The organism is Paraburkholderia sp. UCT2 (assembly GCF_014397665.1).
In the GTDB taxonomy this organism is placed as follows: Bacteria; Pseudomonadota; Gammaproteobacteria; order Burkholderiales; family Burkholderiaceae; genus Paraburkholderia; species Paraburkholderia tuberum.
The window spans coordinates 1-45,371 of the sequence record NZ_VZQO01000057.1; the positions used below are offsets into that span (position 1 = coordinate 1).

36 protein-coding genes and 3 pseudogenes are annotated in these 45,371 nt (G+C 63.7%); 13 read left to right on the top strand and 26 right to left on the bottom strand.

Annotated elements, in window-relative coordinates:
• The first annotated feature begins 204 nt into the window (after positions 1-204).
• From F6X39_RS31670 to F6X39_RS31680, 3 genes are all read left to right on the top strand, one after another.
• Positions 205-672, top strand: coding sequence for a universal stress protein (locus F6X39_RS31670; protein WP_090807329.1), 468 nt, complete (start codon positions 205-207; stop codon positions 670-672).
• Positions 673-893: 221 nt separating this feature from the next.
• A complete protein-coding gene (locus F6X39_RS31675; RefSeq protein ID WP_184024790.1) occupies positions 894-1,661 on the top strand; it encodes a helix-turn-helix domain-containing protein in 768 nt (255 codons plus the stop codon).
• Between the two features lie 116 nt (positions 1,662-1,777).
• Positions 1,778-3,070, top strand: a complete 1,293-nt coding sequence (locus F6X39_RS31680; protein WP_187619511.1) for an SUMF1/EgtB/PvdO family nonheme iron enzyme — start codon at positions 1,778-1,780, stop codon at positions 3,068-3,070.
• 673 nt (positions 3,071-3,743) lie between these two features.
• Here F6X39_RS31680 and F6X39_RS31685 read toward each other — a convergent pair.
• The 12 genes from F6X39_RS31685 to F6X39_RS31740 all read right to left on the bottom strand — a co-directional run bounded on the left by F6X39_RS31685 (position 3,744) and on the right by F6X39_RS31740 (position 19,138).
• The gene (locus tag F6X39_RS31685) at positions 3,744-4,922 is read right to left on the bottom strand and encodes a porin (protein WP_187619534.1); all 1,179 of its coding nucleotides are present in this window, start codon (positions 4,920-4,922) and stop codon (positions 3,744-3,746) included.
• A 53-nt stretch (positions 4,923-4,975) separates the two neighbouring features.
• Positions 4,976-6,061, bottom strand: coding sequence for a DSD1 family PLP-dependent enzyme (locus F6X39_RS31690; protein WP_187619535.1), 1,086 nt, complete (start codon positions 6,059-6,061; stop codon positions 4,976-4,978).
• 162 nt (positions 6,062-6,223) lie between these two features.
• The gene (locus tag F6X39_RS31695; protein WP_187619512.1) at positions 6,224-7,654 is read right to left on the bottom strand and encodes an aldehyde dehydrogenase family protein; all 1,431 of its coding nucleotides are present in this window, start codon (positions 7,652-7,654) and stop codon (positions 6,224-6,226) included.
• 72 nt (positions 7,655-7,726) lie between these two features.
• Positions 7,727-8,491, bottom strand: coding sequence for an SDR family NAD(P)-dependent oxidoreductase (locus F6X39_RS31700; protein WP_187619513.1), 765 nt, complete (start codon positions 8,489-8,491; stop codon positions 7,727-7,729).
• A 57-nt stretch (positions 8,492-8,548) separates the two neighbouring features.
• On the bottom strand, positions 8,549-10,093 hold the full coding sequence (locus F6X39_RS31705; protein ID WP_187619514.1) for an APC family permease: 1,545 nt from the start codon (positions 10,091-10,093) through the stop codon (positions 8,549-8,551).
• 176 nt (positions 10,094-10,269) lie between these two features.
• Complete coding sequence (locus tag F6X39_RS31710) at positions 10,270-11,232, bottom strand: LysR family transcriptional regulator (protein ID WP_187619515.1); 963 nt, start codon at positions 11,230-11,232, stop codon at positions 10,270-10,272.
• Positions 11,233-11,447: 215 nt separating this feature from the next.
• Positions 11,448-12,413: an ornithine cyclodeaminase family protein gene (locus tag F6X39_RS31715; RefSeq protein WP_187619516.1), complete on the bottom strand. Its 966-nt coding sequence runs from the start codon at positions 12,411-12,413 to the stop codon at positions 11,448-11,450.
• 570 nt (positions 12,414-12,983) lie between these two features.
• Positions 12,984-13,889, bottom strand: a complete 906-nt coding sequence (locus F6X39_RS31720; protein WP_187619517.1) for an NAD(P)-dependent oxidoreductase — start codon at positions 13,887-13,889, stop codon at positions 12,984-12,986.
• Positions 13,890-13,930: 41 nt separating this feature from the next.
• On the bottom strand, positions 13,931-15,085 hold the full coding sequence (gene yqhD, locus F6X39_RS31725; protein ID WP_184022592.1) for an alcohol dehydrogenase: 1,155 nt from the start codon (positions 15,083-15,085) through the stop codon (positions 13,931-13,933).
• Between the two features lie 106 nt (positions 15,086-15,191).
• The gene (locus F6X39_RS31730; RefSeq protein ID WP_222945377.1) at positions 15,192-15,800 is read right to left on the bottom strand and encodes a TetR/AcrR family transcriptional regulator; all 609 of its coding nucleotides are present in this window, start codon (positions 15,798-15,800) and stop codon (positions 15,192-15,194) included.
• Positions 15,801-15,809: 9 nt separating this feature from the next.
• On the bottom strand, positions 15,810-18,149 hold the full coding sequence (gene pdxA / locus F6X39_RS31735) for a 4-hydroxythreonine-4-phosphate dehydrogenase PdxA (RefSeq protein ID WP_187619518.1): 2,340 nt from the start codon (positions 18,147-18,149) through the stop codon (positions 15,810-15,812).
• Positions 18,146-19,138, bottom strand: a complete 993-nt coding sequence (locus F6X39_RS31740; RefSeq protein WP_187619537.1) for a 2-keto-3-deoxygluconate permease — start codon at positions 19,136-19,138, stop codon at positions 18,146-18,148. The genes pdxA and F6X39_RS31740 overlap by 4 nt, the downstream gene beginning before the upstream one ends.
• A 332-nt stretch (positions 19,139-19,470) precedes the next feature.
• Here F6X39_RS31740 and F6X39_RS31745 point away from each other — a divergent pair, with 332 nt between their 5' ends.
• Positions 19,471-20,235, top strand: a complete 765-nt coding sequence (locus F6X39_RS31745) for a DeoR/GlpR family DNA-binding transcription regulator (RefSeq protein WP_187619519.1) — start codon at positions 19,471-19,473, stop codon at positions 20,233-20,235.
• Positions 20,236-20,282: 47 nt separating this feature from the next.
• On the opposite strand, the gene F6X39_RS31750 is transcribed toward F6X39_RS31745, so the two are convergent.
• The 8 genes from F6X39_RS31750 to F6X39_RS31780 form a co-directional block, all read right to left on the bottom strand.
• A complete protein-coding gene (locus tag F6X39_RS31750) occupies positions 20,283-20,684 on the bottom strand; it encodes a RidA family protein (protein ID WP_187619520.1) in 402 nt (133 codons plus the stop codon).
• A gap of 81 nt (positions 20,685-20,765) precedes the next feature.
• Positions 20,766-23,147 (bottom strand): acetamidase/formamidase family protein, encoded by a 2,382-nt coding sequence (locus tag F6X39_RS31755; protein WP_187619521.1) that lies wholly within the window; start codon positions 23,145-23,147, stop codon positions 20,766-20,768.
• A gap of 273 nt (positions 23,148-23,420) precedes the next feature.
• Positions 23,421-24,659, bottom strand: coding sequence for an acetamidase/formamidase family protein (locus tag F6X39_RS31760; protein WP_187619522.1), 1,239 nt, complete (start codon positions 24,657-24,659; stop codon positions 23,421-23,423).
• Between the two features lie 64 nt (positions 24,660-24,723).
• Positions 24,724-26,334, bottom strand: coding sequence for an amino acid ABC transporter permease/ATP-binding protein (locus F6X39_RS31765; RefSeq protein WP_187619523.1), 1,611 nt, complete (start codon positions 26,332-26,334; stop codon positions 24,724-24,726).
• Positions 26,334-27,260: an ABC transporter substrate-binding protein gene (locus F6X39_RS31770; RefSeq protein WP_187619524.1), complete on the bottom strand. Its 927-nt coding sequence runs from the start codon at positions 27,258-27,260 to the stop codon at positions 26,334-26,336. The genes F6X39_RS31765 and F6X39_RS31770 overlap by 1 nt, the downstream gene beginning before the upstream one ends.
• Entirely contained in the window at positions 27,257-28,324 is a 1,068-nt protein-coding gene (locus tag F6X39_RS37135) for a TolC family protein (protein WP_262414887.1), read from the bottom strand. The genes F6X39_RS31770 and F6X39_RS37135 overlap by 4 nt, the downstream gene beginning before the upstream one ends.
• Positions 28,325-28,345: 21 nt before the next feature.
• On the bottom strand, positions 28,346-28,804 hold the full coding sequence (locus F6X39_RS37140; RefSeq protein ID WP_262414885.1) for a TolC family protein: 459 nt from the start codon (positions 28,802-28,804) through the stop codon (positions 28,346-28,348).
• Between the two features lie 17 nt (positions 28,805-28,821).
• Positions 28,822-29,574, bottom strand: coding sequence for an efflux RND transporter permease subunit (locus F6X39_RS31780; RefSeq protein ID WP_316251743.1), 753 nt, complete (start codon positions 29,572-29,574; stop codon positions 28,822-28,824).
• A gap of 95 nt (positions 29,575-29,669) precedes the next feature.
• On the opposite strand from F6X39_RS31780, the gene F6X39_RS37720 reads away from it, so the two are divergent.
• Positions 29,670-30,212, top strand: a complete 543-nt coding sequence (locus F6X39_RS37720) for an IS1595 family transposase (protein WP_410450603.1) — start codon at positions 29,670-29,672, stop codon at positions 30,210-30,212.
• A 286-nt stretch (positions 30,213-30,498) separates the two neighbouring features.
• Here F6X39_RS37720 and F6X39_RS31790 read toward each other — a convergent pair whose 3' ends face one another.
• Positions 30,499-31,680: a hypothetical protein gene (locus tag F6X39_RS31790; RefSeq protein ID WP_187619525.1), complete on the bottom strand. Its 1,182-nt coding sequence runs from the start codon at positions 31,678-31,680 to the stop codon at positions 30,499-30,501.
• 73 nt (positions 31,681-31,753) lie between these two features.
• Positions 31,754-32,770: a toxin co-regulated pilus biosynthesis Q family protein gene (locus F6X39_RS31795; RefSeq protein ID WP_187619526.1), complete on the bottom strand. Its 1,017-nt coding sequence runs from the start codon at positions 32,768-32,770 to the stop codon at positions 31,754-31,756.
• A 276-nt stretch (positions 32,771-33,046) separates the two neighbouring features.
• Between F6X39_RS31795 and F6X39_RS31800 the strand changes: the two genes are divergently transcribed.
• The 7 genes and pseudogenes from F6X39_RS31800 to F6X39_RS31825 all read left to right on the top strand — a co-directional run bounded on the left by F6X39_RS31800 (position 33,047) and on the right by F6X39_RS31825 (position 40,005).
• A complete protein-coding gene (locus tag F6X39_RS31800) occupies positions 33,047-36,676 on the top strand; it encodes a hydantoinase B/oxoprolinase family protein (protein ID WP_187619527.1) in 3,630 nt (1,209 codons plus the stop codon).
• A 124-nt stretch (positions 36,677-36,800) separates the two neighbouring features.
• Positions 36,801-37,568: a DUF969 domain-containing protein gene (locus F6X39_RS31805; RefSeq protein WP_187619528.1), complete on the top strand. Its 768-nt coding sequence runs from the start codon at positions 36,801-36,803 to the stop codon at positions 37,566-37,568.
• A pseudogene (locus F6X39_RS31810) lies at positions 37,565-38,068 on the top strand (5-oxoproline transporter, DUF979 family subunit); the annotation flags it as partial. The gene F6X39_RS31805 and the pseudogene F6X39_RS31810, both read left to right, overlap by 4 nt.
• A 121-nt stretch (positions 38,069-38,189) precedes the next feature.
• Positions 38,190-38,315 (top strand): annotated as a pseudogene (locus tag F6X39_RS37145) (TetR/AcrR family transcriptional regulator); the annotation flags it as partial.
• A 29-nt stretch (positions 38,316-38,344) separates the two neighbouring features.
• Positions 38,345-38,488, top strand: coding sequence for an SDR family oxidoreductase (locus tag F6X39_RS31815; RefSeq protein ID WP_262414889.1), 144 nt, complete (start codon positions 38,345-38,347; stop codon positions 38,486-38,488).
• A gap of 36 nt (positions 38,489-38,524) precedes the next feature.
• A complete protein-coding gene (locus F6X39_RS31820; RefSeq protein WP_187619530.1) occupies positions 38,525-39,040 on the top strand; it encodes a DUF2867 domain-containing protein in 516 nt (171 codons plus the stop codon).
• Positions 39,041-39,420: 380 nt separating this feature from the next.
• Positions 39,421-40,005: a DUF1254 domain-containing protein gene (locus F6X39_RS31825; protein ID WP_262414886.1), complete on the top strand. Its 585-nt coding sequence runs from the start codon at positions 39,421-39,423 to the stop codon at positions 40,003-40,005.
• 242 nt (positions 40,006-40,247) lie between these two features.
• Here the strand turns inward: F6X39_RS31825 and F6X39_RS31830 are convergent, their stop codons facing one another.
• From F6X39_RS31830 to F6X39_RS37725, 4 genes are all read right to left on the bottom strand, one after another.
• Positions 40,248-42,389, bottom strand: coding sequence for a xanthine dehydrogenase family protein molybdopterin-binding subunit (locus tag F6X39_RS31830; protein WP_187619532.1), 2,142 nt, complete (start codon positions 42,387-42,389; stop codon positions 40,248-40,250).
• On the bottom strand, positions 42,386-43,396 hold the full coding sequence (locus F6X39_RS31835) for an FAD binding domain-containing protein (protein WP_090807430.1): 1,011 nt from the start codon (positions 43,394-43,396) through the stop codon (positions 42,386-42,388). Before F6X39_RS31835 ends, F6X39_RS31830 begins: the two co-directional genes overlap by 4 nt.
• On the bottom strand, positions 43,393-43,935 hold the full coding sequence (locus F6X39_RS31840) for a (2Fe-2S)-binding protein (protein WP_187619533.1): 543 nt from the start codon (positions 43,933-43,935) through the stop codon (positions 43,393-43,395). The genes F6X39_RS31835 and F6X39_RS31840 overlap by 4 nt, the downstream gene beginning before the upstream one ends.
• A 440-nt stretch (positions 43,936-44,375) precedes the next feature.
• A complete protein-coding gene (locus F6X39_RS37725; RefSeq protein ID WP_410450601.1) occupies positions 44,376-44,834 on the bottom strand; it encodes a filamentous hemagglutinin N-terminal domain-containing protein in 459 nt (152 codons plus the stop codon).
• A 320-nt stretch (positions 44,835-45,154) separates the two neighbouring features.
• On the opposite strand from F6X39_RS37725, the pseudogene F6X39_RS36415 reads away from it, so the two are divergent.
• Positions 45,155-45,371: pseudogene (locus F6X39_RS36415) on the top strand (hypothetical protein); the annotation flags it as partial.

The window sequence follows — 45,371 nt, forward strand, 5'->3', positions numbered from 1 at the left end:
CAATTTCCGCTTCGGCGAAGCCGATCTGCCTCTTCATCATCGTGAGTCTGTTCCGTGAGTTGCCTTCTATAACGTCCTCAGCTACGCCAACGATGACCACCGAGCTGAATAAATCAGCGCTTCCCTAAGCTTCATTGGTATAAAAGATCAATAAACCTGCCGCGGTTAGCAATGTGGCAGACGCATTTTTGACGCGGAGCCGATATGTACACACGCATCCTTGTAGCGGTCGACGGCAGCAATACCTCACGCCGTGCGTTTGAAGCGGCGCTCGATCTCGCCAAATCGAATGGCGCGGTGTTGCGGCCATTTTATGTCGTCGAAAACACGCCGATGTACTTCGAGGCGCCCGGCTACGACCCGTCGATCCTGCGCAACCGCCTGATCGAGGAAGGCCAGGAGCTGCGTGCCGAGTTTTCGAAAGTGATGGCCGAGCAAGGTGTGAAGGGCGACCCGGCGGTCTCCGAGGCTTCGTCGCTCGGCGATGTCGCCGAGATCGTGCTGCAGGCCGCCGCCGAATTCAACGCCGACCTGCTCGTGATGGGCACGCACGGCCGGCGTGGCTTTCAGCGGCTGATTCTCGGCAGCGTCGCTGAACGCTGCGTGCGCCAGGCCACTCTTCCGGTTCTGCTGGTACCGTCCGCCGCGGGCACCGACAAGGAACCCGCCTGACTCTTTCACCAGGCGCAGGGCGGCACGCCACGCCCTGCCTTGCCGGAATCGAGCCACGCTACCCGTCGACGGGCGACGTCGATATAGGCCGCGGCGGCTCACCTTCTCACCTTCGTCAGAGCACCGCCGTTGCTCGGACTGCCGAGCAGCGAACGCGTCACTTTGCCGCCAGTTGCGGGTCATAGCGGGTGGGACAATTTCACCACTACCAATAATCGAACATGCTGAATCCTACTGCTGTGACCCGTTCCTCGACCCGCTCCGCCGGCAACCGCGAGGCCGTGGCGGCACGCGCAGCCGCACGTACCGCCGCGCGCTGCTCCAGCTGTTCGATGCGTGAGATCTGCATGCCGCAGGGGCTGTCGGCGGAGGAACTGCCGAAGCTCGAAACGCTGATCTGTTCGGCGCGCTCGGTGCCGCGCGGCGAAGCGCTGTATCGCAGCGGCGACCGCTTCGACAATATCTACGCGGTGCGCTCCGGCTCGATGAAGACCGTGATGGTCCACCGCGACGGCCGCGAGCAGGTCACCGGGCTGCGTCTGGCCGGCGAGCCGCTCGGGCTCGACGGCATCAGCGCGGACCTCCATGCGTGCAGCGCCGTCGCGCTGGAAGACAGCACGGTGTGCATCGTTCCCTATAGCGCGCTGAAGCTGCTGTGTCGCGAAATCAGTTCGATCCAGGAGCGCATGCACAAGCTACTGGGCGCGCAGATCGTCAGCGAAGCCGCGCAGATGATGGTGCTCGGCTCGCTGTCCGCCGACGAACGCGTCGCCGCCTTCCTGCTGGACGTGTCACAGCGCAATGCGCAGCGCGGCTACTCGTGGTCGGAATTCAATCTGCGAATGACGCGCGAGGACATGGGCAGCTACCTCGGCATGACGCTCGAAACGGTCAGCCGTACCCTGTCAAGATTTCAAAAACGCGGCCTGATCGACACGCGGGGCAAGCACATTCACATCGTCGATCTCGAAGGCTTGCGGCAGATCTAGCGGCCAGAGCGGCATGGACGGTTGCGCTGTGAGTCTTGGCACGCCGCGTGCGAGCGGGTAGAGTTTTCAGACCGTCCCCCCCCACGGCAACCGTGTTGCATGGAGACCCGGCCCCAATGAATCGCGACCCTGTCCCGCATCATCCGCTCGTGCAGCGCCTGCTCGACGCGCGTCAAGTCACCGACGACCTGTTTGCGATCGTCAAACCCGACTACCTCTATGAACGGCCGATCCGCGAACGTCACCGCGTCGTGTTCTACATCGGCCATCTCGAAGCGTTCGATCGCAATCTGCTCGACCAGCGTCTGTTCGATCTGCCGGCTTTCGCGCCGGAACTCGACCAGTTGTTCGCCTTCGGCATCGATCCGGTAGACGGCGGCTTTCCCACCGATCAACCCGGCGATTGGCCGTCGCTCGCCGCCGTGCGCGAGTATGCGACGCGCGCGCGCCGGCAGATCGACACCGCGCTCGACGAACTCGGCAGCCCGGCGCACGACGAGGCGGCCGTGCAGCTGCTGAACGTCGCGATCGAGCATCGGTTGATGCATGCGGAAACGCTCGCGTACATGCTCCATCAGTTGCCTCTCGCGCAGAAGAACACCGCGTTGCGCGAGCCGGTGGTGACGAGCGATGAGCAGCGCGACGCGTTGTCGTCGATGGTCAGCGTGCCGGCCGGCACGGCCGTGCTCGGCATGCCGCGCGAGGCCGGCCGCTTCGGCTGGGATAATGAGTTCGGCGAAATGAGCGTGGACGTGCCCGCGTTCGAGATCGATCGATACATGGTCACGAACGGTGCGTTCCTCGAGTTCATCGAAGACGGCGGTTATCGCGAGCCGAAGTGGTGGTCGCCGAAGGACTGGGCATGGAAGGAAGCGGAGCGCATCGAGCATCCCGCTGGCTGGTCGCAACCCACGGCGCAAGACGGTCGCCCGGCATGGACGCTGCGCACGATGTTCGACGACGTGCCCTTGCCGCTCGACTGGCCCGTCTACGTGAGCCACGCCGAAGCGAGCGCCTACGCGCGCTGGGCCGGCAAAACCCTGCCGACCGAGGCGCAATGGCAACGCGCGGCGCACGGTGCGCCGCAAGCGGCGTCGGGGAACTTCGATTTCCGCAGTTGGGATCCACGGCCCGTCGACGCGCATCCGGACAACGTCAGCACGTTCGGCGCGGAAGGTCAGTTCGGCAACGGCTGGGAATGGACCTCGACGCTTTTCGAAGCGCTGCCGGGCTTCGAAGCGTTTCCGTTCTATCCCGGCTATTCGGCCAACTTCTTCGATGGGCAGCACTACGTGCTGAAGGGCGGCTCGGCGCGTACCGCGCTGTGCATGCTGCGGCCGGAATTTCGCAACTGGTTTCAGCCGCATTATCAGTACGTGTATGCCGGGTTTCGGTGTGTGCGGGGTTGAGGAATTAAGCAGAAGATGAAGTCAAAATCCAGCTTCCACTTTAATGCAAATTTTTTCACGAAATGCTTTATTGTTTCAGCAAACGCTTTAATTTATCCCTCACGACGACGCTTAGCTTCGTCATGCACTAAAAATAGTCTCGCACGAAATGGAACAGGCGGATCTCTGCATCGGATCGTGCCACGATGTTAACACATCGAAAAACGCTCACCGTTGTGAATCGGCGTCCGGCTTCGTCCAACCGACGCTTGGCAGTTCGGAGCTTCCGTGCGAATTGCAGATGGGCCTTCCAGCGATCTGAGGCCTCCCGCTTCAGCCGATCGTCCCGTAATTTCTGTACTACGTCAGGAAGCTCTCGGTTGAATCCGCAGGCCATACGTGCCGTTCAGGGCTTTCCAATAGCGGCCTTATCACAATGTCCGCTTCGATGCTAGCAACCATTCGCTTCTGTCCACGATCAGGTGGCCAATCGGTTCATGCATTGCCGCGACAACACAAGCGCGCAACAACAATGAGATGCGGGTAGCCAGGCTTTCGAGGCTTGGGAGGAGGCAACTTGCATACCGACGCAGGGGCGGATCGTCCCGTCAGTTCGTGCATCCTCGCACGCCGAGTCTGCCGTTCGCCCGCAGGTCACCAGGTTGACAGTACGTTCGCCCGACACTGCTGCGCTTTAGAACTGATGCCGCACGCCGAGCAGCATCATGGTCTGCGAATTCTTGCCTGAATCGAGGCCATAGGAGCCGATCGACGCCGTAGCCGCGATACTGCCCCCTGCGCCATCAGCCGTTCGACCTGATGCCTTCTGGTATGCGGCGAGCGCATACAGGTCAGTACGCTTCGTGAAGGCGTAGTCGGCACCCAAGCTCAACTGATTGTAGGTCGCGTCGGTTTGCGCATCACCGTCGCCCTTGGTGAAGTTGTAACCGACGCCCAGTGTCGTTGCGGGAACTGGTTTGTAGTTTACATAGAGCGTAGCGTTATTAAAGTGGGTATTGGCCGACAGCGATCCTTCGCCGTATGCGACATTGCTGTACGCCGCGCCGAACTGGAACAAACCGAGTTGATAACTCGCGGCCGCGCGAATCATGCTCAAGGACTTCGCCGAAAACAGTCCGCGATTGATACTCGAAAAATAGGGGTTGTCGGTCGTCGGTGCAGTGGCGCCCGGTGCAAGCGACACGCCGCTGCTGGTCAACACGAAATCGTTTGCGAAGTTCGCGTGAAAGTACCCGGCGGCAAGATTCAGCGGACCGTTCCCATACGCAGCAGCAAGCGCATAAGTCTGACCGCTCGACACACTGCCCGCGACCCCGCCGAGCGCGTACATCCCTTCCCACTGGAATCCCGCGTAACTCGGGCTCACATACTTCACTGCATTATTGACGCCGAGACTTTCGTCGTAGTTGTCGAGATCGCCCGGGGTCGCGAACGCCGAACCGAAGACCGCGTCCTCGGTCAGCGGTTCGACAAGGTCAGCGAGTGGATCGAATTGCCGGCCGAGCGTGACGGTGCCGAGTGGAACGCTCGCCAGGCCGACGGTCGCGATGCGGCCGAATTCCCGCCCATTGTTGTTCAGCGCACCGTTGCTGAGAACGAATCCGTTTTCGAGCCTAAAGACCGCGGAGAGTCCGCCGCCCAGATCTTCTGTGCCCTTCAAGCCCCAGGAGTTGGCACTCAGCGTTCCGTTTATCATCTGGAACGCGCTGCCCGAGCCGCCATTCGCTTTCGGCTGATTGCTCACGTAGCCGATGGCGGTATCAAGCGCGCCGTACAGCGTCACGCTGCTTTGCGCCTGTGCGGCACTGGCCAGCGCACCGCACGCTAGCGCAGCCAGGAGTTTTGTCTTCATCTGATCCTTTCCCCGTTGAATTGAAACTGCAATTGCTAAATGCGACTGCGTCTTCACCATCCCCGGAATCTCGACCATTGATCGAGAATCTCGCGCGATCCAGTCTGTATGACCGTGTAGTGATCGTGCTGGGCGGCGGTCGGGCACGCGTGATTGGGCAGAATGCGCACCAGTGAGCCAATCGGCAGCATCGGCAACTGCGCGGCGCTCCCGCTGCGCAACGCGAGAATGCCCTGCTCCTGATTCGCCTGGGCCATGATCAGGTCCGGGTACGGCACGCCATCGACATCGCAGACGACGCCGTAGCCCTGATCGAGCTTCTGCGACGCCGTGCCGCGATCGCGCGACATCGCCATCCAGCCAGCATCGACCAGAATCCAGCCTTTGTCGGGCTGATGACCGATCACCGTCGCGAGGACGCTGAGCGCGATGTCATCGACGGTGCACACGTTCAGCCCCGCCATCACGAGATCGAAGAACACGAACACTCCGGCACGCACTTCCGTGACACCGCTCAGATCGCGTGCGAAGTGAGCCGTCGGCGTCGACCCCACGCTCACCACCGGTGCGGGGAGACCCGCATCCCGCAACACGGCCGCACACGCAACCGCTTCCGCACGTTCGCGCTCGGCCATCGCGCTGATCGCTTCGACGGTGTCACATGCGTATGATTCGCCCGCGTGGGTCATCACGCCGCGCAATAGTGCGCCGCCCTCATGCAACACACGGCCGATAGCCACCAGTTGCCCAGCCGCCTCGCGGCTTACGCCGGCTCGATGACCGTCCGAGTCGATCTCGATCAGCGTGGGAATGGGATCGCGACTGATGCGTGACTGCTTCGCGACCGCGTGGGCGGCATCCAGGCTGTCGACCACCACAGACAAATCGACCCCGCGTCGACGCAATGCCGTCACGCGCTGGAGCTTGCCCGGCGCGATACCGACGGCATATAGGATGTCCCGTACGCCGCCCTCCGCGAATTGCTCGGCCTCACGCAACGTCGATACCGTCGCAGGGCCGGTTGGGCCATCCATGACGCGGCGCGCAACTTCGAGCGACTTCGCCGTTTTCAGGTGCGGACGCAGATTGACACCGAGCTCCACGAGCCCTCCCCGCAGACGGGCGATATTGCGGGCCATCCGGCTTTCGTCGAGCAGCAGCGCGGGCGTGGCCAGATGTTCGATTGATCGGGTAGAAGCAGGAACGTCTTGCGAATCGCCGACGATGTTCGGCTCACCGCGCAAGCGCGGTGCTGGCATGATGCTGGTCATGAATTGGAATGTAGAAAGAAGTGAACGCTCTTACAGCGCGACAACGCCGGTCTTGACCTGTGCGAAGCTGCGCAGCCCCTCCGCGCCTTTTTCGCGGCCGTAGCCCGAGCGCTTGAAGCCGCCGAACGGCAACTCGACGCCGCCGGACGCACCGTACGTATTGACGAATACCTGGCCGGCCAGCACTTCCCGGATCATCCGGTGCGCAGTGCCAATGTCGCGCGTCCATACGCCGGCGACAAGACCGTAGTCGGTACCATTCGCGAGGCGCACCGCTTCATCAATATCGCGGAACGGCGTGACGGCCAGCACCGGCCCGAATACTTCTTCCTGACCGATCGCGCTGAACGGATCGACGTCGTCGATCAGCGTCGGCTGGAAGAAAAAGCCGTCACCGAGTGCACCGCCATTGAGCGCATCGCCGCCGACAACGATTTTTGCGCCGTGACTGCGAGCCCGTTCGACGAACGACATGACGCGTCCGCGCTGGATCTTCGAAATCAGCGGACCCAGTGCCGGGTCGCTCAGTGCGGGCCCGATCTCCACGTTGGCGAAGGCCTGCGCAATGCGCGCCACCAACACGTCGTGCAGGCTCTCATGGACCAGCAGCCGCGAACCGGCTGAGCACGTCTGACCTGCATTTTGAAGGATCGCGTTGATCACACCCGGCACCGTGCGTTCGAGGTCCGCATCGGCGAACACGATATTCGGCGACTTGCCACCCAGCTCCATCGTCGCCGGGATCACGCGGTTGGCCGCCGCGTGAGCGATGATGCGACCCACTTCGACCGAGCCGGTGAATGAGATGTGGTCGATATCGCCATGCCCCGTCAGTGCCGCGCCCGCGGTCTCACCATACCCGGTCACGACATTGAGAGCGCCGGCGGGCAGACCTGCTTCGAACGCGAGCGCCGCGAGACGCACGGCGGTCAACGGCGCCTCTTCGGCGGGCTTCAACACGCAGCAATTGCCCATCGCGAGCGCCGGCGCAATCGTGCGTGCGAAGATCTGCATTGGGTAATTCCACGGGATCACGTGCGCCGTGACGCCGTGCGGCTCCCATTCCGTGAAGATCATCACGTCCGCATTCAGCGGGATTGATGAGCCGTAGTGTGTTTCCACCGCACTGGCGTAGAAGTCGAAATACCGGGCCGTGAGTTCCGCGTCGCGTCGCGCCTGCTTCAATGGCTTGCCGGTTTGCAACGATTCGAGATGCGCGAGATCCGCCTCGTCACGTTTGATCAGTTCGGCGATGCGCCGCAGGATGCGCGCACGCTCGGCAACCGCAACCTTGCGCCATTGCAGCGACGCGCGCCGCGCCGCGCGCACAGCGCGATCGATCTCATCGGGACCGCAATCCGCTGTCCGGGCGATCTCCCTGCCGCTGGACGGGTCCAGCACCGCAACCGTATTGTGTGTCTCGATCGACTCTGCGTCGATGAAGGCGGCCGTCTGATTCATTGAGTAGCTCCTGTAGGGGCGCAAGCCGGCCGCCGCATCAGCGGCCGAACGTTGCGGGAATGCATTGGATGCTTAGCGCGCGGTAAAACCGCCGTCGAGCACGAGGTCGGTACCGACCGCGAACGAGCTTTCGTCGCTAGCCAGAAAAAGTGCCCCGTAGGCGATTTCGCGCGCGTCGGCCACGCGCATGATCGGCGCCCACGACGCCTGAGCCGCGGCGGTCTTCGCCGGGTCGAGGCTGTTGTCGACTTCCGCCTGCAGCAGCGGTGTGCGCGTAATGCCAGGACACAGCGCGTTGACGCGAATGTTGTGGCGGATCAGGTCGAGCGCGATCGATTTTGTGAACATCATTACCGCGCCCTTGCTGGCGTTGTATGCCGGTGACTCAGGGACCGCGACGATGCCCATCTCCGAGCCGAGTGTCACGATTTTGCCGCCGCCGCGCTCGATCATCTTCGGCACCGCATGCTTGACCATCGTGAACATGCCCTTGACGTTGGTGGTCAGGACCGCGTCCCACTCGTCCTCGGATAGTTGCTCGATCGGCATCACACTGGTAATGCCCGCGTTACACACGAGAATGTCGAGGCCGCCATGTTCTTCGACAGCGTGCTCCACCATGCGGCCGGCATCCGTCATCGAACGCACGTCGCCTGCGCAACCGGACACCTTGCCGTATTGCGTCAGTTCGTCTACCGTTGCGGCAAGCGCCGCTGTGTTGATGTCGGTGATCACGACATGTGCGCCTTCCTGCGCGAACAATTGCGCAATCGCCTTGCCTATGCCCGACGCGCCGCCGGTAATCAGCGCACTCTTGCCATTCAGTCTGCCCATCATAATTCTCACGTTGGTTGGTACAAGCCACGAAGAGACGTCTGCGTGGCGAAGAAGATTTCAGGCCGCTTCGTTGCCGTAGCCAAGTGCCTTGTCAGTGCCACTTGTTGTTGCCGAGCTGCCCGGCAATCCGTCGAGCGATTCGATTTCGACATCGACCATTTCCGGAATAGCATCGCCTTCAATGAAGAGCACTGCGCCCAGGCGATAGAACGCCGGTGATTCGCGACGCTTCAGTTGCCGGCCCCACAGCGCAGCGAGGACGATCACTGCCACGACAACCCACGGGAACACAGTCAGCGGCGCGGCAGGCCACGGATGAATGTTCAGCCAGATCGCCGCCAGGAAAATGACGTTAGAGATGACGGGGAACGCGACATGCAGCACCAGCGAAAATTCCTCGCGATAGCGCTTCCACATGAAGACAGGCAATGCGACGTTGGTGAGGATCAGGATGGGCAGCATGCCGAGCGACGACAGATAGCCGAGATTGCCGAACGCAGACATAGGGTCCCACCAGAACCCTGCGCCAATACCCACCACGAGGGTAAGGATCGAGTACACGATAATCGCGACGTGAGGCGTCTTGTGCTTCGGATGAGTACGGCCGAGCGCCTTGTGAAGCAGCCCATCGCGGCCCAGCGAATACAACACGCGGAAATTGGCGGTGTGGATGGCAAGCACGACAGCGACGATTGCAGAGACGGCCGCGAGATCGACAAGATTGCCGTACATATGCCCAAGGTAGCGCACGGCGAGGTCGTGGATCGGCTCCTGAGAATTGGCAAGCTTGTCCATGTGCGCAGAGCCGTAGCCGACCACGATCGAATACATCGCGAACGTGAACCACAAGCCAGCGAGCACCACGGATCCAATCAGCGCGATCGGCAGATTGCGACGCGGATTACGACATTCCTCCGCCACAGTCAGGCACGATTCGAAGCCGAAAAATGCCATGACGATAAAGACGAATGCCTGCCCGATACCGCCGAACCCCTGGTCCGCGTGCATCGGCGAAAAGCTTTCCGGCACCTGACCCGCATCGCCGCCCTTGAGCACGATTACGATCAACAGGCCGCCCACTACCACGACTTCGGCAATCAACAGTGCTACGTCGAATTGCATCGACGCATGGACCGAATACCACGCGAGAATGCCGACCAGGACCACGACGCCGATCATCAACGCCCACCACGGCACCGTGATGCCGAAGTCATTCCGCAGTGCGTTGCTGAGAAAGCCGCCGAAAAGGTTGGTGTTGATCGGGCTTTGCAGCGCGTACGCGAATAGCATCAGCATCCCGGCTGCAAAACCAGCTTCGGGCCCCAGCCCAAGCGTAATGAACTTGTAGAAGCCGCCCGCCGACGTGACACGCTTGGCGAATTCCGCGATCGTCAACGCCATTAGCGCAATGCCCGCGGTCCCCAGTACGAACACGAATGGCGAAGACACGCCGGCCTTGCCTCCGATTAACGCCGATATGAACATCACGCCGATGGTCGGCGAGATAAACGCGAGGGACATGCCCATCGCACTAATCAATCCCAACGCGTTGCGCTTGAGGCCATCGCCCTCTGCACTCGCGTTCACGTCTTTCGTATTCATCGAATCGCTCCAGTCAGGTCAACTTGAGCGCATCGTAGGTGGTCACAAAACTGCAATCCAATGCCGAAATTCGATCACGCGATGCTGAGCTAGCATGGCGCTATGGCGCATGCGTGTGACTTACTCGGAAGGGGACGAACGGAGACCGCGCGACCGGACATGCCGGTTGCGGTGATTTAAATAGCGGCCCGCGCTTCCAGCGACTCAGGCAGCACAGCCGGCTGAACCTTATACATGGCGGAAGTGGCCGTCAGAGCTTCCCAGAATGCTTCGGCGCTGCCGGGCAAGCGAGCGCGCGGACGGAACAGCGTGATGTCGACGTCGAGATCCCATTCGGAAGAGCCCGCGCGCACCAGTTCGCCGGATTCGAGTTCGCGACCGACCTGACTCTGCGGCAGCCACGCAAGCCCGCGCCCATCGCGCACCATCGAGTTCAACACGCCGGCGAGCGGCGAGACGAAGACGCGCTCGAGCCGATCGGCTGCCGGCGAAGTACGCAACAGGTTTTCGACAGCGCGACCGATGGCAGACGTTTCGGCGTACGCCAGGTACCGGCAGCGATGCGGCGACGCGCCGTCCAGCGAATCGAGCGGCCCACTGTCGGCGCCGCGCCGCGACAACGGCAGCAAGCGGTCGAAGCCAACGCGATTGACCAGAAACTGTTTCGGGTCGAGACCAATATCGACTGAAGGATGCGTGTGGCACAGCATGAAGTGGCTCGTGCCCTGTAGCATCATCTGCACACACGCGTTCGCATGGCCGGTATCGAGCCGGAACTTCAGCACTTCCCCCGCCTTTTCAGAAGCGCTGATCCAGTGTGGGAAAAATGTCAGCGAAAGGCTGTGTGTCGCGACAAACTTGACCGTACTGGCGAGCCCCTCCGCTGCCGCACGCAACTCGTCGCGCCCTTGGTAGAGCTGTCGGGCCACCTCCTCGGCTATATCACGGAACCGCTCACCCGCAGGGGTCAGCGCAATCGGCTGCGCGTTGCGATCGAGCAACGTGACGCCGACCCACTCTTCCAGCATCTTGACGCGCCGGCTGAACGCCGGCTGCGTCATGAAACGCAGCTCGGCGGTGCGCGAGAAATTACGCGTGGCCGCCAGCGTCAGGAAATCTTCAAGCCACTTCAGTTCCATGGACAGAAATCAACCGCTCCAGTCGAAGAAATGCCTGCGCCGATGAAGCCGTGATCGCCGAAGGCAGGTACGAGACCGAGCAACTACTGTGCCGGGCGAAATGCGTCAGATCCGAAACGCTGGCAGTCCATCGCGGTGCATACGCGCGCCTTCGTCGGCGTCGAACGAAGCTGGCGCACCGCAAACGGGCACAAACGCGCGCCTCAGCGGGGCGTTCAAAAGTCGCATGCAAACCCTAGCCCTGCCTCGAGCGCACGCCGATAGGCGAGCGCGGCGACGGCCAGATCCTGTAGCGCAATGCCGGTTCCATCAAAAATCGTGATGTCGTCGGTTGCGCTACGCTGCTGGGTGCCACTCACCACCCCGCCGAGCGTGAGGTTCAGTTTTTCCGCTTTGAGCAAGCCGCAGGCGTACGCATGCTGGCACTCGCCGATCGAGACCGCCTGCTGGATGTCGTCGACGATGACGCTGGCTGCCACCACGAGTTCTACCTCCAGTTCCTGTTTGCCAGTCGTATCCGCTCCCATTGCGTTGATGTGGACACCCGGGCGAATCCACTCACGACGGATAAGCGGCACGCTCGACGGCGTCACTGTGATCAGCACGTCGGCGTCGCGCGCGACGCGTTCGAGCGACAAGGCATCGAATCGCAGGCCGTCCGCTTCGACCAGGTTGCGCAACCTGCGCAGATTGTCCGGGTTCGGGTCCCACGCCAACACGTGCGCGATCGGACGCACAGCGCGCGTCGCCTGATATTGATGGATCGACTGAACGCCGGCGCCGACGATGCCGAGAATCGACGAGTCCGCGGACGCGAGGCTACGCGTCGCGAGTGCGCTGGCCGCTCCGGTGCGAATGCCAGTGAGATAGTTCGCCCCTACCAGGGCGATCGCACGGCCGGTGTCCGCGTCAAACAGAAGTACCGAAGATTGGTGATTGCCCAGTCCCCTTTTTACATTACCCGGCCAGTAGCCACCAGCCTTGAGGCCGAGTACCGGTAGCGACGCATCGAAGCCGGCCTTCACGCCGAACACGGCGTCGGCATGGCCCGTCTGTTCGCGCACGACAGGATACGATTGCGCATTGCCAGCGTAGCTCGCGGCAAACACCTCGCCGACGGCTGCGATCGCGTCTTCCACGGACACGAGTTGGGACGCTAGTTGCTCCGGAATGATCAGCATGAAAGCCCCGCACGATTAAAACCCCCTAACATAGCGACAAAAAATCCGGTGGACCAATGCCAATCCGGTCTGGACCCATGCAAAGACGGTTGCGGATGAACTCGAGTACCCTTGTTTCGCGATACGCCGAGCCGTTTGGCGATCTCGCGTAACTGCTTGGCTTTCGTACGGAGCGCACAACAGTATGTGGGCACAAGCATGGTGTGCCCGAGGACGGGACGCCAACCGATTCCGATGTCATCGCGGGGTTACGCGAATCGGTCCGCGTCGGTTCAACGTGGCTCGCAAGTTTCTGATGGCCGAGAGGATAAATCGAATGTCCTTGTACGAAAATCTGGTGACTGACATGGTCGAGAGAGCTCGTTCACGAAACGCGGAAGCGGACGCTCGCGGCGGGCGCAATCGGTTAAACGCGGATGACAGCTTTGGCCGAGCTGCTGTCTCTGAGGCGAAGTCTCCGGCAAAGATTCGGATGGTAGCCCCTGGACGGCTTACTGCGGCCGCGGCTGGCCGCGGCAGCGCTCGTCATCGTGGCTCAGCGTGAAGACCGCCGAATCAGCCGCGAGGCGGCTAGGTCGGGAAGTGGACCGGCTTGCTCATGCCCGCATCGGACAACGCACACAACGCTACCGCCGACCAGTCGTGCGCGGCGCCCATCCCTTGCGAACGCAAGGTCAGGAAGCGGTCACGCACGAGGCTCGCCAGCGGCAACGGCACACCCAGCGCCTCGGCGGCCGCCAGCATCAGACGGTTGTCCTTCTGGCCGAGCGGCAACGAAAAACCCGGCGGCTGGAACTGCTGGGACGCGATCAACGGGCCGTAGATCTTGTACGGCGGCGCGTTGAAGTTCGCGCTCGTCAGCAATTCGACGAGGCGCAACGGGTCGATGCCCGCCTTGCCGGCCACCGCACAGGCCTCGCCCAAAGTCTCGATGATCGCGGACAGCATGAAATTGCCGATCAGCTTCACAAGGTTCGCCTGCGAAGGATCCGTGCCGACGATGCCGACCGACTGTCCGAGTTGCTCGAGAAGCGGGACCGCGACGGTGAGATGCGCGTCCTCGCCCGCGGCCATGATGAAGAGCTTGCGCGCCGCCGCGGCGTCGGGCCGGCCGAATACCGGCGCGGACACGAAAGGAAGATCCGCTTCGCGGTAGCGCGCCGCGTGATCCTGCGCGGCCGCCACGCTAATCGTGCTCATCGAGATATGCAGCGCGCCCGGTCGCAGCGCGTTAGCAATACCGGCCTCGCCGAACGTGACGGCGGCATGCGCGGCATCGTCGGCGACCATCGTGAACACGACGTCAGCCGACTCCGCGGCGTGCGCCGGGCTTGCGGCGACCCGTGCGCCAGCGGCGCGCAAAGGCTCCGCCCTCGCGGCCGTGCGGTTGAAAACATGCACCTCATGCCCCGACTCGATCAGGTTCATCGCAATTGCGGCGCCCATCGAGCCAAGACCTACGAATCCAATCTTCATGGTGATAATCCAGGAGAACAGTCAAGCGGACAAGGGATCGCTCAGACTGCAAGTTGATAGACCTGGCGGCTGACTTCGAGCGTCACGTTGCCATGCTCGCCCAACGCCGTCATCCCGTGCTCTTCAAGTTTGTTGATAAGCGTGCCGATGGAGCTGCCGCCAATCTGATAGTCGCGCAACCGGGTCCCGAGCGACATGCGCTCGAAGAACACGCGGGTTGCCGTGATCGCCGCGCTGATGCGCTCGTCCTCGCTACCCTCGGTAATGTTCCAGACGCGCTCCGCGTATTGCAGCAGCTTGGCGTGCTTCTGTTGCCGTCGCACGCTCAGCATGGCCGGCAGCACGATCGCGAGCGTCTGCGCATGGTCGAGCCCGTGCAGCGCGGTGATTTCGTGGCCGAGCATGTGAGTCGCCCAGTCCTGCGGCACGCCTGCGCCGATCAGGCCGTTGAGCGCGAGCGTCGCGGTCCACATGAGGTTGGCGCGCACGGCATAGTTGTGCGGCTCGGCAAGCGCCTGCGGGCCCACTTCGGTCAACGTGATCAACAGCCCTTCAGCAAAACGGTCCTGCACTTTCGCATCGACCGGATAGGTCAGGTACTGCTCGACGACATGAACGAATGCGTCGACGACGCCGTTGGCGATCTGCCGCGGCGGCAGCGAGTAGGTCGTGACCGGATCGAGCACGGAAAATCGCGGATAGGTTGCATCGCTGCGAAACGGCAGCTTGTCGCCTTTCGCGCGATGGCTGATCACGCCGCCGTTGTTCATTTCGGAACCCGTGGCCGGCAACGTCAACACACTGCCGAACGGCATCGCGTCGCGCACTTCAACCTGTTTCGCGAGGATGTCCCACGGCTCGCCGTCGAACTTCAGTGCGGCCGCGATGAACTTCGTGCCGTCGATCACCGAGCCGCCGCCGACTGCGAGCAGAAAGTCGAGGTCGCGCTCACGTGCCAACTCGACCGCCTGCATCAAGGTTTCGTAGGTGGGATTGGGCTCGATGCCGCTGAACACGAAATAGGGGCGCTCACCGAGCGCTGCCTGTACTTGCGCGAGCACGCCATTGCTCTTGATGCTGCCGCCGCCGCACGTGATCATCACGCGCGCGTTGGGCGGGACCTCGGTGTCGAGTGCGGCGATCTGGCCTTCGCCGAACAGAATGCGAGTTGGATTGTGGAAGATGAAGTTTTGCATGGGGACCTTGCTTTCCTACATTGATATGACCGGTCGTCTCAACTGCGGACAAACCGCACACCGCAGAGCGACTGCGCGCCGCCCGGCGCGCCGACCTCGCTTACTGTTATTGCCGGGACTTGAAAAACAGATCGAACATCGAATGCACACAGGCCTTCAAAGGTTCGACCGAGTCCTCCAGCTTCATCCGCAACAGGCTGCCTTCCCACATGTTCCAGAAAAGGTCTGCCATTGCTTCAGCCGGAAGATCGCGGCGCACCGAACCGAACTCCTGTCCTCGGCGCAGGTACTCCGCACAACGCATGCGCCATTCGTCGACCGTCTGGCGAGCCGCACGACGGCACAGATCGCTCGACTGCGCGATCTCGCCGGCAAAATTGCCTAACAGGCATCCGCAACGATCGTCGCAAGCCTCGTAGTCGGCCACCATGCGCTCGTAGATGCCGCGTAGCGCGAGCAGCGGATCAGGGCCATCCGCTTCGATCGAATACTGCTGCCACTCTGCCGCCTGCTCGTCCGCGTAGTGACGCAGGATCGCCGCGCCAAACGCTTCCTTGCTGTCGAAGTAGTTGTAGAACGAACCCTTCGGCACGCCCGCGCGCGCAACGATGTCCTTCACGCCGGTGCCGTGATAACCGGTTTCGGCAAACAGCGCGACGCCGGCCTCCAGCAGCTTCTGGTGAAAGTCCGCGGTTCTGCGCACAGGTGCTCGCATCGTCGCGCCTCAGGCTCGCCGCGTGGCAAGCTCGGCGCCCTGACGCAAGGCTTCGAGGAGACTGCGCTCATCGGCAATGCCCTTGCCGGCGATGTCGAACGCCGTGCCGTGATCGACCGAGGTGCGGATCACGTCCAGACCGACCGTCACATTGACGCCTGCCTCCAGCCCAAGAACTTTGACCGGACCGTGACCCTGATCGTGATACATCGCGACCACCAGGTCGAAATCGCCGCGTCCGGCGCGGAAGAAAAGCGTGTCGGCAGGCAACGGACCTTCAATGTCCCAGCCTCGCTCGCGAAGACGCTGCACCGCGGGAACGATCTTTTCTTCTTCCTCGCCGTAACCGAACAGGCCGTTCTCGCCCGCATGCGGATTGATGCCGCACACGGCGATGCGCGGATTGGCGATGCCGGCCTTCACGAGCGTCGCATGACCGCGTTCGATCGTGCGCTGCACGAGGCCCGGCTCGATCTTGCGGATCGCATCGATGATGCCAATGTGCGTGGTCACGTGAATCACGCGCAATTTAGGCGCGACGAGCATCATCGAGACTTCGTCGATGCCGGTGAGATATGCGAGCATCTCGGTGTGGCCAGGATACTTGTGACCGCCAGCGTGAAGCGCCTCCTTGTTCAAGGGCGCCGTGCAGATCGCGTCGATCTCGCCGGCTTTTGCCAGCTCGACCGCGCGCGCAATGTAGCGGTAGGCGGCGTCGCCCGCGAGTGCCGACAGCTTGCCAAATGGCAGATCAACGGGAATCAGCGCGAGGTCGATACACTCGATGGTCCCCGGCTCATAGCGGGCCTCCGACGCGTTCTCGATACGACGCACCGTGGCGCTGCCGCCGAGAATCTCATTCGCGCGTTCGAGGCGTGCCGCATCGCCGATGACAAGCGGGCGGCACTGCTGATAGACCGACTCGTGCGTCAGGCTCTTGACCACGATCTCGGGACCCACGCCGGCTGCGTCGCCCATCGTGATGCCGATGACTGGAAGGTAGTTGCTCATAGTGTTTTGGCTGAATTCCGTGGGCTCGTGTTGCAAGCCGTTGAGAGTGTGGGGGGGGCCGGCCGGGCTGCTGAGTTTCGGCCCGCCGCGCGCGGAGTCGGTCGAGCTCCTCAGATGAAGGTAAGCGCCGTACAGCGCATGCGCGCTGCCGAATGCGCCGGCCTTGGTGACAATCCTGAGGTGCTCGCGGCCATGCGGACGCGCTACCGCCACGCCCGGCTCGATCTCTGACAGCAATTGCAAACTGGCGATGCCGACGGCGCTCAGCATCGCGCGCGCAGTTTCGCCGCCGGTGGCGATCAGTCCGCTGAGATGCGCAAACGATGGCGCAACGAGTGCCGCCAGCGCCTTCGACAGATGCGCACCTTCGGCCGGATTGAACGCTTCGTCGCGCCCGATTCGCAGCAGCAGATCGGTGCGTTCGCCAAGGTGCGCGGCCACGCGGGCCTGCCAGGCCGGCCATTGCGAATGCCGCTCGGCGTCTCGCAGCAACGCGGGCGGCACCACGAACTCGGCGATGCCCGCACGCTCGCGCAGCATTGCACATTGCTGCTCCGAGACCGCCGAGAGGCTACCGACCAGAATCAGCACCGCGCCGTCCTGCCGGTGCATCTGCGACGGCGCCGCGTTTTGGTCCGGCGCGGGCGCGGACTGCCCGCTCACCAAAGCCAGCTCGCGAGCCAGTCCGCCGGAGCCGACCCAGAAGAACGGGCCGTCCAGCGACGCCGTGGCCTCGGCGAGCGCCCTGAGGTCCGCACCGGTTTGCGCATCGACGACCAGCGCCTGCATGCCGCCGCGCATCATTGCGCCGATGGTCTCGCGCAATGCCTGCCGATCGCCGCGCAGCGCCGCGACCGTCAGCCGCGCCGTGGTGAGGCCCGCGGACTCCAGCATCGTCGCAAGATCGGCAAAACCTTCAGCGTGTTCGAGCTGCCAGGTTTCGGTCTCTTCGAGCGGAACGCCGCGCACGAAGACCCGGCCGTCACACACGGTACGCCCGGTTGCCGGGTAAGCCGGCGCGACAATGGCAAGCCCCGCGAGCGGCTGCAAGCCGGCGACTTCGGTGGCCCAGTTGCCGCGCAAGGTGGAATCGATTTTTTTGTACAACCGGCAGGCCGGCGCGCCGTACATCTGCCACGCCGCGCCCGTGCAACGTGCCGCGTCAGCGGGTGACATACGGCGCGTGTCGGTATCCACCGCGATCACTTCGGCGTGCGGCATCGCCTGCGCCGCCGTGAGGCTCACCGCCGTGCGCAGACCGGCAGCGGCGAAGGCAATCGCGCAATCGGCGGCGCCGGACAGGTCGTCGGCGACGATCAGAAGTTTAGTCTTGCTCAACGTGTCGCTCCGACGGTCGAGTCGCTCGCTTCCGTACGCGCGGCGGCGCGCTTTGCGACAGCCGCGGTAAGTATGGGCGAAAGGATGGCCGTCACGACCACACACGCGGCAACCAGCAGCGTCGCGCTTTTGGCGGCTTCAGCGTAGACCGGATTGGCCGCGGCGATCAGCGCCGGCACCGCCGCGCCGTTGCCCGCCGTGTTGGCGGCGGCCACCCCAGCGACACCCGTGCCGCCCGTCAGCCGATCGGTCAGGTAAAGGGGAATGCCCGTGACGATCACCACGGCAATGCCGAGGCCGATGCCCAGCAGGCCCGCTTGCCACACCTTGTGCAGGTCGAGGCTCGCACCGAGCGCCAACGCGAAGAACGGAATCATGACCGGCACGGCGCGGCCAAGAAAGGCGCGCATTTCCCGGTCGAGATTGCCAAGCAGCATGCCGGCCGCCAACGGCAGGACGCTGCCGACCAGCGTCTGCCAGGGAAACGCCGAAAGCCCGGCCACGCCGAGCGTGACCATGGTGAGGAACGGGCCGGATTCGAGCGACATGATCGTGTACGCGCCGACGTCTTCAGATTTACCATATTGCCCCATCAACGCCATGTAGAGGCCGCCATTGGTGTCGTTCATCGCGGCGACCACCGCGAGCGTCGACATGCCGGCGAACAGACCGGAGGAAACGGGCATCTCGCCAAGAAAATGGCCCAGCACGAAGCCGACGACAATTGCTGACCCCACCTTCGCGGCAAACAGCGCGCCGCCCTTCTTCAGCAGATAGGGCGTCGCCTTGATATCGATGGACGAGCCCATGCACACGTAGAACACAGCAAGGATAGGCAACGCACCCGTAAACAGCGCATTCGTGAAGGAGCCGAAGAATTTCGGCATGCCCGGTAGAAAGGTGGCGATGACTGCGCCGAGCAGGAGCGGGACGATCATCATCCCGCCGGGTACGCGTTCGATTGCGCGCTTGATGGGTAGTTGGGCCATAGTTGTCTCTCGGTTGATTGTGATTGATGTGATCACATTTATGATCGAATCAATCATTCCGGAGTGTACGCCCGCCCTCCGCTTTGCGCAAATCTTCTGGAAGAACCCTTTTCCACACGGTATTTTGAAAATGACGGGGGTGAGGCTTTTCGCCTGAATTGATCGATTCAATCAATTAAGTCATTTCGACGGCAGCAGGCGTGCCGGCGCGGGCGGGCACATTCACGCGGCGCGCACCTGCCTGCCCCGCCCCATTGCCCCGCCAGCCGGTTTGATTACACTTACGCGACTCGACGCCTTTACACGGCGCACCATCCAGGCAAACCATCACCATGAAAGTTACGAACCGCCGCGAGGCAATGCTGCAGGCCGTCCTCTCCGGCATGACCGATGTCAGCGCGTTGTGCGAGCACTTCGGCATGTCCGAGGCGACGGTCCGCCGCGACCTGCGCGCGCTCGCCGACGAACGGCGCATCGTGCGCACCTACGGAGGCGCGGCCGCTTCGCTCGGGATTCACGAACCCGAGGAATCGCTCGATAGCCGCCGCGAGAGTTTTCGCGAGCAAAAGGAGGCCATCGCGCGCGTGGCCGTGAGCCACGTGCAGGATGGCGACACAATCTTCCTCGACGGCGGCACCACCACCGCGGCAATGGCACGTTTGCTCGCCGGCCGCCGCGAGGTTCGCGTTGTGACCAACAATCTGTTGGCCGTCAACACGCTCGCTGCGAGCGAAGTGCCCGTCACGCTGATCGGCGGCGATCTGCGTCCCACCAGCATGAGCACGCTCGGCCCGCTTGCGCAGCTTGCCTTGAGCCGCCTGTCCGTCGATAAGGCATTTCTCGGCGCGGACGGTGTGGTGGCTGACCGTGGCCTCTGCGAGGCGTCAGCGGAGCAGGCCTACCTGAAGGAATGCATCATCAGGCAGGCCGCTCAACTCTTCATACTGGTCACCTCGCACAAGCTCGACCGCGCAAGCCAGCAACACTGGACACCGCTCGAACGCGAGTGGACGCTCGTGACCGATGCCCGTCGCGACGCACCTGAGATGGCGTCATTCCTGTTGCACGGCGAGGTGACTGTCGAGACGGCGCGGTAGCATGGGCCCGTTGACTTCCTGGTATAACGGCTGCATCGAGTCGCTGTTCAACTCGGCCTGCGAGCAATGAAGTCAATTTCGACGAGCGCGTCACGCGCCAATCCGGTTACACCAATACAGGTCCGCGCCGGCAATCTCCCGGTCGGAAAATAAGCTGCATAGACCGCGTTCATCGTCGCGTAATCCCGTTTGAATTCGGTCAGGAAAATCCGCGCCGAAAGGACATGTTCGAGGCCCAGAGCCATCCCCTTCAACACCAGTATCAGATTGTCCATTACTCGTGTCGTCTGGGCGCCCACGCCTTCGGGAAGGGGTGCGGTGTCGTCCTCCGGCGACGTCGGCATCTGGCCTGTGAGAAACACCCAGCCGTCGTGCTCGGTTGCATGGGAGAACGGGCCTACCGGTGTCGGGCCGCCCTCGACCATCCAGAATTTTGTAGATACATCCATCTGCGACAACTCCGTCAAAACAAGGAAAGCATCGTGCGCGCACCGCTTCGGCAGACCGATCGCGCACGCACGACAAGATCATCATTCCGCGAACAAGGCCTTGCGGATGATCGCGTGCACACCCCAGTTGCCGTCGACGACCTGTGTCACACCAAAGTCGACCGCAACCGATATCAACGAGATTGCTTCGTCTTCGGTAAGACCCTTGGTCGTCATCAGAAAGCGGCGTGTCTTGATGAACGCGTCACGCATCGCGAGATCCAGCGTCGACTTCTCGTAGACCTTGCTCTGCGCGTGCGTGCCGAATTCAGCCAGATAGTTGGCATGACTGAATCCATGCAGCACCCACTCGTCGGGGGTTTCGACGAGCGGATACGTGAGATCCGCATACGGTTGGCCGGCCAGAGTTGCTCTCTTGTGCAACACCAGTTGGAACTCGCCCGTCAGCGAGCATTCGATCGCCGTCCCACATAGCTCGGAATCGCCCTGCGATGCGTGCGGATCCCCGACCGACAGCAATGCGCCGGGAACACCCACCGGCAGATAGACGCTCGCACCCTGCGCGACACGCCAGTTGTCCAGGTTGCCGCCGAACGCGGACGGCGGAATCGAGTCGATGAGACCGTCCTGTTGCGGCGCGACCGCGATCAGACCGAAATGCGGGCGCACCGGAATCTTGACACCCTTGAGAATTCCATAGTTCTCCTCGACGGTGGAATGATCGACGGGAACGCCCGGATAGTCGATGGTCGGATGCACGACACCGAACGGATCGCGTTGCGGCGTCCAGCGGTAGTTGTAGACCGCGCGCGCAAAGGGCGTACCCTGGTCCGGCCGGGGCTCTGCGTCGAGTTCGTAAATCGTGACGACTTCGCGCGGTTTAGGCTCGGTCAACAATTCGCGGTAATGGAAACCCCACCACGCGGCCGCATTGCTGCCGAACGCCCGCCCGCTGAATTGCGGATTCGCGCAGCGCCGCGGATGCACCTCGAGGATTCTGACTTCCAGTATGTCACCTGGCTCGGCGCCACGTACCGCAATCGGGCCGGTGCAGATATGCACCCCAAACCCTTCGCCCGCACCTCGTCCGTAGATCGATGCGTCGATCGGTCCGGCGCCGCGCCGGTTCACGTTCTTGCGCTCGGCGGTCCAGTGGAACACGCTTTCAGCGCCCGGATCGCCGGCCACCATGCGCGCCCAGTCGTCCGACGCATGCTGTGTCAGTGTCTCGATCGTCACGCTATCGCCGCTGTCGACTTCGAGCACCGGCTTCAGGTCGTGTGAGAAATAGCCCCAATGCACCGTGTTGGCCGTTGCACGCAACAGATGGTGGCGCGGCTTGCCAGACCGGCTGCTGATTGCCTGCCTCGAGCCGGTTCGCGTGTCGACAGGGCGACTGGCTACGATCGCACCGTCAGCGTCGAGCGTTGCTTCCCGCGCCGCGGCTTGCGCGGGAACCAGCAGCGCATCCGTGTTGAGCGGCAATCCGCGCGAAATGCGCTGCACCACATGCCGGGCCAAATCGAGGCTCGCTTCATGACGGAAGGCGCGCGGCGACGTCTTGTACTGCTCGCGAAACGCACGGCTGAAATGCGCCGGATCGTTGAAGCCCCAACGAAAACAGATATCCGAAATCGACGTCTTTTCGTGGAGCGGATCGACGAGTTCGGCCCTACAGCGTTCAAGGCGGCTGAGCCGCAAATACGTGGAGAAGCTCTGGCCGGCAGTTTCGAACAGCTTTTGCAGGTAGCGCTGCGAGACGCGCTCCTCTGCGGCGAGACGCGTGAGACTGATGTTGGGGTCGCCCAGTTGCGCATCGATACTGCGGCACACGCGCGAGAAGATGGCCGCCTGTGACGATGTCAGTCCGCTAATCGGCGTTTCGCGCTGTTGCACGGACAGAATCGCCACCAGAAACTCGACCAGTGCGAGCTCAAGCGGACGCAGGTCGTTGGCGGACAACGTCTCCACGCCTTCCGCAAGCGACGCAAGAAAACCGGAAAACACATGCCCGACACCGACATCTCCGGCGATCCGGCCGGCGTTCATCGACGATGCAAACAGCCGCCCCCTGATCGCCGAGCGCGGTACACGCGCGACAAAAGCGCGGAAATCGGTCGCGAAGAGCAGCGAGGCGCCTTCGCCCGACGGCAGAAAGACCAGGTCGTTCACTGCCAGAGGCTGACGTCCGCTGTTGGCCTGCAGCGTCGCCACACCGTCAAGGTGCAGCACAATCAGCACGCCGTCACCACCGGCGCCATTCGGTTCGAGCGTTTGCGCGACCGACGCCAGCAGGCCCAGATCGAAACCGCCGGGCGACCGCTGCGCGAAGATCGTGCCACGCAACGCCCGCACAGAAGCAATCGCACCGCTACGCCACCCCATCGTGTCAAGCGCTTTAACCCAGGCGCGAAGCCGTTCGGCTTCCGAATAGGACTCGGTAGTAAAGCGCAGCAAATCCAACGTTGACTCCAGAACAGACGCCCGTCGCACGAGCGCATCGCCCGCTACCCGAGGACAGATTCGACGAGCGGTACGGGTCGCCCAAAAAAGCAATAACCGCACCAACTCGGGTCGGGTGCATCGCAAGGGCGCGGCGGCCCGAGCGCCGGTGCACGCTCGACCGCGATGATTGTGCGCGCAGGCACCAGCAACGCCCCTGCGCACTGATCTGACGCATACGGGACGCGCCCGCGCACACGCGCGGCGAATCGCCTGCGGCCCGAGCGGGACCTCTCAGCGGCCAAAGACGTTCTTGCGAATTGATCCATGCACACCCCAATTGCCGTCGACCACCTGTGTGACGCCGAAATCCGCGGCGACCGACATCAGCGCTATGGCCTCATCCTCGCTTAGCCTGTGCACGGTCATCAGGAAACGGCGCAGCTTGCGGAACGCGTCGCGCATTGCCTTGTCGAGGCTCGCGTGCTCTGCCACCTCGGTCTGTCCTGCCGGGCCGAGTTCCGCCAGGTAGTTGGCGAAAGTGAATCCGTACACGGACCATTGGTCGTCGGTTTCCAGCATCGGGTGCGTGAGGCCTTCGAGAATCGTGCCGCCGAGGTCATTCTTCTTGTGCAGCACGAACTCGAAGTCGCCGGTGAGCGAGGTTTCGATCGCCGTACCGCCAAGTTCACTGTCACCCTGCGCCGCATGAGGATCGCCGACAGAAAAGAATGCGCCTTCGACCGCGACCGGGTAATACATCCGCGCACCTTTTCCGACGCGCCAATCGTCGATATTGCCACCGGTGTAGCTGGGCGGAATCGAGCTGACATAGTCGAGCTCCGCCGGCGCGAGCCCCATCGTGCCGAAATGCAGCCTGGCCGGCACCTTCACGTTCGGCAGGATGTTCTCGCGTTTCTTCACCAGCGTAGGGTCGACCTTGACGCCCGGGTAATCGATCGTCGCGTGGACCACGCCGTCCGGGTCGGTTTGCGGCGTCCACACATAGTTGTAGACCGCACGCGCGAATGGCTCGCCCGAGGTATCGAGCTCGAAGATCGTCACGACTTCACGGGGCTTCGGCTCCTCGATGAGATCGTGGTAATGAAAGCCCCACGATGCGGCGACATTCGAACCGAAACAACGGCCGCGATAGCACGCATTGCAGCTCGGCCGCGGGCGCACGTCGAGGATTCGCACTTCGAGCACGTCGCCCGCCTCGGCCCCTTCGATCGCGACCGGCCCGGTCAGCAGATGCACGCCGACACCTTCGCCCGAGCCGAGCGTAAACGGTCCATCGGCTGGCCCCGCGCCCCGGCGCGGCATGGCCTTGTGCTCGCGGGTCCACTGAAAGATGCTTTCGGCGCCGGGGTCGCCCGCGACCATCCGTTCGTGGTCGTCGTTCGCATGGTGGGTCAGCGTCTCGATGGTGACCCGGTCGCCGGAACGCAGCGTCAACGCGGGCGCGACCTGTTTGCTGAAGTAACCCCAGTGAACCGTTTCAGGCGAAACCGGGAGTGTATGGTGCTTCATGTCTGTTCGAACCTCGTAAGACGCCCGGCACGAACGGCCGGGCGATGCTGAATGGCGTGCGCCGTCAAGACGCGACTTCGAGCCGGTCGTCCGCGCCCATCACGCTCAGAAATCGAGCTGTCAACGGATGGCGCGGCTGGGTGAGCACTTCATGCGTGGGTCCCTGTTCGACCACCGCGCCACCGCTCATGAACACGACACGATCGGCGACCTGATCGGCAAAGCGCAACTGGTGCGTGGAGATGATCATGGTCAGGCCGCCTTCGTCCACGAGCCGCTGAATCACGTCGAGTACCTCGCCGACGAGTTCGGGGTCGAGCGCGGAGGTCGGTTCGTCGAGCAGCAGCACGCGAGGATTCGGCGCCAGCGCGCGGGCAATCGCGACGCGCTGCTGCTGGCCGCCCGACAGATGTCGCGGCAACGCATCCGCGCGATGACTGAGGCCGACGCGTTCGAGCAGTTCGCGCGCGCGGCGCTCGGCGTCGGCCGGTGGCATCCCGTGCACCCAGCGCAGCGGCCCGGCGATGTTCTCGCACGCCGTCAGATGGCTAAATAGATTGAAATGCTGGAACACCATGCCGACGCCGGCACTCGCTCGCTCGTTGGCGAGGTCGCCCTGTGTCATTGGCTGACCGTCGACCCGAAAACCGATGCGCTTGCCGCCGATACGGATTTCGCCGGCATCCCACTGCTCCAGGTGATTGATACAGCGCAGCAGCGTGCTTTTGCCCGATCCGCTCGGCCCGAGCAGCGCAATGACCTCGCCGAAGCGGACAGTGAGGTCGAAGCCGTCGAGCACCGTCTGCTTGCCGTAACGCTTGCTCAGCCCTTTCACCTGCACCGCCGCTTTCTGCTTCTGCAATAGCTCGTAGCGGCTTGCGCGCTCCGCATGGGCCTTGCGCGCAACCGGCACGGGCGCGGCGTCGAGCGGCGCACCGACGGATAGCGTCGCGCTTGCGGCGGAGGGCTCCACGGCGAGCGCGGCCCGGCGCCACGGCAGCAGTCGCGCAAAGCGTACGGACGGACTGCGATCAAGATCGAGCGCGGTTTCGGCGAATAGCTGGATCGCGGCAATCAAGCCGGTCAGCACGAGATACATCAGCCCGGACGCAAAGAAGATCGAGAAGAAATCAAACGTCGACGACGCGAGTTGCGTGCTGCGCAAGGTCAGTTCGTCGACCGCGATCACGGAGGCCAGCGACGAGTTCTTCAACGCGCTGACCGATTCGTTGCCGAGCGCCGGCACCATGGTGCGGATCGCCTGCGGCGCGATCACACGGCGCAGCAACACGGTCGGCGTCATGCCGAGCGCCTGCGCCGCAAGAACTTGCCCACGGTCGACGCCGAGCACGCCGGAGCGCAAGATTTCCGCGATGAACGGCCCCTCGTTCGCCGCAAGCGCGAGACCCGCGGCGCCCATCGCGCTCAACTTCAAACCGATGTGCGGCAGCGCGTCGTACGCGAACACGAGTTGCAGGATCAGCGGCGTTCCGCGAAAAATCACCGTGTAGCCGCGTGCGATGACGGCAAGCGGCCCCACCTTGCTCAGTTGCATGCTCGCGAGCACCAGTCCCACCATCAGACCGCCTGCCAGCCCGAGGAGCGTGACTGCGATGGTGAAACCGATGCCGCTTAACAGATATGGCAGGCCGACATAGTGCAGGAACAAATTCATCAGTTCGAGGCAATCAGCTTGGGAGTTTCGAGATTTTCAGCACCAAGCGACCACTTCTTCAGCAGCTCGGTCTGGGTGCCGGACTTCTGTATCGCGACGAGCGCCGCCATTACCGCCGCGCGCATTGCCGGATTCGTTTTAGGTACGCCGATACCAATCGAATACGGCAGTGTCACCGCATTGGCCTTTTCGAGCTGGCCCGGATACGCCTTGACTGCCTGGTCCACCGTATTGACGTCGTTGATGTACGTATCGGCGCGGCCTGAGAGAATCGCCTGGATTGCGTTCGCGTTGTTGTCGTACAGCTGCACGGCAGCTTCCGGCTTATTCGCCGCCTTGCAAGCCGGTGCGAGCTTCTGGATCAGCGGCACTTCGACGTAACCGGTGTTCTCCGCAGCAGTCGTGCCGCACATCGTCTGGTTGATGCCGCTGATTTTCTTCGGATTGCCCTTCGCAACCAGCACGCCGTCGAACACTTTCGAATAGGTGATGAAGTCTGCCGCCTTCGCGCGCTCCTCGGTCGCATAGATATCAGAGATCACGATGTCGGCCTGACCGCTTTGCAGCGTCGCCAGCAGCGCCGAGAACGCGACAGGCTTGTACGCCATCTTGAAGCCGAGGCAATTGCCGATCGCCTCGCCGAGATCGATGTCGAAGCCGATGTATTTCGTCGGATCGTTCGGGTCCAGCGCTTCGTAACCCGGCGTGTGCGGGTTGATCGCGTTGATCAGCGTCTTGCCCTTGAATTGCGGGTATTTCGCCTGCAGCGCGGCACACTCGGCGGGCACCGGCGCGGCGGCCTGAGCGTGACCCGACATCAGCAGCGCCAGCAGACTGGCAGCGCCGAGAAGCAGCTCGCGCCAGCGGCGGCCAAAACCGCCTGCGCGCGGCATGCCACGCCCATGACCGACAATATTTGTGTTCATCCCCATACTCCTGAACGGCAGATGTCAAAGGCCCACCCTATGTACGCCTCGTTGCATCGCACGAGGCCAAGGGTAGGTGAACGAAATTCCGTGGACTTGTTCCAGCGCGCCCAAATGCTTGCACGGGCGCGAAGCAGGACATCAGCGCCGCTGAGCGGGTCGATGCTGTCGCACGCCCAGTCGAGTCGGCAGCGCACCCGGCAAGCTGGACGCTTCGACTGCCGGGCGCAATGCGTCGTACTCAATGCGATCACGCCGTCCCCGCCTGCAGCGTGGCGGCAGGTATTTGCGCTTCGCGCGGGAAGTAGCACGCCGGCGATTTGACGTGCACTTGATGATTGCCACAGGGCAGGCCCGCATAGTCGACGGCCCGGGTTGTCGCAGTCTGCGCAAGCGGCGCACGGTGAGCCTGTGCCGACGAATAGGCGCAGCCGTCCAGCAGAGCGACGAAGATCAGGCCAATGAGAGTTCGTATCATGAGGAATGTGTCGCGTGGTCCGACTCAATGAGCTTCTTTCAGCGCCGCGCTCGAGACCAGCGCGTCCGACCTGTACCACCAACCGCCGCCGACGGCCTGAAAGAGCGCCGCCGTGTCCGCGAGCATGCAGCGTGGCGGCAGCGGCGCGAATATCCGGGCGTTGCTCGACCAGCCTGGACGGCAGACTCACCGGAAGATTGTCAGGCAGGTGCAGGTCCGCCAGATCGAAGTGCGCCGCCAGGTCTTCATTCGGAAAGCATCCCACCAGAGCAGTCAGCGCATCGCGCTGCAGCGCCCGTTGCTGTTCGAGCGGCGGCAATGCCGCTTGCGCCTGGGCGAGCACGGCCTGCTGTTGCAACAGATCGGCCTGTGCGGCCTCGCCGAGCGTGTATTCACGGCGGACGATGTCCGCGAGTTCGGTGTCGGCCTTGATCATCTCTTCTTGCGCGGCAAGCTGACCTCGCAAGGCCGCTTCGTCGATCGGCGCGAGCGCCACGTTGCTGCTCAACGTCAGATAGGCCGCTTCGAGTTCGAAGCGTTGGTTCTCGGCTTGCGCGGCCGCCGATTCGACGGTCCGGCGATTCAGGCCGAATGCGTCGAGCGAATATCAAACAGTCAGCTCGCCTGTGTAGAGCGAATAGATGCGCTGGTTGTTCGCCGCGACCGGTGCGAGGCTCGCAGTCGGCGTCCCGTTCCTGCTGCCCGACGCATCGAGACCGATGCTGGGGAAGAACGCCCCCTCCTGCGCCAGCATGTTTTCGCGCGCGCTAGTGAGCGCAGCGTGTGCGGCGTCGATCGTCGGGCTTCGCCTGAACGCGCGATCGATCAACTGGTTCAACTGCGGCGACTGGAACAGCGTCCACCATTGCCCGGGTATATCGCCGCCGACGACGAAGTCCTGCGCCGGCCCATCCGCGCCGGCCGCCGCCGCGGTCCTCGAAGGCAACGGCGCTTGCGTATAGCCGGCTCCAGCCGGTGCGGCAGGCTGCGTGAAGTTGGGACCGACTGCGCAACCCGCGAGCAGCAACGGTATCAACAGGCTGGACGAACGTTTGAAGGTGATCATGTGAGTAGCACCCTGTGTCATTCTGCGTATTCCGGTACGGTCTGCTCTTGCGGCACCGTGCGCTTGCGGCGGTCGAACCACGGGTACAGGGACGGCAGCACCAGCAAGGTCAGCAGCGTGGCCGATATCAGTCCACCGATCACCACCGTGGCGAGCGGCCGTTGAACTTCGGCGCCGGAACGCGTGGAAAAAGCCATAGGCAGGAAGCCCGGACTCGCGACAGTCGCCGTCATCAGCACGGGACGCAGCCGTGTCAAGGCAGCCTGCCGCGCAGCCTCGATAGCGCCAGGGCCGCTCGCCCGCTTCTCGACGATGTAGCTGACCAGCACGACCCCGTTCAACACCGCAATGCCGAACAGCGCGATGAAGCCGACGACGGCCGAAATGCTGAACGGCAGGCCGCGAGTCCAGAGCGCCAGGATCCCGCCGATTGCCGCAAACGGCACGTTGAAGAAGATGAGTGCCGCCAGGCTCACGCTGTCGAACATCAGATAAAGCAGGACGAAGATCACCGCCAGGGCGACGGGCACGACCACGTAGAGCCTCGACATCGCCTCCTGCAGATTCTTGAAGCTGCCGTTCCAGGACAGGCTGTACCCGGGCGGAAGCTTGACCAGCGTGGCCACGGCATGTTGCGCAGCGAGCACGAACCCGGCGAGATCGCGGCCGCGCACGTTGGCCTGCACCATGATCACGCGCTGCCCCTCTTCGCGCTCGATCGTCGAAGGACCGGGCTCCATCCGGATGTCGGCGACTTCGGCGAGCGGCACGGCCTTGCGAGCGCGACGAACGCCCGGTTGGCGTTCTTTGCCAGCCCTCGATAGCGCACCTTGGTAAATCCCTGACGTGTATCGCGATCGAGATCCTGGAGCCGAAGGGATTCGGGCGCTGTCGAATGGCGCCCGTGGCGGATGCCTCCTCAGAATCGCTTCGCTCCTTCGTGTTGGATAACATTGAGCCGGGGGCGGCGGTCATCACCGATGGCTGGCAGGGTTACCGGTGGTTGGAGAAGAATGGGTACATTCATGACCGCCGTAGCCAGCGGGCCGCGTCAACGCGGGGCGAAGACCCCGGAGAACTTCCGCCAGGTGTGCATCGAATAGCGTCCCTCGCAAAACGGTGGCTACTGGGCACCCACCAGGGAGCGGTGGATTCTGCACAATTGCCCAGTTATCTGGATGCGTTCGTGTTCCGTTTCAACCGCCGCCGCTCACGTAGCCGAGGGATGCTGTTCTACCGGGTCATGGAGCTTGCTGTCGCCCATGGACCGGTTCGTTACCAAGACCTTGTTATGACCCAGCGCCCAAAGGCTGTTCCTCCAAAGCCGCCGGAGCAACGCGGACATCCGCCCAGTTTGGAGCGACCTTCGCCGAGCCGCCCGCGAAGGCAAATCGCTAACTCCGGTTAAATGGACACCCCAGAGGGCGTTTATCGACGCGCCCTTCTCTCACCGCCGCCGGCCTGCCGGGCTCACCGCCCCGGGTGCGTCGCAGCCCTCCGCGGCGCGGCCGGCCGGTTCGCAGCGCCGCGTTTCCGCTTGGCGCGTGCAGAAATTTGCGCCAGGGTGTGCGGGATGACGTGGTGCACCAGATACGCCGCGGTCCGCAACGTGGCTCGAGCCGCCCGGGCCTCGTGGCGGCGGGGGAGTCGACGAGTGCGTCCAGGCTGCGCGTGCAGGGGGGCGACCCGCCCCCTTACAGCAGGCTGGCGGGATTGATGAAGACCTCGGGTCCGGTCTCGGTCGTCTTGAGCTTGCCGGTCCACTTGCCCGACTTCACCGTTGGCTCGCACTTGGGCTTGGCCGCGAACGTCTGCTTCACGTCGCCGACCTCGTCGCCGGTGGCGACATAGGAGACGCCGCCTACCGCATAGGCCGTGTGTACGAGCCAGGCATTGCCGATGAGGCGCAGCGCGACGTTGACGTACTTCATCCAGATCGCGCTCACTTCCAGGTGGTCGAGCAGGTCCTGCATGCTAGTGAAGCGCAACCCAAAGTCGCGCTTGGCCGCCATGCGGTAGTGTGGGTAGTTCTCCCGGCCCTCTTCGTCCATCCCACGCAGGATGTCGCGCGTGCGCTCCCAGGTGCGCCCGCTCTGCTTTGCGCTCGCACTGCGGGTGATGCGCCGGCTGTTGACGAAGTCCTCGATCGCCTGTACGGCATCGCTCTCGACCAGCTTCGTCGCGTTCTTGCTGCGATAGAAGCTGACGCCGGCCAGCCCGTAGGGCGGCCTCACGACGACATCGATGTAGTCGAAGGGCTGCCACTGGGTCGCGTTCCCAGCCGTGGTCTCCGCGTAGCGGTATTTCATCAGCGGATCCGCCTTGGCACGGGCTAGCGTGATGGCCGCCATTTCCACCTCGGGCGAAAGGAAGGCGCCGACCGAATTGGCCTTCGCGTAGCGGATCTTGCCGCGCTCCTTGAGCGGCAGACTTTCCTTCCTGCGGTACTTCTCGACCGCGTCCTTCACGCCCATCGGGTCTTCGGGCTGGTCCGGCGTGCGGCCGGTCACCAGGCGGATGAGCTGGGATTCCCACCCGGTCTGCGGACCATGCCGCGGGATCGAATGGAACGCGGACTCGTCGGGTTCGGACGCCTGCTCCTTCAGCAGCGTCTCGTGCTCGGGCCAGGCCTTGCCGCGCGTGGCGAACAGGTTCGAGACGTTGTTCCACTCCTGCTCGGACAGGACCGAACGGAACGCCGCGGAGTCCGAGAGCTTGACCTTGGGCACGGGCATGTCTGTCTCCTTGGCGTTGGGCGAGACGGCAGGATGCGCGCGACCCGCCAGCGAGGCGAGGCCGCTGTAAGCGCCTGGCGAAGGCATCTTGACGGAGGTCAGAGCTGCGCCATACGAGCGCTGGCTGGCATACTTGTCCAAGCAAAGCATACCCTCGTCGCCGTTCATGGCAAGCAAATTTGAATGCCGATTCGGCGCGGTGATCCGCAAGAACCTATATGAAGCACGCGGCTTGCGGTTGCGCGTCCCCGAAGAGCTCACTGACGTCGCGGCCAACTCGAGAAATGTTGGGATTCTTTTGGACCGCATCGTCGCTCAGTCGCCTGGTTGCGACGTGTTCGCAATGCGGACTCCTTGCAATCATCGACGACGCAGGCGCATCGACTACTTCGCGCAGCGCCTCGTCGAGCGAGCCGTGAATCGTTGCATTCGCATCGACGGTGAAATCGGTCGGTACGTCCCACACGAATTGCCAGCCCGCTTCGCGAGCCCAGCGCTGCAGCGCGTTGCGCACCGAGCCGTCGGATTCGCGGAGTTCCCAGACTTGCTGCGCTTGCGGCGCGGAAGCGGTGTCGGCACCAGCTGGCGGCATGCCCCGCGTCAACGGCTGCCCCGGCGGCCCGGCCACGGCGATCGAGGCCGGCGCGGTCGGCGGCTTCGACGTGGCTGCCGACGAGGACTGCGTATTAACGGCGGACAGCGGCGCGGACACCGCCGACTCGTCCGGCGCGAGCGACGCAGGCGGCGCAGCCGCCGTCACCGCAGGTCCGCTGGCACGCTGCGCGGCAGTATCGATCGGCTCACCACCCGTCGCAGGCTCGCGCGCATTGGCGTTCGCATCGGCTCGCTGCGGCGCATCGGTTGTCATCGCTCGCTGCGGCACCGCACTGACCGTGACGATGCGCAGATCGGTATTCACGCGCGCCTGCAACTGCGGATTGGCCGACAGCATTTCGCCGAGCACGCGCACGAACGAGCCGCCCGCATGCCAGCTGACCGGCGTATCGGCCCACGCGCCGGCGTTCGGCACGTTGACGCTGTAGCTCGCCGGCACGATCTGTTCGAGCGCGTGCAGCAACGGCACGCGCTGGCCGCTCACGCGCACGGTTTCGTCCGCACGCTGCGCGCCCTCGACGATCACCTGCTGCTCCGACGCCATAGCCACCGCACAGGTCACTGCCATGCAACCCAGCCACATCGTCATTCCGATTCCGACTGCCAGCTTTCGCATGCTCTGTTCGATTCGTTGATTGTTGCGGCCGCCACCGCCACTACCGCGCAGCGTCCGTCCGGCACGTCGCGACATTCAGGCTCGCGAGCCCGGAATGACCGGACTGCGTGCTCATGGCGCAAGCTGGTTGACGGCATTCAGCGCGCATATCTTTAGGCTGTTTTTCTCCAGATTTCATTTACGATCCTGCCATTTCTTCTATCCGCCTTCTCTCCCGCCTATTTCCATGTTCATTCCGGGATCATTCCGGGTTCTTTCCCGCTTCTAGACCGAAACGTGGGGAAGACACCGGGCAACGAGCGCGCCGACGATGGCCGCTGGCAGTTCTGGGTCGACCGCGGCGGCACTTTCACCGACATCGTCGCGCGCCGGCCCGACGGAGCGCTCGTCACGCACAAGCTGCTGTCCGAGAACCCGGACCGCTATCAGGACGCCGTCGTGCAGGGTATGCGCGACCTGCTCGGCCTCGCCGCCGCCGACCCGCTGCCGCAGGAGCGCATCGAAGTCGTGAAGATGGGCACCACGGTCGCCACGAACGCGCTGCTCGAACGCAAGGGCGCGCGCACGCTGCTCGCGATCACGCGCGGCTTCGCCGATCAACTGCGCATCGGCTATCAGGAGCGTCCGGATATCTTCGCGCGCCACATCCAGTTGCCCGCGCAAATGTACGAGCGCGTGCTCGAGATCGACGAGCGCGTCGGCGCGCGCGGCGAACTGCTCCGGCCGCTCGACGAGGTTGCCGCGCGCGCCGGCCTGCAGGCCGCACGCGCGGCCGGCATCACCTCGGTCGCGATCGTGCTGATGCACGGCTATCGCTTCCCCGAGCACGAATTGCGCGTCGCGGCGCTCGCGCACGAATGCGGCTTCACGCAGATCTCGGTGAGCCACCGCGTGAGTCCGCTGATGAAGCTCGTCGGCCGCGGCGACACCACCGTGGTGGACGCCTATCTGTCGCCGGTGCTGCAGGACTACGTCGAGCGCGTGTCGGGTCAGACGGGCTCCGTGCGCCTGATGTTCATGCAGTCGAGCGGCGGTCTCGCGCAAGCCGGTCACTTCCATGGCAAGGACGCGATCCTGTCGGGACCGGCCGGCGGCATCGTCGGCGCGGTGAAGACCTGCGAGGCGGTCGGCGAACACGAGGTAATCGGCTTCGACATGGGCGGCACGTCGACCGACGTCGCCCATTACGACGGCGCGTACGAGCGCGTATTCGAGACCCAGGTCGCGGGCGTGCGCGTGCGCGCGCCGATGATGGACATTCACACGGTGGCCGCGGGCGGCGGCTCGATCTGCAGCTTCGAGAACGGCCGCTTCAAGGTCGGCCCGGAATCGGCCGGCGCGTATCCGGGGCCGGCGAGCTATCGCAACAGCGGCCCGCTCACGGTGACGGACTGCAACGTGATGCTCGGCCGCGTGCAGGCCGAACACTTCCCGCATGTGTTCGGACCGCAAGGCAATCTGCCGCTCGACACCGAAACGGTGCGGCGCCGCTTCACCGAAGTGGCCGCGCAGGTCGAGCGCGAAACCGGCCAGCGGATGAGCCCCGAAGCGGTGGCCGAAGGCTTTCTGACGGTCGCCGTCGACAGCATGGCGCAGGCGATCAAGACGATTTCGGTCGAGCGCGGTCACGACGTGTCCGACTACGCGCTGTGCGCGTTCGGCGGCGCAGGCGGCCAGCACGCGTGCGCGGTCGCCGACGCGCTCGGCATGCGCCGCATCGTGCTGCATCCGTTCGCCGGCGTGCTGTCCGCATTCGGCATGGGCCTCGCCGATCTGCGCGTACTGCGCGAAAAAGCCGTCGAAGCGACGCTGGACGCAGCCGCCGCTGCGTCGCTCGAACCCGCGTACGAAGCGCTCGAAACCGACGCGATCGCGCAGGTCACCGCGCAGCGCGTGCCGCGCGCGCAGGTCGACGCGATGCGCGCGGTGCGGCTCAAGTATCAGAACACCGACTCGACGCTAGAAGTGCCGTTCGGCGATGCCGCCGCGATGACCCGCGCGTTCGAAGCGCTGCATCGCAAGCGCTACGGCTTCGTGATGGGCGGCAAGCCGCTCGTGATCGAATCGATCGTCGTCGAGGCGGTCGGCCAGACCGGCACGCAGCCGCGCATCGGCGCGCCGTTGGCGCTGCGCGGCGAGACGGCGCCGAGCGACGTGCCGATGTTCGTCGACGGTGCGTTGCGCGCGGTGCCGCTGCGCGTGCGCAAGACGCTCGCCGCGGGCACGCGCATCGAAGGCCCGGCGCTGATTGCCGAGGACATCTCCACCATCGTGCTGCAGCCGGGCTGGAGCGCGCGCGTGCTCGACGACGGCACGCTGCTGCTCGAGCGGCAGGAAGCGGAGCGCGGAGCTGCGGCGCTGACGATCACCACCGCTCGCCATCCGGTGCATCTGGAGGTGTTCAACAACATCTTCATGTCGATTGCGCAGCAGATGGGCGTGACGCTCGAAAAGACGTCCTACTCGGTCAACATGAAAGAGCGCCTTGACTTCTCGTGCGCGATCTTCGACCGCGCGGGCGGGCTGATCGCGAACGCACCGCACATCCCCGTGCATCTGGGGTCGATGAGCGACAGCGTGCAGAGCGTGATCCGCGAGCACGGCGCGAGCATGCGCCGCGGCGACGTGTTCATGCTGAACGTGCCGTACAACGGCGGCACCCACCTGCCCGACATCACCGTGGTGATGCCGGTGTACGGCGACGACGGCGCGCTGCTGTTCTACGTCGCCGCGCGCGGCCATCACGGCGACGTCGGCGGCATCACGCCGGGTTCGATGCCGCCGAACAGCACGACCATCGAAGAAGAAGGCGTGCTGCTCGACAACGTGCGCATCGTCGCAGAGGGGCGCTTCCTCGAGGACGAGGTGCGCAAGCTGTTCGGCACCGGCCCGTGGCCGAGCCGCAACGTCGACCAGAACATCGCCGACCTGACCGCGCAGATCGCCGCCTGCGAATGCGGCGCGAACGAACTGCTGCGCGCGGTGGACCGTTACGGCGCCGACGTGGTGCTCGCGTACATGAACCACGTGCAGGACAACGCCGAGGAAGCCGTTCGCGACGCGATCGACGCGCTCGCCGACGGCGAGTTCGCGTACGCGATGGACGACGGCGCCGTGATCCGCGTGAAGGTGTCGATCGATCACGACAAGCGCAGCGCGCGCGTCGATTTCGCCGGCACGAGCGAGCAGCGCAACAGCAACTTCAACGCGCCGCGCTCGGTGTGCAAGGCCGCCGTGCTGTACGTGTTCCGCACGCTGCTCGCCGGCAGCATTCCGATGAACGAAGGCGTGCTGCGCCCGATCGACATCGTGATTCCGCACGGCTCGATGCTGAACCCCGCGTATCCGGCCGCCGTGGTGGCCGGCAACGTCGAGGTTTCGCAGTCGATCACCGACGCGCTGTATGGCGCGCTCGGCGTGATGGCCGGCTCGCAGGGAACGATGAACAACTTCACGTTCGGCGACGAGACCCAGCAGTATTACGAAACGATCGCGGGCGGCTCCGGCGCGGGACGCAGTCATCCGGGCACGTCGGCGGTGCAAACGCACATGACCAACTCGCGCATGACCGATCCGGAAGTGATCGAGTGGCGCTTCCCGGTGATCGTCGAGCAGCACGCGATCCGTACCGGCAGCGGCGGCGCTGGGCTGCAGGCAGGCGGCGATGGCGCGGTGCGACGCATCCGCTTCACGCGCGCGATGACCGCGAACATTCTCGCGAACCGTCGCCGCGTCGCGCCGTTCGGACTCGCGGGCGGCGAGGACGGCCGTCCGGGACGCAACTGGATCGAGCGCGCGAACGGCGCGGTGGACCGCTTCGGCGCCACCCACACCGCGCAGGTCAATCCGGGCGACGTGTTCGTGATCGAAACGCCGGGCGGCGGCGGCTATGGGCACGCAGCCTGACTGAACGGGCGGCGGCGCGAGAGCGTATCGGGGAGCGCGCCGCCCTTCCATGCCGTGCCGCCGCAGGCGGCGCGGCGATTCCAACCACCAGCCTAACCAACCCTGACCAACAGGAGACCTGGCCATGCACCCGGCAGCAGTCAATCTTTATCCTCTGCTCGGCGTCCTCGTGATCATCGCGGGGTTCTTGCTGCGCTTCAATCCGATGCTGATCGTCACCGCGGCGGCCATCGTCACGGGCTTCGCCGCGCACTTTCCGCTCGAGCGGATTCTCGAAGCGATCGGCAGCGGTTTCGTGAAGACCCGCGTGATTCCGCTCATCATCCTGCTGCCGCTCGCGGTGATCGGGCTGCTCGAGCGGCACGGCCTGCGCGAGCGCGCGCAGATCTGGATCGGCGGCATCCGCGCGGCGACGCCGGGACGTCTGTTGATCGCGTATCTGTTCGTGCGCGAGACCACGGTCGGGCTCGGGCTAACGGGCCTCGGCGGCCATCCGCAGATGGTGCGTCCGCTGATCGCGCCGATGGCCGAGGGCGCCGCGCGAACGCGCTTCGGCAAGCTCGGCGACACCGAGCGCTACCGCATCCGCGCGTTCTCCGCCGCGACCGACAACGTGGGCCTGTTCTTCGGCGAGGACATCTTCGTCGCGTTCGGCGCGATCGTGCTAATGGTGACGTTCCTGAAGGAAGCGGGCATCGCGGTCGAACCGATGCACGTCGCGGTATGGGGCATGCCGACCGCACTCGCCGCGTTCATCGTGCAAAGCGTGCGCCTTCATCGCCTCGACGGCTGGCTCGCGCGCCGCTGCGGCGGCAACGCCGTTCAACATGATGAAAACGACCAAGCGAGCGCCGAGCTCGCCGCCGCGCCGACTCAAGGAGATCACGCATGATTTCGCTCACCTGGTTTTTCTGGCTGCTCGGCGTGCTGCTGTTCGTAATCGGCGGCGTCATCGTCAGCGACCGCGACCACCCGAAGCGCTGGCTCGCGGGCGGCTTCTGGATGCTGTACGGCGTTGTGTTCCTCGCGGGCGACGTGCTGCCGACCGCGGTGACGGGCGTGATCGTCATCGCAATGGCGCTCGTCGCGGGCTTCGGCGGCGTGACCGGCGCGAAGCCGCGCGTGCGCGGCGAGGCCGAGTTGCGCGAACGGGCAAAGCAGCTCGGCAACCGGCTCTTCGTGCCCGCGCTGACGATTCCGGCGGTCACCGTCGTCGGCACGCTGCTGTCCGCGCATCTGGTATTCGGCAGCCACGCGCTACTCGATCCGAAGAACGTCACGCTCGTGTCGTTCGGGATCGGCTGCATCGTCGCGCTGGCGCTCGCGTGCCGGCTCACGCGCGATACCATCGGCCAGTCGATCCGCGAAACGCGGCGCCTCATCGACGCGCTGTTCTGATGCGCGCGGCGGCGCGCCGTTCCGTCGGACGGCGCGCCGCATCGCATCGCTTTCTCTCGCGGCAATCCTCCGTTTCAAGGGCGCCGCCCGGCATGCCGGGGCGGCGCCTCGCGAGGGGCGTGCTCGCGCCATCTTCGCAGCCGTCGCTGGCGCTCAACTCATCGCCAGAAGTCGCGCGGATATCTCTGTCTATGATGGGTTAATTGAAAGCTATCGTATTGCTGGTCTTTTGCCGGCATAGCAGCAGAAAAAAAGTCGGTACAACGCCTCCTGGCCTTCGAGGTGCAGGTGCCGGTGTGCCGGATGAGCGAAGCGAGCGATATCGCCACAGCGGCGCTATTTCTGGCGACTGACGTTTCGCGGTACATGTTGGGCGCGGAGTCGGTGGTCGACGGCGGTATCTCGCTGCTGTAATGTCTCGGCCCAGGACCCTCGCATTGGTGATCGCACATGCATTGCTATCCGAAGATCGAACAGTCCGATTTGCCGCCGGCCTCGCAGCTGAGATGGTCGTACGGCCTGGCTGATTTCGCGGACGCGTTCTCGGTGGACCTGCCAGAAAGAGCCTGCCACGACGCAGAGGCTCTCGCACGACACGTCTTTGCCAGGCAGCCGGCATGGATTGGCATGCTGCTGAGATTCCGGGACATTCTCGTGCGGCCGTTCGGCTTGAAGACAGCAGTTGACCTCAAGGAGAAAGGAGGCGACAGGATAAGCCTATTTCACGTATTCGAACGATATGACGACGAGATCGTTCTCGGCGAGGATGACACGCATCTGGATTTCCGCGTGTCGGTCCTCGTGCAGCCGTCATCTCACGGTCGATCCCGCCTCATAGTGACGACGCTCGTCTTCTACAATCGTCCGCTGGGGCGAGCCTATATTACGCTCATCGCACCTTTCCATCGGGTTGTCGTACGAGCCTCGCTTCATCGAGCGCAGCGGCTAGGATGGCCCAATGCATAACGGCGATTCACTGAGCCGTCTGCGCGGCTCAGCCAGAGAGCAGGCGGTGGCACCGCCTGCCGTCGCCGTTGATATCAACTGCTTGAATTCCGAGGTATCGAAGGGCGGCACCAACGGCCGAAACGAGATGCGCAGCCGACGTTTGAGCGACCGACTAATACCGTGGGCAACTTACGCCTCTTGGCCGGCAGCACCCATTCATCCACCTCGCCGGAAAGCCGCCGTTGAGGACGCCAACGTCAGCTTCGTAGAACGTTCACGGAACTGGTGCTCTCGGCCACCAACGGTCCTTCGTTGCCACATGCCGAACGTACATCAATGAAGAGCGCTCTTGTACATTACGTGAGCTTGAGGCGGGCAGACTATCGGACGAGATGTACATGCAGGCCATCAAGGGCGACCGCGCATTCGGCAAGTGGCTGCACCTGGGGGCGTCGTCTCCGGCCGATACCGACATCGTGACGCCGAATAACGACACCCCTTATTCCTATGCATGGGTAGACGTGCGCAGCGAGCCGTGGGTCCTGAGCATGCCCCGAATTGAAAAGCATCGCTACTACACCAGCCAGTGGGATGACCTGTGGGGTTATGTGATTGACAACCCCGGCTCCCTTAACGACGGCAACAGCGGCGTATTGAAGAAAAACAAAGATGGTTCGTTGACCATCTACGTTTCGGCGACGGCCGCGCCTCAATGCGACTGCCCGGTATGGGTCGGGAAGACTCACTCGTTGACAGTGCGAAGTGCCATTCGCCGACGCCGGTTTACGAATGGCAGCAAACCAAGCTGCAGCCGACGCACGGCTCCCTATCGCCGAACGTCGGCAAAGGCACCGAACATCAGACGCCAAAACCACTGGCCCTTTCCACGCTTGCTGGCCTCGCGTTTCAGATTCTGCTTAACTATCCATCATGCAACGTTTCAAGACGCATTGACGCGACCGTACGTTCAGGATCTGCTTTAACCCGTTATTTCTCTCACAGACCGATTCCAGCACAATCAATGGCTTAACAAGGCATTGCAAATGAATTCACATTTTTATTAATTCCTGCAAAAAACACTCACTTTCTGGTTTAACGATCCGCGCAAACGCCCAACATCGGCCCCAACTTGCCGTTCAGCTTTCCCTTTAAATTTTTCCGCCTTTTGCTTTATTCGACAGGTGCCGTCCGTCCTGAGCACTCAACTCACGACCGAGCCGCATTGCTATCCCGCAGCGGCGTGCTGACTCGAAAGGCCTGCCAGTATCTTGCCCGGCAAAATGGGCAGGTCGCGCACACGCAAGCCAATGGCGTCGTAGACGGCTGCGGCCACTGCGGCATCCACGCCGGTCGCGCCGAGTTCTCCGATGCCGCGGGTACCGATCGCACTTGCATGCGGATCATACTCACTGACGAAGTGGATCTTGATATCGAGCGGAATGTCCGCATTCACCGGGACCGCCACGTTCGACAGATTCTTCGCGAGCCAGCCACCGGTATTGGGCTCCTGCACGCTTTCTTCCATCGTCGCCTTGCCCCAACCCCAGATGATCGCGCCCGTCATCTGGCTTCGCGCCGTTTTCGGATTGATAATCCGGCCCGCGGAATAGGCACCCACCGCCCGGCGCAAGCGCACGAGGCCAAGCTCGGGATCGACGCCTACTTCGACAAAGATCGCACCCCACGTCCGCATCGCGTATGGCGTACCGTCGCCGTCCGCGCTGAAGCTGGCGCCACCCGGAAGCGTGAACGCACCGTCCGCGACCATCTCCGGTAGATTAGCCCGCCGCAGGCCCGCGCGAACGTCTTTCCCGCCGAGCGCATCGAGCTTCGCGTTGATTTCCCGGCAAGCCAGTGCGATCGCGCTTCCCGTGCTGCCCGTGGCGCTCGATCCATAGACGGGACTCGCCGGGTGAAGGTTGGTATCGCCCCACACAATCGACACGTTCTCGATCGGCAAGCCCAGCTCTTCGGCCGCGATCTGGCAAAAGACCGTCTGCGTGCCGGTGCCGATATCGTGCGTGTTCGCCTCGATCTGCGCCGTGCCGTCGGACCTCAGGCGCACGCGCGCCCCGCCGGGAAAGCGGAAATTGCCCATCGAGCTCGTCGCCATCCCATGTCCGATGCGCCACGCTCCGTCTCGTCGTGGCGTCTCGCCGCGCGTGCGCCAGCCATAAAGCCGCGCGCCTTCCTCATACGCCTCGCGAAGCTTTTTTGACGACCAGGGCTTGTTCGTATGCGGATCGACCTCGGCGTAGTTCGCCAGTCGTAGATCGAGCGGATCGATCTTCAGCGCCACGGCGAGTTCGTCCATCGCGCTTTCGAGCGCCCATAGCCCCGGACCTTCCACCGGCGCGCGCATTGGCGTGGGCACGTTGATGTTGCGCCGCTCCAGCCACTGCTTGGTGCGAATGGCGGGCGACGCATAAAGCGTCTTGCTTGCTTCGCTTGCGGGCTCCAGATGCGTGTCCGCAATCGCGCTCGAATTGACGATTTCGTGATCGATGGCGCTGAGCCGGCCGTCCGCCGTTGCCGCAAGCTTGATGTCCTGTTTCACCCACGGCTGATAGCCGACGCAGACGAACTGATCGTGACGCCGCAGATGAAGCTTCACGGGCCGCCCCGCGACGCGTGCCGCGGCGGCGGCCAGAATCTGGTGCGGCCACACATATCCCTTCGAGCCGAACCCGCCGCCCGTGTGCGGTGCGATCACGTGAATGTCGTCCGGCCTCATGCCGAGTGCCGCGGCTACGACAAGCGGCACATTCTCGCTCGCCTGAACCGCATCCCACAGCGTGAGCTTGCCGTGCTCGAATCGCGCAACGGTGCCCGATGTCTCCATCGCATTGTGGTGACGCGCGGCTTGAATATACGTCGCCGCCACGCTTGCCTGTGCGGTTCCGAAAATCGCATCGACGTCGCCCATCTCCAGATCGTCGCCGAGCATGCGCGGTTCGGGCGGCGGCTCGCGCGTCGCGGCGCCGGGAAGGATGGGGTCGTCGCGCTCGCAACGGACAAGCACGGCATCGCGGCCGGCTTCCGCCGCCTCGATGGATTCCGCAAGCACGATTGCGACCGGCTCGCCTTCGTACCGAATCGCGTCGTTTTGCAACGGCAGTGCGAGCACCGCCGCTGGCGGCTGAACCGCCCCGAATCGCGGCATATCGTGCGCGGTAAGCACCCGCACCACACCCGGTAAGGTAAGTGCCGCGGTGGCATCCACGTCGATCAGCCGGCCCGACGCGACGGGCGCGCCGACCAACGCCGCATGAAGCGTGCCGGGCGGCGTGTTGTCAGCCGCGAATTTCGCCTGTCCCGTGACCTTCGCCTGGCCTTCCACGCGGGAGACCGCCGTGCCGATGCTCATGATCGCCCTGCTGCCGTCAGTAACGCACGCACCGCGGCATTGCGCGCCATCGTCACCTTGTAGCCATTGTGAGCAAGCGGCCGGGCGTCGCTCATTGCCGCGTCGACAATCGGCGTGACCACTTCCTTGGTCGGCGCCTGCCCGGCCAGCGACGCCTCCGCGGCTGGAAGGCGCCACGGGCGTTGCGCCACCGAGCCAAGTGCGATGCGCGCCGACACAATGCGATCCCGATCGAGCTCCACGGATGCGGCTGCCGAGACCAGCGCATATTCGTAGCTGGCGCGCTCGCGGACTTTTACGTAGGCCGATCGTGCGTCCGCGCGGATGGGTATGTGAAAGGAGACGATTACTTCGTCGGCAGCCAGTCTCGTCTCGAGCCGGGCGGCATCGCCGCCCATACCGGCCGCTTCCTGCTGCGTCAGGTGGAACTCCGTCATCTTGATCATTCGACCGCCGTTCGGCCCGATGACCTCAGCTGTCGCATCCAGACAAGCCAGTGCCACAGCCGGATCGGACGGTTGAACCGCGACGCATGCATCGGTCCAGCCAAAAATTGCATGCCGTTCGTTGATGCCATTGCGCGCGGGGCAGCCCGACCCGGGATTGCGCTTGTTGCAGCCCCATGGCAACGGCGCTTCCGAACGAAAATAAGCGCATCGCGTCTTTTGCATCACATTGCCGCCGAGCGTCGCGCGGTTGCGCACCTGCGCCGAGGCGGCGAGCAGACAGGCTTGAGCCAGCGCGCTCGCGTGGGCTCCGACGAGCGCGTCTTCACCGATCACGTTCAGGTCCGTCAGCGCGCCGATCACCAGATCGTCACGCTCGCGCACAATACGAACGAGACCTGTGAGTCCACCGACATCGATGACGCGATCGGGCGCTGCGATGCCGAGCCGCATCCAGTTGAGCAGCTCCGTACCGCCCGCGATGATCGCCACGTTGCCCGCCGCCAACGACGCGACTACCTGTTGCGCGGTTGCGCCACGCGCGTATTCGAAGTTTTTCATCGTTCGTGCCCGGCCGCGCCGGCGGCATCGAGCACGGCCGCCGCGATCTGCGGATAGCAAGAGCAGCGGCACAGATTGCCGCTCATCCATTCGCGAACGCTCGCCTCATCGGTCGCGTGCCCTTCAGCGATGCAGGCGACCGCGGAGACGATTTGCCCGGGCGTGCAATAGCCGCACTGAAAAGCATCGTGCTCGATAAATGCCTGCTGTACCGGATGCAGCGTCCCGTCGGAGGCGGCCAGACCTTCGACAGTCGTGACCTCGCGGCCGTCACATTGCACGACGAGCGTCAGACAGCTGTTCATCCGCTTGCCGTCGACCAGCACGGTGCAGGTGCCGCATGCGCCTTCATTACAGCCCTTCTTGGCGCCGCTGAGACCTGAGTCTTCGCGCAACCAGTCCAGCAGCGTGACGCGCGGGTTCACTGTAGCGGCCCGCGACTGGCCGTTCACACGCATCGCCACCGTGATGCTGCTTGACCAAGGCAACCCGGCGTTTCCATTTGGAGCTAATTGCTCCCCGAAAGTAGCGTCGTCCATCCCCAATTCCTCGCCGGTTTCAACAATCACTCTGCTTGTATATAGACCATATGGAGTTGATATCAAGGGACGATATCCCTCCTGCTTCCGCACCGTCTCCCAAAGAATCGATCCGGCTCGAACTGCAACGGCGAGCTGCTCGCATGCACTGGCTCGACACTTGCAAGCGGGCCAGGATCAGGTGAGCCGATTTCGACCTGATGCTGATTGAGGCCCAGGTTCCAGGCGCCAGGCGCCAGCGAAATGCAGTCGATGTAGGTGATGGCGGTCCGCACGATCCAGATAAAAAGTGTCGGCGCAGTATCCTCAAAAAAAACAGCATTCGACCAATGCGGACACCGAATTTAACGATCCTTCTCCGTCGAGAACTGGCCGGTTTGCAACGACCTGTGCCTGACGTCGGTTGGCTGCACGCGCTAAAGGTTATTCGACGTCTGCCCTCATTCACATGGCTGTGAGTGTGCCGCGGTGGCGGTGAGCTTGCCGAGAATCGATGACGGATCGCCGCCCGAGACACGGTTCAGCGTCGCGCCCGACCCGTTGTTGAAGGCGACGGTGTTGCCGTTGCCGATCGAGAAGCTGTGCCAGTCGATCACGCCGCGGGACGAGGACTGGTCGATCGTTAGCGAAGTGGTGCCGCTCGTCATCGCGCCCTGGCCCCGGACGAAGGCGCCGCCCTGCGGCAGTGGTCCGGCCGCGTGGGCCATCGGCACGCACCACGCGGCGAGCGCGAGCGGCACCCATAGTGCAAGCGTCAGCGGGCGCAGAACACGGTTCCACGCGGAAGGCCGCGACCGAGGCGCGATGAGTGCCGCGCCGGCATACGCCAGCGAAAAGGACAGCCCATTGCGCGGGGTTGGGGGCGACTGGATCGCCAGTCTGGATGAATGACGCGACATGATCCCTCCCGAAACGTAGTTCTTGGAAAGTCGTTGTCAGCGGAACGCAGGTTGTTGCGACCAGGCAAGGCGCGAAAGCCGCCATACCGCACAACACAGCCTAATCGTAGCAGCGCGTTTCAAAAGACCAACCGGTATTTGGGCATGCACCCGATGCTTGCTGGTACCGCTTCAAGCGTGGAGGTGTGTCGGTCGCCGCGGCGGCAGGAATGGCGGTTCAACCTTCGGACGCGGACGGAGAGAGCGGCAAGAAGCATTGGTCGCCGGCAAAAGCGATAGAATGCCCGCTCTGCAAAAGACAATATTGACGGGTAGACGGCATGGAGCGGCCGGGCGCGCAGCGTTGGCATGAGCAAACGTTTCCAGGTGTCTTTCGCGGACAACCTGAGAAGGAGCAGGCGCTCCTCCGGATATGCCTGGGCACGGTCGTGTTGATCGGCTATATCGCCGTCGCCGCGCTCCAACGCACGGCCGCCGCGTATGACACTCTGGGCGTGGTTTTCGCATACGTTGTATTCGGCGTGGTGACATACATAG

Excerpts from the sequence above, each read along its gene's own strand:
- F6X39_RS31675 (WP_184024790.1), top strand. The coding sequence starts at position 894 with ATGCTGAATCCTACTGCTGTGACCCGTTCCTCGACCCGCTCCGCCGGC.
- F6X39_RS37725 (WP_410450601.1), bottom strand. The coding sequence starts at position 44,834 with ATGTCGCGTCATTCATCCAGACTGGCGATCCAGTCGCCCCCAACCCCG.
- F6X39_RS31740 (WP_187619537.1), bottom strand. The coding sequence starts at position 19,138 with ATGGCCCAACTACCCATCAAGCGCGCAATCGAACGCGTACCCGGCGGG.
- F6X39_RS31715 (WP_187619516.1), bottom strand. The coding sequence starts at position 12,413 with ATGCTGATCATTCCGGAGCAACTAGCGTCCCAACTCGTGTCCGTGGAA.
- F6X39_RS31765 (WP_187619523.1), bottom strand. The coding sequence starts at position 26,334 with ATGAATTTGTTCCTGCACTATGTCGGCCTGCCATATCTGTTAAGCGGC.
- yqhD (WP_184022592.1), bottom strand. The coding sequence starts at position 15,085 with ATGCAAAACTTCATCTTCCACAATCCAACTCGCATTCTGTTCGGCGAA.
- F6X39_RS31730 (WP_222945377.1), bottom strand. The coding sequence starts at position 15,800 with ATGCGAGCACCTGTGCGCAGAACCGCGGACTTTCACCAGAAGCTGCTG.
- F6X39_RS31680 (WP_187619511.1), top strand. The coding sequence starts at position 1,778 with ATGAATCGCGACCCTGTCCCGCATCATCCGCTCGTGCAGCGCCTGCTC.
- F6X39_RS31770 (WP_187619524.1), bottom strand. The coding sequence starts at position 27,260 with ATGAACACAAATATTGTCGGTCATGGGCGTGGCATGCCGCGCGCAGGC.
- F6X39_RS37140 (WP_262414885.1), bottom strand. The coding sequence starts at position 28,804 with ATGATCACCTTCAAACGTTCGTCCAGCCTGTTGATACCGTTGCTGCTC.
- F6X39_RS31795 (WP_187619526.1), bottom strand. The coding sequence starts at position 32,770 with ATGCGAAAGCTGGCAGTCGGAATCGGAATGACGATGTGGCTGGGTTGC.
- F6X39_RS31685 (WP_187619534.1), bottom strand. The coding sequence starts at position 4,922 with ATGAAGACAAAACTCCTGGCTGCGCTAGCGTGCGGTGCGCTGGCCAGT.
- F6X39_RS31695 (WP_187619512.1), bottom strand. The coding sequence starts at position 7,654 with ATGAATCAGACGGCCGCCTTCATCGACGCAGAGTCGATCGAGACACAC.
- F6X39_RS31835 (WP_090807430.1), bottom strand. The coding sequence starts at position 43,396 with ATGAAAAACTTCGAATACGCGCGTGGCGCAACCGCGCAACAGGTAGTC.
- F6X39_RS31670 (WP_090807329.1), top strand. The coding sequence starts at position 205 with ATGTACACACGCATCCTTGTAGCGGTCGACGGCAGCAATACCTCACGC.
- F6X39_RS31750 (WP_187619520.1), bottom strand. The coding sequence starts at position 20,684 with ATGGATGTATCTACAAAATTCTGGATGGTCGAGGGCGGCCCGACACCG.
- F6X39_RS31690 (WP_187619535.1), bottom strand. The coding sequence starts at position 6,061 with ATGGCCCGCAATATCGCCCGTCTGCGGGGAGGGCTCGTGGAGCTCGGT.
- F6X39_RS31820 (WP_187619530.1), top strand. The coding sequence starts at position 38,525 with ATGCATTGCTATCCGAAGATCGAACAGTCCGATTTGCCGCCGGCCTCG.
- F6X39_RS31830 (WP_187619532.1), bottom strand. The coding sequence starts at position 42,389 with ATGAGCATCGGCACGGCGGTCTCCCGCGTGGAAGGCCAGGCGAAGGTC.
- F6X39_RS31720 (WP_187619517.1), bottom strand. The coding sequence starts at position 13,889 with ATGAAGATTGGATTCGTAGGTCTTGGCTCGATGGGCGCCGCAATTGCG.
- F6X39_RS31805 (WP_187619528.1), top strand. The coding sequence starts at position 36,801 with ATGCACCCGGCAGCAGTCAATCTTTATCCTCTGCTCGGCGTCCTCGTG.
- F6X39_RS31700 (WP_187619513.1), bottom strand. The coding sequence starts at position 8,491 with ATGATGGGCAGACTGAATGGCAAGAGTGCGCTGATTACCGGCGGCGCG.
- F6X39_RS31760 (WP_187619522.1), bottom strand. The coding sequence starts at position 24,659 with ATGAAGCACCATACACTCCCGGTTTCGCCTGAAACGGTTCACTGGGGT.
- F6X39_RS31710 (WP_187619515.1), bottom strand. The coding sequence starts at position 11,232 with ATGGAACTGAAGTGGCTTGAAGATTTCCTGACGCTGGCGGCCACGCGT.
- F6X39_RS31840 (WP_187619533.1), bottom strand. The coding sequence starts at position 43,935 with ATGGACGACGCTACTTTCGGGGAGCAATTAGCTCCAAATGGAAACGCC.
- F6X39_RS31705 (WP_187619514.1), bottom strand. The coding sequence starts at position 10,093 with ATGAATACGAAAGACGTGAACGCGAGTGCAGAGGGCGATGGCCTCAAG.
- F6X39_RS31745 (WP_187619519.1), top strand. The coding sequence starts at position 19,471 with ATGAAAGTTACGAACCGCCGCGAGGCAATGCTGCAGGCCGTCCTCTCC.
- F6X39_RS31825 (WP_262414886.1), top strand. The coding sequence starts at position 39,421 with ATGCAGGCCATCAAGGGCGACCGCGCATTCGGCAAGTGGCTGCACCTG.